The organism is Dorea sp. 210702-DFI.3.125 (assembly GCF_020560945.1).
Taxonomy (GTDB): domain Bacteria; phylum Bacillota; class Clostridia; order Lachnospirales; family Lachnospiraceae; genus Dorea; species Dorea formicigenerans.
In genome coordinates, this window is the sequence record NZ_JAJCNF010000018.1 from 1 (window position 1) to 57,671 (window position 57,671).

Here is a 57,671-nt window from a genome sequence, read left to right on the forward strand (position 1 = left end):
GAAGATAGACCTAGATATGTGAGGTTTACCACAAAAGCAAAATGCCCGTAGAGCCGATAAAATAAGGCTTTGCGGACATTTAAGAAGATATAAAAAGATAGTCAAAAACACATATATAATTTTTCGTAAATTATGGGAAAACAATCAACGCGTGAAAATAAGACAATCTATCAGTTATGCCGGGAAGAAAAAGAACTCACCCGCGAGAAAGCAAGTGAGCTGATGGCAGGAGTTTCTTCCTCCCGGATTGAAAAAATTGAATACGAAACACAGGAGCCGACTCCTTACGACGTCGTGCAGATGGCGGACTGCTACAAACGCCCGGATCTTTGCAATTACTACTGCTCCCATAAATGTGCCATCGGGCAGCGCTACGTTCCGGAAGTGGAAGTCGGCGAACTCTCCAATATTATCTTGGAGACAATTGCCTGTCTCAATGAAATCAATCCACTCACCAGCAGACTGATCCAGATTGCCCGAGACGGGAAAATCTCCGATGATGAGATTAAAGATTTCGCATTTATCAGCCAAAAGCTGGATGAAATTTCCCTCGCCGTAGATTCCCTGAATCTCTGGGTGGATAAAACCGCCAGTGAAAATGATCTGAATGTCACACTGCTGCGGGAAGAAAAAGAACGGTTGAAAAAACAGAAATAAACATATTTTAATTCTTTTTTCTCATAGTCCGCACTGATATATCAGTCTATTCTATTGATATAATCAAATTGACAATCTATCTTTTTTCATAGTATTCTGAAGATAATGATAATTCAATAAATGACACAGGGAAATATTTTCACTTCATTTGCACAAAGTATACAAGGAGGACATGCAATGAAAGGTAGATTTCGATTTTGGGGACTGTATTGTGGATTGATATTAAGCTTTGTACTTCACTATTTTGCGACATCACAATTGAAAATCTATGAGAATCACTTATGGAAACTTTTTGATTCCCCGAAGGCAACAATTATTATGTATTTAGGAAATGGACTGCATGCAATCTACTATGTGGTTGCATTTCTGCTCATGCTTTTCCTATGCAATACGAAAAATTTCAAAATTATTGAGGAATTAATTTTTCTTGCTTTGCCGGCACTTTTATTACTTGTAACAGGCAGTATTATGACAAATCTATTCCTTTGGGTGTATACGAATTCGTCATACTGTATTCCATTCGGCGCAATGCTGCTTTCAGTATTTTTGTACAGAATATATGCATATGAAATTAGAGGGAAGTAAGAAAATCTTACTTCCCTCTAATCTTGTATTACTCACTTATACCAATAGCATTTTCTACAAATTAATTCTGTTCTTCTTCCAACCATTCTTTTAGCTTTTTTTGTAACAGTTTTTTATCCGGCAAATATAATTTATACTCTTTTGCATAAATATTAGCATTTGAGGGAAGTGTTAAATCTACAAGCGCTTCATCACTTTGCTTACAAAGTAAAATACCAATTGTCGGATTCTCTCCCTCTATTTTTTCATAACGATCATAATAATTTACATACATCTGCATCTGCCCTAAATCCTGATGCGTGAGTTCATCAATTTTAAAATCAATCAAAACATAACACCTTAACAGTCTGTTATATAAAACCAAATCAACATAAAAATTTTTGTCATTAAATGTAAATCTCTTCTGCCGCTGTTCAAAAAGAAAACCTTTTCCTAATTCTAAAAGGAACTTCTGCATTTTTCCTATTACCGCTGACTCCAAATCACTTTCATGATATGCTGCTTTATCCTCCAATCCTGCAAATTCCAAGACATACGGGGTATGTAAAATATCTTCCGGTTTCTGTGGAATGGCACCTTCGTTCGCCAGTCTCATTACATCATTTTTATCTCTGCTCAATGCCAGTCTTTCATACAAGCTAGAATGAATTTGTCTTTTTAAGGTGCTTACATTCCAATTAGAACGTATCGCTTCCTTTTCATAAAAGTCTCTTTCTTCCCTATCCTCTATACGCATAAGTATCTGATAATGTGTCCAACTTAGTTTAAATGGATTTTTCTTATATGTAGCCTCCAATTGTCCAATTCCTGATTGGACAATTCCAAAAGCCTGATCAAATTGTCCAATTCCCGATTGGATTATTTCATTTTCTCTATTCTTGTAAGCCATATAAAATTGTCGCATTCCCGCAACATTACTTCTTGAAAAACCTCTTCCGTATTCTTCTGTCAGATAAGACGACAAAGAATCTAAAACTTTTGCTCCATATTTTGCTCGTTCGGCGCCTTGCTGTTCCTGCTCTACAATATATCTTCCGAGCAAAAAGTTAGTAAGAACCGTAATTACATTTGCCATTTGCCCCATATTACTTCTGGCACTGTCAATTAATTGCTTTGATTTATCAAATAAATTTTGAAATTCATTACTTTTTATTATTTCCACTTTTTTATTTTTCAAGCTAAATCCTCCCACTAATCTATAGTTATCAATTATTTTTTATTTTAACTTATATATATTATTTTTTCAATACTATATATATTATTTATATCTTCTCAACTATAACAAATAAAAATCTCCTTATTAACAATTGCCTTATAGCATTCTTATTAATAAAGAGATTATCATATCTTATTCTTCTTTTAAAATTTTATAACATCTTCACTACTTTATCTTCCGCCGAAATGAAATGTATTTTAATGTGAATTGTAAAAAGATAACAACATACAAAATCATTAATGCACCAATCACGCTTGTAAGTGCACTCATTCCGTGTCCTGCCATAGCATTGTATCCATTCACAACCAAACAGCAGAAAATCACAATCAGTGGAATTACTCTTCCCCGGAAGATCCGGTTCATCATATCCAGTCTCGATTCATCATCGCAGAATATCTCTTCTTCCCTGGACATCTGTGCTTCCGGTTTTCTGAAATAACTGTATCCTGCAAATTCCAGAAGATACTCCCAGCCGCAGTCTTCAAACATTTTCACATATTCCATCTGGTTTTTCATGCCTTCCTGATTATAATCCAACTGATAGATCACTTTCTCAGGCTCGCATTTTTCAAATGTATAGATTCCAGGCATTGTTACTCTTTTGAATTTCCAGCCTTTCTGATGCATTCTGCTCAGATAACGGGCTTCTTTTTCATAATCCATAATTGAAAACCAGCGAAGTTCCTTTTTTGTCTCACTCATTACAATACCTCCTGTGCGTTGCGATACAATCTTTGAATCCGTTTCAGCTCCAGTTCCAGTACTTCCATTCCAAGCTCCGTAATCTGATAAATCTTGCGCTTATCTTCCTCTCTTACGAATTCAATCAATCCGTCCTTTTCCATCTTTGACAAACTTCCATACATGGTTCCCGGACCGAGTACCACTTCATTGTCTGTCATTTCTCTTACCTTCTGTACAACTCCATACCCGTGATTCGGAGAGCGCAGGCATAACAAGATGTAAAACCCTGTCTCCGTCATCGGAACATAAACCTTTTTAATATGTGCGTCCATAATTCAATCCTTTCAGTGCGATACATCGTACTTCGATATAGTTAGTATATCGCACCGTGATATATGTGTCAATAAAAAAACGAGGAGCATTTCTACTCCCCATAACTTATCATCTTTTTACACTTCTCTTATCGGCTCCTTTTTGGCTCCTTTTTGGCTCTTTTTTAGCTCCTTTATCGGCTCCTTTTGGAGACTTGCTGTCCGCTATCTAAAAATTTTTTCACACCACTTTCAAAATCTTCAATATCCAATACCCCACTCCAAGTACCCAGCTTGAGAAGATTCCATATAATATCACCGGACCTGCTATGGTAAATATCTTGCAGCCGATTCCCATGACCTGTCCTTCTTTCTGATATTCGATTGCCGGTGCCGCCACGGAGTTCGCGAATCCGGTAATCGGAACCAACGCTCCTGCGCCGCCCCATTTTGCGATCTGCGGATAAATATTAAATCCAGTGAGCAAGACGCTTAAGAGAATCAGAATCATGGAAGTCCAGCCTGCGCTGATGTCTTTTTCTATTCCAAGGTGCCTGCAATAATTCAAAATGCCCTGTCCAATTGTGCAGATAATGCCTCCTGTAATAAATGCTTTGAGCATATTGAGTGGCAGATTGTGTACCGGCGTCTTCTGCTTGACGTAATTCTTATATTCTTCCTGTTGCTTTTGTTTATCCATGTTCCTCTCCTTTCTTTTTCCACATGACTTTCCTGTCAATGAACGCTTTTTTCGATTCGTCCCTGCCTTTGAACGGCAAAGTATTCTTTCAAGAATGCCTCGGCATTATTACTGTCCCCAGTGATTTGCAAAAAACAAAAGCGCACCCACAGTCTTTCCGACTGCGATTCCAAGTATAAGATATGGTACGCTTTTTATAATCTTCATACGCCGAATAAAGATTGGAAATACATTCAACATTTCTGCAAGTGCCATCGCCCAGCATCCCACAAATATTCCACCAAGAATCCCGAACACTGCTGCCAATATATTCCCACCGGGTATGGATATGTGGAACACCCAGAAAATATTCGCCAGTATTCCGCCCAGCGCCACACTGTCCTCGTAGAGCAAAATGTGTTCGCCTGTGTGGGTGCGGTCTGCAAAATCGGACACAACACCTAATTCAATGACAAATGAAAAAAGTCCGCTGGCTACGATCACACCTGCACTAAGACCGATGACTGCCAGTAGGATATTTTGTGTCCACATCTAATTCCTGCTCCTTTCTGGAAATGTTTTCAATCAAAGTCGTCTGAAGATCATTCTCATACAGACGCATTTCCACTTCTATCGGAGTTGGATCTACGGAAAATCTTCTCTTTCCAAAATGATTGAAAAATGTCAGAATTCCAATGGCAATTCCGATACTGTACGTAAATTCCAGCACTGTAAATCCATCACTTTTTGTTCCTGTTACCAGTTCATAAATCTGACTGAACATTTTTGTCACACCGACGTCATTATTGAATGCCATAATGGAAAACGCCGCTCCCATAAAACTAATCAGTACAACTTGACTTGTTTTTAAAATGTGCCAGACACCGCCCACGCTTTGCTGTTCCTCATAAGTGATGATAAAGTCCTGCTCACCCAGATTCTGGACTTCAATCTCCGGATATTCTGCATGTATACATTCGATAACTTTCAAAATGGAAACCGCGACACGATTTTGTGTCTTTTTATCAACTCCATGAAACCGTAGAAGTTTGATTGTCTTAAGCTTCGGCAGAACTGTCGGATTTGCACATTCCATGGACAGAATATCCCCTAGTTTTACACACGGATCCGTGACTTCCACATTACGGTCTGCCTTTATATAAACAGTCTCTTTACTGGCAGCCATATACAGAACCTCCCGACACCCCAGCTGTTAAATTCCGTCCCCAGTCCTCTGTCTTTGACATATTTTCACTATATGGCATAGATGTATCTATCTTAGTCGTATTGGAGCTATATAGAACCCTTACATCTCCCTGTGCATCTTGCGCGCCTCTCACCAGTGTTCCTTCCGTCACGTCTCGCTCTTTGCCAAAGTCGCCAAAATAATACGCACAGCCTGCCACTATTGCCAGAAGCACTACCGCAATGAGGCAGATTCTGAGTCTTTTTCTCGCTTTTTCTAATTGTTCCTGCACATTTTTCACACCTTTCTTACACTTTCTTTCGCCATAGTTCCACTCATTTCCTGGTTATAGAAATATATCAAACAGTTCCCTGCAACATTTCCACACTGGATTCATTGCAGTTATCGTCGACTCTTTCCCTATGCTAAATGAAATATTTGCGAAACTCTTTATTCAAATGTTAGTATGTCGGCTTTCCATGAAAATATGCATTTTTAAGCTGCCCAAGTATTTTCTTTTCCATTCTTGAGACCTGAACCTGTGAAATTCCAAGCTCGCGTCCGACCTGGGACTGGGTCTGCTCCGCAAAATAGCGCAGATAAATGAGTCTTTTTTCATCCTGATTCAGCACTCCAAGAAGTTCCGTCAGAACTATATGATTCAGAACCTGCTCATGTTCTTCGCTCTTTTCCTCAAGCTTGTCCATGAGACGGATTTCCTGTCCGTCTTTTTGATAAATAGGTTTATGCAAGGACTCGACGTCTCCGCCTGCATCCAGTGCCATGACCAGTTCTTCCTGCTCGACTCCCAGACGCTCTGAAAGTTCGCCCACAGTCGGTTCACGCCCCCACTGATTCTGTAAATCTTCTTTCAACAAATATGCTTTGTACGCCAGTTCTTTTAAAGAACGGCTGACTTTTATCATGCCGTCATCCCGTAAGAAACGTTTGATTTCACCGGAAATCATCGGCACAGCGTAAGTTGAAAATTTCACATCGTAGCTCAGGTCAAATTTGTCGATTGCTTTAATCAGACCGATATTTCCAATCTGAAATAAATCTTCCGTTTCCACACCCCGGTTATGGAAACGTTTCACTATACACCAGACAAGTCCTGCATTTTCCTTCACCAATCGTGCTCTTGCTTCTTCATCTCCTTCGTGAGATTTCTGAATCAGATCGATTGTGTGGTCCATATTTTCCTTCCTTTTCCGATGATTTTCGACATTTTTACAAGTGTCCCTTTGCCTGGTGTAGATTCCACTTCCAGACTATCCATAAATGCTTCCATAAAGGAAAATCCCATGCCGGATCGTTCCGCTTCCGCTTTTGTTGTAAAAAGTGGTTCCATTGCCTTTTCAACATCTTCGATACCTTTTCCAAAATCTTCAATTTCCACAAAAAGCGTCTGTTCTTTCGTTCTGCACCGGATACAGATATTATGTACTTCTCCTTCGTATCCATGTATGATTGCATTTGTCACAGCTTCCGACACTGCTGTTTTTACATCAGATACTTCCTCTACTGTCGGATTAAGCGATGTCATAAATGCTGCTACTGTCACCCTGGCAAATGATTCGTTGCTAGAACGACTGTCGAAGATAAGTTGCATTTCATTCGTGTGATCCATTTACTGATCCTCCTCTATGATTTCCATTATTTTTGTCACACCGGACATGGTTAATATTTTTTTGACACGCTCATTTGCGTGGGCTGCACAGATTTCTCCGCCCAGCATATAAATCTGTCTGTAACGTCCCATGATCATTCCAATCCCCGAACTGTCCATAAAATCTGTCTCCGCAAAATCAAATATGATGTAACGAATATGATTTCGTATGATCAGATGGTCGGATTCCCGGCGGATTTCCTCCGCATTGTGGTGATCCAGTTCGTGGGGGAGAAAAATTGTGAGACAGTTTTCCTGTACTTGATATTTCAATTTTCGGCCTCCTTTTTTTATAAAGCTTGTTTCTATACTTTTTCCATTCTACACACCTGGAAATCATATAGTTCACCAAAGGCACATTCGCACTACCTTCCGCTGGCAGCGGTACATAAGGCGCTAAAGGACACCGCCTAAGTACCGGCCGCTCCAGAGTACCTTTTTGTGAACTATATGATTTTCAGGTGCTGAATGTACTGGCTAATCGCGAATATACTTTAGCTTTATAAAAACATATTTTTTTTGCCTCTACGTGTGTGAAGCTTTAGCTGCCTTATAGGAATCCACACAGTCGCAATTTCTATATGCAGCCTATAATAATTATCAAAAATGTCAAAAAAGAGGGTACGTGGGTTAACGTATCCTCTTTTGTAAGTTTGGTTTTATTTAGTTATTTTTCTAATCGTTTAAAGCTATTTCTTAATTATTGTTGTCACCGTTATCATCGTTGTCACTGTTTTTTTTGGTGTCGCCGGATTTTTTGCTGTCACTGTTGTCAGTATTTCCGCTCTGGGCGTCGAGCGCCTGCTGTGCCTGGGTGGCTACATCGGTGTCCGGCCAGGTTTCGATGATTTTCTGATAAGTCGTGTTGGCCTTATCCTGATCACCTTTTTTCTCGTACCCTTGTGCCAGAAGGAGCATCGCTGCACCATCGTTGTAGCTTTCATCCATCTGCATAACTGTCTCAAGACTGGAAATCACTGTATCATACTCGCCTGAATCGTAAGCTTCTTTTGCGGCTCTATATTGCTTTTTGCAGGCATCCGGATAAATCTTTCCGGTCAGTTCATCGAATTTTGCTCTTCCGACAGCTCCAAGAGAATCTGCATTGACTTTCATAAGTTCTTCTGCCATGGCAGCATTACTCATATCTTCGGATTTATAATGCTCTGCAATATTCATGACGACTTCATAGCTGTCTTGTGTTGAAGCTGCAGTTGACTGTGCATTTTCTGTCTCTTCGCTGCTGGCCCGATAAGTTTCCAATTCTGTCTTCAGTGCGCTGATCTGGGATTTCTGTTCTGCAATCTGATCACTAAATGAAACGGTCTGCTTATTCAATGCTTTTTTCTCTGACGAATTAATCGCCGGCATAATCAAAAACCACATCACTGCAACACCGACCAATACACCGACTGCAATATTCGCAACCGTGTGAATGCTGGCCTTTTCTTTGATCCCGGTCGGCACCGGCTGAATAATGCTTTCATTTCCAAGCTGATATTTAACCGTTTTCTGCTGATTTTTCGCAGACTGCTTGACACTCATCGGACGTTCTTTTCTTATTTCGGTAAGTTCATGCATGTAACGGATTGTCTTTTCATCTGTTGCATCCAGTCTGTGTACTTTCCTGAGTATCTGTCTCGCACTGGCATACTGCTCGGTCTTAATATAAAGCAATGCCAGAAGCTGGTATGCCTTGACGTAAGTCGGGTGTGCTGCTACTGCTTTTTTTAACTGGATAATCGCAAGATCTTCTCCACCCTGTCTTGCATATTCCAGACTTTGATTGTATCGTTTGACTGCCTGGTTGATCTCTTCCAGTTCTCCCGGCGTCTCCTGTACTTTGCTGATAAAATAACTGGCTATATTGTCTTTTGGTTGAAAATTCTTGCTGAGGATCCACTCCACCAGCGCTTCAATCACATCTCCACGCCCGTAGTAGACAAGTCCCAAAAGATTTCTGGCGGCCAGGTTCGCCCGGTTATACTGAAGACTTTTCTTCAGTGATGTAATCGCACCGGACATATCCCTTACCTGGGCTTTTGCCAGTCCGTCATTGTACCAGTAGTTAGACTGGTACGCTAGTTTCACTGTGTAGTCCATATATTTATATTCCCTCTTATTTTCTATCTGTATCGTGACTCATTACTACTTCGTCTGCTCTACTGCTTCGCGGATAATGTCCTGCATATCCGTCAGGTCTTCTCTGTATACTGCTTCCTCAATATCTTCAACTTCCAGGCTTGGCTGGAATTTTTTCAGTTCTTCTTCGTAATTTAACATGACGTCTCCACCTCCTGTAGCGCCTTTTCTACCATTCCTGCCAGGTAAAGAGAACCAATACAGTAAATGTATGTCTCTTTGGTACGCATCTCATAGGCACATGCTATGGCATCTTTTACATCAGCCTTCACATACACCGGACACGTTGCATATCGCTTAAAAATCTCCCCCAGTTCGCCGGCCGGAACTCTTCTTTTATCTTCAATCTCTGTCACAACAAACGCTTTCGTCTGCAAATGTCTGCAAAGATATTCTATCATCTGCTCATATTTTTTATCAGATACCGCTGAAAATATGAGAATCGGCGGTTCTTCCTCTTTCAGTGCACGAACGCTTTCTACAAACGCTTCGATTGCTCCCGGGTTGTGGGCTCCGTCAATGATAAAATGGTCTGCGCATTCTTCCATACGTCCCTGCCATTGGATTTTAGCAACGGCATCGCGCCACATTTCTTCATGCTCTGGTTTATTCCCAAGCAGACACTGGGCTGCTTCGATTGCAATCTCTGCATTTTTCACCTGATAGATACCACAGATCGGCACTTGCCAGATAACATCTTTATGATAAGCATTTGTCCGTGAAAATGCAATATGTTTGCGGGTAACTTCCCGGATTTCGAACGCATTTTTCCCGATTTCCCGACATGGCGCATGATGCTCTTTCGCCGTATTTTGGATAATCTCGGCAGCCGCCTCATCATTTCCGTCAAAAATCACTGGCGTTCCTTCTTTGATGATCCCTGCTTTTTCTGCCGCGATCTGCTCTATTGTATTTCCGAGGATCATGGTGTGATCCAGGCTGATCGATGTAATGACTGTCAGCGCCGGACACGGAAATGCATTGGTTGCATCCAGTCTTCCCCCCAGTCCTGTCTCCAGAACAATATATTCTACATCAGATTTTTCAAATGCACTTAGTCCCATGCCAAATAAAAATTCAAAATAAGATGGATGTGGAATTCCCTCTTCTTCCATTTTTTTCACGACATCATAGACATGCTCAAAGACCTGATAAAATTCTTCGTTGTCAATCGGCTTTCTTCCTATCTGAATCCGCTCGTTGATAGATATAAGATGAGGGGAAGTAAAAAATCCCGTCTTCTTCCCCTCAGCTTCTAAGATTGCCTGAATATATGCACACACAGAACCTTTGCCATTGGTTCCTGCCACATGTACCACCTTCCGGTCAAATGCCGGTCTGCCAAGCCGCTCTAAGAACTCTCTTGTGTGCTCCTGCGTGTGCTTTTGTGTAAACTTCGGAATGCTTTCGATATACTCGACTGCCTCCTTGTAGTTAACAGGCTTACTATTCATTTATTTTTCCTCGTTTTCCTGTTCTGTCCAGGATTTTGTTGTATCAGTTCCTGTTCCTTCCTGCCTTACAAGCTGTCCGCCCTGGTAAATGTATTCGTCCGTCGTTCTGAAGATTGTATTGCTAGATCCTACCTGACTGACAGTGATAACATCTCCCTCGCTAAGCTCTGTGCTTGGAAGAACGATTCGTGTATTATTTAAAAATGTACTCTTTTGCTTCTCGCCATTGACGTAAACCTTACTTGACTTCGTAAAGTTCTCGCCATACAGGCTGTAGCCTTTTTCCAGATACGGAACGATGTTCGTCAGCGTAGCGTCCTTCACACCCATTTCCATATGACCTTCCGTAATCGGCGGATTGCCCTTGTAAACATACTGCTTGCCATACAGAATATCATACTGGAGAAGCTCTAAGTCTGACAGGTAATTCTTGGAATTCTGTCTCTGCTGATGATAATTGAACAATGTTCCGGAATGAATATCCAGGCGGTTCATCACATCCGCCATTAGCTGATAAGCCGGAATATTTCTATCCTGCTGTTCCAGTCCGATGTTATCCCAGATCACATAATTTGTGTTATAGAGATAACGGCTCTTTAAATCTTCTGCGGTAAGTCCCATAGTCGGTAAATGGTCTCCGTAGAATACGACAACTGCCGGTTCTCCACGATCTTCCACTGCTTTCACAAGATCTCCTGCAAACTGGTCCATCTCATAGACCATGTTTACATAATATTCCCATTTATTCTTCTTTGCTTCGTCATCGATACCTTCTACTTTGATCTTCGGATTCTCAATCAGCTGCTCCTCCGGGTAATCTCCATGTCCCTGCACACTGACGGTAAATACGAAATCCTGCTGCTCGGTCGTATCCATAGCTTCCATAATATTGTCTACCAGAACCTCGTCCTTTGCCCATCCATTTGGCGTAAGCTGAAGAATATTCATAAACTCTTTACTTGTAAAACTGTCAAATCCCATATGATCATAGACTTTTGCACGACTGTAGAAGTTACCTCCGTTATTGTGCAGTCCATGAGTACCGTATCCCAGTGCTGAAAGAGCTGTTGCAGCACTCTCACATGGCTGGTTCTTGACAACTGTTTTATACGGATACTCTCCAGGTCCGAAGAAACGCATATTCATTCCTGTCAGCACTTCGAACTCTGTATTCGCGGTTCCGGCTCCTACAGACGGAACTTTGAAATATCCGGAAGAATAATTCTTGTACATCTCATGCAGATTCGGGCATGCATCTTCGCTTGTTGTGAAAAATTCCGCCTCATCTACATCAAAATAAGACTCTAACTGAACCACAATGATATTCGGAAGATCATCAGAGGCACGCCCTGTTTTATTCTCGGCCATTTCTCCGTTATTCGTAATCTGATCAATAGTCTCCTTATTATAATCATTCGGCTCATCGATTCCTGTATTAAATACACTGGACATAAAGCAGTACGGAAGTCCGTAATCCTCATAGGCAAACGCAATATTTCCAAAGTATGTGGAAAGCACTCGCTTATCAATTGCCTGATTTGTTGTGAAGCTGAATAACATGGCACATACAGCCACTCCGGCAATTGCCAGAAGCCGGTGTATTTTCCCTTCATACTGACCACCGCGGCGCCACATGGAAATCAGCCATATAATGACCGCTGCAATTCCCACCAATACGATCACGATCTCAAATCCATTGAAATAATTGTTGATCAGGCTGACCGCATCGGTTGCTACCTTCAGGTCCTGGGCATTGAACGGTGTCACTCGCTTCATCAGCATGTAACCGTTACAGATTCCAAGAATCATCCAAAGTACACCGATAATGATTCTTGTGAACACCCTTCGCCGGAACAGGTAGACCACCGTAAATGTCATAAATATCATAAATGCATTGTAAAAGAAGACGAGTGGTGTCTGTGTCATATAGCTCCATGCCTGAACAAGTGAATGTCTTGAAATTGCCTCAATTGCAAAGTTGACCAGACATGCTAAAAGCGCGTGAAATATCAGAGAAAACCGGTTCATAAACTGATAGACAGGTTTCATCTTCTGCGCAAATGCACCATTTCTTCTCTCTTCCAGTATTCTTGCCCTTCGCTCTCTACGTTCCTTCCAGTATGCTATAACCTCTTCCTTTCGCAGCTTTTTCATAATATCCCCTTACATTTATTTTTTCTGTAATCCAGCAAGACGCTCCTTGACCTGAGCAAGCATCTGCTCATATTTTTCTAGTTTCTCACGCTCTTCCTGTACCTTTGCAGCCGGTGCTTTGCTTACAAACTTCTCGTTATTCAGCATGCCGTTGGAACGTGCAATCTCTTTATTCAAGCGAGTCTCTTCTTTTGTAAGACGCTCTTTTTCCTGCTCAAAATCGATCAGCTCCTCAAGCGGCACATAAACTGTTGCATCCGGAACTACTACAGACACTGCATCGTCTGCGATACCGCTCTTGTCTGCCTGTACAATGAAGTCTCCGGCAGATGCCATCATCATTGCAGACTCTTTTAATACTGCAAGACCTTTCGCCAGCTTCTCATCCTCGCATACAACGTAGATCGTTGCCTTTCTGGAATTTGGAACATTCATCTCGGAACGGACGTTTCTGACACCTCTTACGATTTCTTTGTAATGGTTCAGAATGTTTTCATTCTCTGCATCATTCCATTTTTCCTCATATACCGGCCAGCTTGACATCATCAGTGACTCTTCTTCTGGAACCAGTTTGCTGTAGATTTCCTCTGTAACAAATGGCATGTATGGGTGAAGAAGCTTCAGTGCATCACCAAGAACTTTCTTCAATGTCCAAAGTGCAGCGTTCGCACTCTTCGGATTCTCGTCTGCGTGGTAGATTGCATATTTTGAAAGTTCAATGTACCAGTCACAGAACTCGTCCCAGATAAAGTCATAAATCTTGGAAAGTGCAATTCCAAGCTCGAACTTATCTAAGTTCTCTGTTACATCTTTTACCACATTATTGCATGCAGATAAAATCCAGCGGTCTGCAGGTCCCAGATCCTCTGCCTGTGGCTCTGTGATCTCTTTTCCTTCCATATTCATAAGAATATATCTGGATGCATTCCATACTTTATTTGCAAAATTACGGCTTGCCTCTACACGTTCGTTGTAGAAACGCATATCATTTCCAGGAGCATTTCCTGTAATCAGTGTCATACGAAGTGCGTCTGCGCCGTACTGATCGATAATATCCAGAGGATCGATACCATTTCCAAGTGATTTACTCATCTTGCGTCCCTGAGAATCGCGAACAAGTCCGTGAATCAGTACTGTGTTAAATGGTGCCTTTCCTGTATGTGCATATCCTGAGAATACCATACGGATAACCCAGAAGAAAATGATGTCGTATCCAGTTACAAGTACATTCGTTGGATAGAAGTAGTCAAGATCCTCCGTCTCATGTGGCCAGCCAAGTGTTGAGAATGGCCAAAGCGCAGAACTGAACCATGTATCCAGCGTATCCTCATCCTGTTTAAAATGTGTACAACCACAATGTGGGCATTTTTCCGGTGCTTCGGAATCTACTACGACTTCTCCACAATCCTGGCAGTAGTAGGCTGGGATTCTATGTCCCCACCAGATCTGTCTGGATATGCACCAGTCACGGATATTCTCAAGCCAGTGCAGGTAAATCTTATCAAAACGCTCTGGTACAAACTTAAGCTCACCATTCTTGATTGCCTCAATGGCTGGTTTTGCAAGCTCTTCCATCTTTACGAACCACTGCTGTTTGATCATTGGCTCTACCGTTGTATGACATCTGTCGTGAGTTCCTACATTATGAGAATGTGGAACAACTTTTACAAGATATCCCTGCTCTTTCAGATCCTCTACCATAGCTTTTCTTGCTTCGTAGCGATCCATGCCTGCATATTTTCCACCATACTTCTCGTTGATCGTAGCATCATCATTCATGATGTTAAGTTCTGGCAGATTGTGACGTTTTCCAACTTCAAAGTCGTTAGGGTCATGTGCCGGTGTGATCTTAACAGCACCTGTTCCGAACTCTTTGTCTACATAATAATCTGCAACGATCGGAATCTCGCGGTCTGTCAGTGGCAGCTTACACATCTTTCCAACGATATCTTTATATCTCTCATCATCCGGGTGAACTGCAATTGCAGTATCTCCCAGAAGAGTCTCCGGACGTGTTGTTGCAATCTCAAGGAAACGGTCTGTTCCTACGATTGGGTACTTAATGTGCCAGAAGAATCCGTCCTGCTCTTCATGCTCTACCTCGGCATCAGACAGGGAAGTCTTACATACCGGACACCAGTTGATGATTCTGGATCCTCTGTAAATGAATCCTTTTTTATGAAGGTTCAAGAATACTTTCTCAACTGCTTCAGAACATCCCTCGTCCATTGTGAAACGCTCTCTGTCCCAGTCACAGGAAACACCCATCTTTTTAAGCTGTGATGTGATAGTTCCGCCATATTCTTCTTTCCACTGCCATGTTCTCTCTAAGAATTTCTCACGGCCAAGTTCTTTTTTATCAATACCTTCGTCTTTTAACTGATTGGTAACCTTTACTTCTGTAGAAATAGCCGCATGGTCTGTTCCCGGAATCCACAGTGCATTGTATCCCTGCATTCTCTTGTAGCGGATCAGGATATCCTGCATCGTGTTGTCAAGAGCATGTCCCATGTGAAGCTTACCGGTAATATTCGGTGGCGGCATTACGATTGTAAATGGTTTCTTACTTCTGTCCACTTCTGCGTGGAAATACTTATTTTCGCACCACTTCCGGTACAGTTTGTCTTCAATCTCTTTCGGATTGTAAGTTTTCTCCAAATTCTGACTCATAGTCTCCTCCTCAAATACATGTTTCCTGGTTTATGTTTTCACACATTTTCACATTTCAGGGCAAAATATAGAATGTGCCCCAGCACATTCTGGCGCCTGCGGTGGTCGCTTGCGGTACCATCATTGTACGCCGCAGTGCGCATCCTGCCGGAGGCTTTTTTATAATTAGAAAATGCATTTCTTAATTATAAAAAAAACGCCCTTTATTCTCACAAAGGGCGATTGATTCGCGGTACCACCTTTATTATATAGAAGAAACTCCTCTATACATCTCATCCTATTCTTTAACGGGAACGACTCCGGGACCGCCTACTGTGACTTCAGCGTTCCTGCTCCAAAGCTACCTTCTGCACCTCTGTTCTCAAGTGCCTCGCAGCCAATGGGCATCTCTCTCTGTCAGAACGACCTATACATACTCCTCTTTTTCAACGCATTTAACTGGTTTATCAACCATGAAACTACAAAATATCATAGCCACAGAAGTCCTGTTTGTCAAGGTTTTTAGGGAATTTTCAGAAAACCTTAAGAGACCGCATCAAAAGGGGTTCTCGAAAGCTGAGTGATTTTCTTGAGACTCTTTTAATGCTTTTGTATTGTGATATCCACTACTGTATAGGAAATCTGTTATTTTTCAGTAGATATATTATGCAATCGCTTCTATTATTATCTGTTATACAATTACTTTATAGTTCGGCATCTCTCTCTTCTCCGCCATAAGTTGTCAGTTTAATAGAAGTATCTTCTGTGACATCTGCGTGCATTCCTACGGTGTACTCTATATTTTCTTTGAGTTGTTTTAAGCAGGTAGAACCGCCTGCCGGGATTGTTTCTGTCCGTTCTTCTTCGCCGTTATAATGAGAGAAATTAAGCTTCTTTATTACACGATTCCTAAAGTTTTTAATATATACAGCCACCCGGTCAATGTGAATGCACTGAACATAGTGGTAAGCATTACTGTACTGGCAGTAAGGACACCTTCATGTCCCATATTTTTTGCCATAACATAACTACTTACAGTCGTCGCAGATCCGAGCATGACAAGGATTGCAACGATTTCTTCATTCTTAAATCCCAGCCCGACTGCGATTGGCAGAAAGACTGCCGCAAATCCGACAAGCTTCATAACAGCCGCCACAATAGACGGTTTGGCTTTCGCGGAAGCTTTGTGGATATCAAAGGTCGCTCCCATTGCCATAAGTCCCATCGGAGTTGCCATGTTTCCAATACTTGTCACCGTCTTCGCCGGGATTCCGGAAAATGGAAGACGGCATGCCGACCAGAGAAGTCCAACCACAATTCCAATAATAATCGGGTTGGTAATAATTCCTTTTAAAGTTTTCTTTAATACTTCTTTATCAATCTTGCTCTGTCCTGGTTTGAAAAAGGACAGCACAACGACCGCCATAATATTATAAAGCGGGACACTGCCGATGATCATGACTGGTGCCATACCCGCATTTCCATAAATATTTTGGATAAATGCAATACCAAGAAGCGCCGCGCTGCTTCGATAAGAAGCCTGAATAAATTCCCCACGGATAGACTTATCCTTCCAAAGGCAGGAAATCCCCGCTGAAATTATAATGCAGATCAACGTTACAATAAAACAGAATATAACAAATTTTACATTCCAGACTTCCGAAAAATCTACTGTCGCAAGATCCCCGAATAATAATAACGGCAACGGCACTTTAAATACGAATTTATTCATTTTCGAGGCAAACTCCTCATCCATCCAGCCTATATGACGAAAAAAAAGTCCCAGGATCATCATTAAGAATATGGGACCTGTCGCATTTAAACAAAAAAATAAATTATCCATCTACAACCTCCAGATAAAATCCAATTGGGGACGGGGTTTTTTCAAAAAAACCCCGGTACCGCTAACAAAAAAGTTTCTTGTATATATTAAAATCTTGCTCTTTGAACACGTTAAAGATCACACGTTCGATGCTGGTTTTTGTTAAAAACCGGTCAACCGTGTCTACTGCGATTTCTGCTGCCAGTTTATTGGGAAAATGGAATTCTCCGGTTGAGATGCAACAAAATGCTATGGATTTTAAACTTGATTTTTCTGCCACTTTCAGGCAGTTGAGATAGCAGTCTTTTAGCTGCTCTTTTTGTTTTTCTGTTACTGCCAGTCCGACAATTGGTCCTACTGTATGTATGACATGTTTAGCCGGAAGGTTGTAGCCTTTTGTAATCTTTGCTTTTCCTATCGGTTCTTCGTGTCCTTGTTCTGCCATGATTTCTGCACATTCATTACGAAGCTGAATTCCTGCCGCCGAGTGAATGGCGTTGTCGATGCAGCCATGACATGGTACAAAACAGCCGAGAAGCTGACTGTTCGCTGCATTTACTATTGCATCTACGCCTAATCTTGTAATGTCACCGCGCCACAGGGAAATGCGGTCACTGTTCTTGATCTCTGAGCATGGATATTCCTGCTCGATCACCGGAATATCGTTGCATGTCACGATTCCTTTTTCCTCTGCTTCTTCCTGTAAAAGTTCATCTTGCAATTTTTCATATTCTGCTGATGCATGTCCTGGATAACGGACATTCATGAGGCTTCGAAGAAGACGTCTTTGTTCTCCCTCATCGATTGGGTCCGGAATACTGGCATAGCCTTGATTTTCATGTTTCAGATATTGTATTAACATGCTGACTTTTTGCTCACGTGTCATAAGCTTCCTCCTGTTAAAATAAATATTCAAACTCCTAATTCTAAATCTACCTTAGCCTGTTTATTAGTAAGTTTTCCTATCTAATGTATTCTTGTATCACTGAATAAGCCTCATATAGTTCTTCGTAGCTCACCCGGCAGTTCGCAGGGCTTGTGGAAGGCAGGCAGATGATTTCAATGCCCGTATCTTTGTAGCAATAGCGTCTGTACAGTTGTGCTGCTTTTTGACCGGTTGCAAAGATTGCCTGTATTGGTGCTTCTTTTAGGATAAGATTCATGTCATTTGGTTTTGGATTACGGATGCTGCTGTCATCTGCTCCCCGAATCTCACAGCCTGCCAGTACATCCCATACTGCGATATGATTGCGCAAGGCAAATGTGATTTTATCTTTCTTAGTCTCCGGCACTTCCTCTCCACATACATCTGACAATACTTTCCAGAACCGGTTTCTTGGATGCCCGTAATAAAATCCTACTTCCCGGGATTTGGGGGATGGCATCGTTCCAAGCATCAAAACTTTAGATTCTTTATTATAAATTGGTTTAAATTCATGTGTTACATGTTCTACTTCCATAATCCAACTCCATTTACGCACATACTCTGACATTTTTACTGCGAGGTGCGCGTCATGCAATTGCATGACACACTTCTACTGCGCACCTCTGCAAGTCTACACTCCGTTTCGGTCGGCGCAAAACCATTGTCCACCGGACAATGTGCGCCCTGCCGGAGGCTATATCATGCAAATGTATAACATAATTCTACTGCGCACCTCTGTAAATCTACGTTTTTTCGTCCCTAATCATAGCATAATTTCTTGTACCAGTCACTCTGTTTTCCTTTTTATCCATATGTTACTTGTATGTTGTTTGTTTTTTCGTCTGCATGATTTGTATTAACAATTTATTCACATTTCGTTTCATCGGCTTGTCATAAATACACTTACTTTGAGTTCTTCATCTATATTTTTTATTAATTTTTCTTTATTTTAGAATGTATTAATAGAAAATATCCAACATTTTTTCGCATATTTTCTATTAATTCTACATTTCAATCGATTTTATCTATAAGTATATATTTATTATTAACTTTATTTATTTGTAAAGTTTTTGTAAACAAGCTATAATATCCACGTAAACTTTAAAAAGTGATCGGGAGGTATTTCTAATGAAAAAGAAAGTATTATCAATTCTCCTTACAGCCGCTATGGTAATGTCCATGGCTGTAGGATGCGGCTCTAACAAATCAGCGTCCACAGACGCAAAAGACGACACAAAGACAGAGTCATCTGCTGATGGGGAAAGCAACCAGATTCTGTTCAATGGTTCTTCTACACTGGCACCGGTTATTACTTCTATCGCAACGAATTTCTTCGATACATATGGAACATGGAAAGCTTATGATTCCTCTCTTCCAGATGAAGATATTGCAATTTATGTTTCCGCAGGTGGTTCCGGACAAGGAACAAAAGCTGTCATCGATGGTACATCTACTTTCGGTATGGTAGCAAGAAGTGTAAAAGATGAAGAGAAAAAGGCGATCAAAGACGAGAAAGAATATCAGGTTGGTATCGATGCTCTTACAATCGCTGTAAACCCTGAGAACCCTGTAACTAAAATTATTGATGACCTTTCTACAGAGCAGATTGTAAGCCTGTTCTCCGGTGAATATAAAACATGGAAAGATCTTGATGCTTCTCTTCCAGATGAGGAAGTCGTAGTTATCACTCGTGACATTAACGGTGGTGCCCACGAAGTATTCCAGAAGAACATCATGGGTGATACAGAAGTGAAATCTGATGCCATCCAGGCTTCTTCCATGGGTGAACTTGTTCAGGATATCATCGACAATCCATATGCAATCGGTTATGCATCATTCGGTGTTGCTAACCAGAATGCCGGAAAAGTTGTTACTATGAAAGTAAATGGTGTTGAGCCTACAAAAGAGAATATCATCAATGGTTCTTACATCATTCAAAGACCTCTGCTGTTAGTTGGTTCCGGTGAACCTACAGCTATTCAGCAGGCATTCTTAGACGTAGTTCTTGGAGACGAAGGTCAGAAAACTGTAGAAGATATGGGATTCATTCCTATGAACTAAAACTTTTATTTCAATCCAAAGAGGGTGTGTCACATGCACACCCTCTTCTTTATATATGAATGTCTCTTGCATAACACGCATTGTAGCTTATAATGAAAATGTTACAGGTATCAGTCACAGGCGTTTTAATATGCCAAGGTCTATTCTCTATACAAATTAGAAAGGATATCTTATGTTAAGAAAACTACCAGATAAAATCAGCAGATTCCTTATTTACCTCACTGCGTTTGGAGTTAGCGCACTGATGGCTATTATGCTGATCCATATCATAAAAGAAAGCATTCCCGCTTTTTCAGAACTGGGAATAAAAATGTTTTTCCCTTCTACGGAATGGCGGCCTGTCAGTGCAAACCCACAATTTGGACTACTGCCTGCAATTACAGGAACTTTATACGTATCGTTCATTGCAGTAGTCCTGGCTCTGATTTTCGGTGTTGCCTGCGCATGCTTTCTGAATTTTTATCTTCCAGAAAAAATAGCCGCTGTCTTTCTGGCTTTTATCGACTTGGTTGCCGGAATTCCTTCCGTGATCTTTGGATTTATCGGACTTACTGTCCTGGTAAAAAGTTTTGCCACACAATTTCATATGGCAGCCGGACAATGTATTCTCGCTGCCGGGATTGTACTGGCAATCATGCTGCTGCCATTCGTTATCTCGACCTGTCACGAATCTATTCGCGTTGCACGTACACAATATGAAATGACAGCACTTGCACTCGGCTTTTCCCGGGAAATAACTCTGGTCAAAATCATTTTTCCGGCAATCCGCCCAGGCATCGTTGCCGGAGCTATGATGGCTTTCGGGCGTGCACTTGGCGAAACTATGGCAGTTATGATGGTCATTGGAAATTCTCCGATCTTCCCGAAACTTCTCGGTCGTGGTCAGACCTTGCCTTCCCTGACTGCACTGGAAATGGGAAGTATCGAGTACGGCAGTCTCCATCTGTCCGCACTTTATGTTGCAAATGTTGTGTTACTGGTCATTTTGCTGGTCGTACTGGGAATCGGCTATCTTTTGAAGAGGAGGTTCGCAAAACATGAATTCTAAGGTATCCAAATATTTGATCCGCATTGTTCTGATCTTGCTTGGGCTAAGTGTCATTGGTGTTACACTGTTCCTCTTCCTGTACGTATTCTGGAAGGGAAAAACTGTCATGAGCCTTTCTTTCATTTTGGACAAACCTGCCGGTGTACCAATCGGAACTGCCGGTGGAATTTTCCCGGCTCTTATGGGATCTCTTTATCTCGGTGCACTTGCCGCACTGATTGGAGGAATCCTTGGAATCGGTGCTTCCGCATACCTTGTTTTTTACCATAGAAACAAATATGTGTCCGGCATTGTAAATTTTGCAATCACAGGACTGTCCGGTATCCCGTCTATTTTATTTGGCCTGGTGGGTTACACACTCCTGATCTATGGTTTTGGCATCAGCCGGAGTCTTTTGTGTGCATCACTTTGCGTCTCTGCCATGATTGTGCCATTTGTTGCAATCCGCGCCCGCAAAGTCTTTGAAGAAAAGGGAATTTCCTATATGACTAATTCCATCGGTCTTGGACTTTCCAGAGAATATGCTCTTAGAAAAATGATTCTTCCAGTCTGCTTCCCTGAACTTCTCGGAACAGTTGCACTTGGAATGGCATACGGAATGGGCGCAGTTGCCCCGATTCTGTACACAGGTGCAGTGATGCAGGCTGGCGTTCCTTCAAAACTGACAGATCCGTTCATGTCCCTGCCATATCACTTATATACTTTGGTAAACAACGGATTCTCTCTGGACTATGCCTACGGCACAGCATTTGTACTGATGCTTTTACTATTGATCATTCAACTGATCTGCAAATTTGTTACTTACATGAGAAAGGGAAACTAATATGTTAACAATCGAACATTTAAATTGCGGATATGGAAAGCATGAAATTCTTCATGATATTTCTGTGACGATTCCAGATAAAAAGATTACTGCCATCGTCGGACAATCCGGCTGCGGAAAGACAACATTTTTAAAAACTTTAAATCGTATGGTGGAAGAGGAACAAGGATATACAACCGGAAAGATTTCTCTTGGTGATGCCGATATCAAATCTATTTCGAAAGAAACTTTAAGAAGCCGTATCGGCATGGTCTTCCAGCAGCCGATTGCTTTTCCACACAGTATTGAGAAGAATCTGACTTATGTGTTAAAATATTATGGTATCAGGGATAAAAAAGTTCTGTCTGAAAAAGTAGAAGAAAGTCTGAAGAAAGCAAAATTATATGAGGAAGTAAAGGATCAGTTAAAAAAATCTGCCCTTAAGTTATCCGGCGGACAGAAGCAGCGCCTTGCGATTGCCAGAAGTCTCTGTGTAAATCCTGAAATCCTGCTCCTCGACGAGCCTTGCTCCGCGCTGGATATGAAAAATACAATCGCAATTGAAGAAACCCTTATGGAGCTCAAAGGTCAGTACACATTTGTCATTGTTACACATAATCTTGGACAGGCAAAGCGCATCGCTGACCAGATTATTTTCATGGATCAGGGAAAGATACTGGAAGTTACTGACAAAGAAACTTTCTTTGACTCACCGGCTACAGAACTTGCCCGCGAACAAATTCAATATATGTAAGGGGAAACTTATATGATCATCGAAATTCCAGGCTATAAAACACTGGACCTTGACTATCTGGTCCTTGACTACAACGGAACCATTGCCGTTGACGGGCTGATTCCACCTGCAATCAAAGAGCGGCTGCTCCTGCTCGGAGATTCATTTAAAATCTATGTACTGACCGCAGACACTCACGGCACTGCGGCTGCCATGTGCGACGGACTTCCTTTGGAAATTATGACATTTCCTTTCGGTTCCGCCATGGATGAGAAGCTTCGTATTCTAAGCTCACTGGGTGCCGAACACTGTATCGCCATCGGCAACGGACGAAATGACGTACCAATGTGTCAGGCCGCTGCCTTAAGTATCGCAGTGATGGGTACCGAAGGGGCCTACGGAAAGTTGCTTTCAGAATGCGATGTCTGCACAACTTCCATAGCCGATGCACTGGACCTTCTGATGCTGCCGAAGAGACTGGTCGCAACCTTAAGAGGATAAATACTACTTCATAGAATACTGCATCATCGCATAATGCAGTTCACAACCTTCATATATATCAGCCGGCAGTAGTGCTCTCGCCACAAGCTTGAGTTCTGCCTCCGGCTGGTCTACTCTCTGCAAATGTGCATAATCTCCATCAATCTGTTTTACAATATAATCACATTCCAACATCTTCGTTCTCCTTTACAACTTCAAGTTTAAATACATAAATCATTCCTTGTCCCACTATCATTTTACCATGAAATTGACATCTGTTAATGAATAAAATAAAAGAATATCTATAAAATATCAATCTCCTCTTTTTATTGCTCCCATGTCTTTATTTTGTTACAATAGAAGATATAGTTGAACAGAATTAAGATGCTGAATCTTATATAATAATTTTGCAAAACTGAAAGGAGACTATCATCATGGCATTTGACATCACACCTTATGTAGACAAAACACCAGCGGAGGTTCGGGCACTCTGCCGAGATGGAGTTATTGACTTCCCGACCGCAGGAATGTGCCGTGGTTACGCACAGGCAAACCTTGTAATCCTGCCTCCGGAATATGCAGCAGATTTCGAAGAATTTGCAAAAAAGAATCCATTTCCTTGTCCGATTCTTGAAATCATCAAAGGAACGCCCGACACACACGCCATGGGCGAAGGCGGTAATATCTGCACTGATATTCCAAGATACCGTATCTACGAAAACGGCGTATTTACAAAAGAACTGACTGACGTATCTTCTTATTGGAAAGAAGGCTATGTCGGCTTCCTGATTGGCTGCTCTTTCTCTTTTGAAGAGACATTGATCAAAGAAGGAATCGAAATCCGTCACATTTCCCAGGGACGTAACGTACCAATGTTTAAGACGAATATCCAAACCGTTCCTGTTGGACCATTTTCCGGTCCTATGGTATGCTCCATGCGCCCGATGACTCCGGAAAATGCACAGAAAGCTTATGATATTACAGTGAAGATGCCAAATGTACACGGTGCTCCGGTACAGATGGGCAATCCGGAAGAAGTCGGTGTTATGGATGTCATGAAACCGGATTACGGCGAAGCTGTTGATATCTACGAAGGTGAAATCCCTGTATTCTGGCCATGCGGAGTTACACCTCAGGCTGCCATCGAAAATGCAAAACTTCCAATCGTAATCACACATGCACCGGGACATATGTTTATTACAGATATCCTGAATTCTGAGTTGAATGATTATCTGGAAGCGCAGAAAAATAAATAGACTTTGAAATAAACTTTTATGCTGCTACAAGATGGTGGAAAATAACGTTGCAGAAGCATTCTTTATCAACCCACACCAGCTATGTGGCAGTTTTTACAAATATGGTAATTACATGCAGGAGGTACTATGACCGGACCGAAGGAACTTATTGACAAATTACATAAAAATCAGGAGCTTTCACTTGAAGAGTGGACCGAACTGATTAAGAATCGCACGCCGGAACTTTCCGAGTACCTTTTCGAACTTGCCAGAGAAGAACGCCACAAATACTATGGGCATGACGTTTATGTCCGTGGTCTGATAGAGTTTACAAACTATTGTCGAAACGATTGCCTCTATTGTGGTATTCGAAAAAGTAATGCAGCAGCACACCGGTATCGTCTGGACGAGGATACCATTCTTCGCTGCTGCCAGGAAGGCTATGATCTGGGATTTCGCACATTTGTCCTGCAAGGTGGAGAAGATGGATATTTTACAGAAGAGCGGATTATCCACATTGTCAGACGAATCCGAGAGCATTTTCCACAATGTGCGATCACTCTTTCCATTGGAGAGTGGAAAAAAGACAGTTATCAGGCATTCTTTGATGCTGGCGCAGACCGTTATCTCTTGCGCCATGAGACTTACAATCCTGAACATTACGCTAAGCTCCACCCGCCAATCTTAAGTGCTGCTCACAGACAGCAGTGTCTCTGGGATTTGAAAGATATCGGATATCAGGTCGGAACCGGATTTATGGTGGGTGCTCCCTTTCAAACACCGGAATATCTGGCGGAAGATATGCAGTTTTTAAAAGAACTCAATCCACATATGGTAGGGATAGGACCATTTATCCCACATCACGACACCCCATTTGCTGACCAGCCGGCCGGCACACTAGAGCTTACGCTCTTTATGCTTGGGCTGATCCGGCTGATGCTGCCAAAAGTTCTGCTTCCGGCTACGACCGCGCTTGGAACCATTCACCCGAAAGGTCGTGAGCTTGGAATCCTTGCAGGTGCAAATGTTGTCATGCCGAACCTGTCACCGACAGAAGTGCGAAAGGATTATCTGCTCTACGATAATAAAATCTGTACCGGTGACGAATCGGCACAATGCCGGCACTGTCTGGAACGCCGCATGGCATCTGTCGGATACCAGGTGGTGACTTCCAGAGGAGACTCACTTAATATTTAAAGTTGAACACACGTACAAAATCATTTACAACGTCACTATTTTATATCTATTCAAGAATGTGCTTTGGCGCATTCTTTGTTATAAGGAGTTCCATTATGAGCTTAAATAATACACCGTCTGCCGAACGGCTTCATATCGGTATCTTTGGAAAACGAAATGCTGGAAAATCCAGTGTCATCAATGCTTTGACTGGGCAGAATCTTGCCATTGTGTCTGATATCAAAGGCACAACGACAGATCCAGTCTTAAAATCTATGGAGCTTTTACCTTTGGGTCCAGTCGTCATCATCGATACTCCGGGACTTGATGATGATGCCGATGTTCTCGGCGCACTGCGTATTCAAAAAGCTTATCAGATGCTAAATAAAACAGATATTGCGATTCTTGTTATAGACGGGACTGTCGGTATGACTGAAGAAGATAAAAAAATTCTTACCCGCATTCAGGATAAGAAGATTCCTTATATTGTTGTATTGAATAAAGCAGATCTGGCTGTCTCCAAAGTCTGTCTAGGCAACCAGTCTGATTCTGACGTCTGCAAACCTTTGGATTCCATGACAACTCAAATTGCCAGATCCTGCCAGATTGCAAAAGAACACATCTTGTGGGTCAGTGCACAGGATCACAGCAATATCCAGGAACTGAAGGAATTAATCGGAAAGCTCATTCCTTCTTCTGATAATGACCGGTATATCGTACGCGACCTGATCCGGCCAATGGACCTGATTGTTCTTGTTGTGCCAATCGATTCTGCTGCACCAAAAGGCAGACTGATTCTTCCACAGCAGCAGACCATCCGTGATATTCTGGAGTCCGGTGCCGTTTCCATTGTTGTAAGAGAAACAGAACTGGCTGATACATTAAAAAAACTCGGTCGCGATCCAGATCTGGTCATCACAGACAGTCAGGCTTTCAAACAAGTATCTGCCATTGTTCCTGAACATGTACCATTGACTTCATTTTCCATATTATTTGCAAGATATAAAGGAAACCTGAAAACAGTAGTGCATGGCGCATATACACTGGACAAATTAAAAAAAGGTGACAAAATTCTGATCAGCGAAGGATGCACACATCACCGCCAATGTGGTGATATCGGAACTGTTAAGCTTCCAAATCTGATTCGCCGATACACCGGAAAGGATTTTGAATTTGAATTTACAAGCGGAACTGAATTTCCACTAAATCTTTCCGAATACCAGCTCATTATCCACTGCGGAGGCTGTATGTTAAATGAACGAGAAATGAAATATCGTCTAAAATGTGCCGAAGATGCACACATTCCTATGACAAACTATGGAACTGCGATTGCTTATATGAACGGAATCTTGAACCGGAGCATCTCTATCTTTCGGGACACGTTGGACTTAAAGGAAATCTAAATCTTGTAACGGACTACATTGTATGTTCATCCTTCACCAGAAAAGCACCTTTGGGTGCTTTTCTGCAAGGAATAGTCACTGTAAATGCTATTTATATCAGCTGGGGGATATCTATGATTCAGGAAATTGAGAACAGAAGAAGTATAAGAAAATATAAAGCGGATAAGATTAACAAGGAATTAATTGAAGATATAATATATAGTGCGACTCTTGCTCCGTCTGCCAAAAACAGGCAGCCTTGGAAGTTTATTGTATATCAAGGCAAAGAAAAAGAGAAATTGGTTGATGTTATGCGCCAGGGCATAAATTCAGAAAAAATCACGCATGCACTTATGAAAGAATGGGCGTTTGCCATACCAGATGCTGAAAATACTGTCAGAATTATGGAAGAGGCGCCATGTCTTATAGCAGTGCTTAACACAAATCAGAAAACTCCATTTGAAGGTATTGAAAATGAAAAACGCATCGTGGAAATTTGCGATTCACTATCCATAGGCGCTGCTATTGAAAACATGATATTGACAGCAACAGAACATGGATTAGGTACATTATGGATTGCAAATACGTGTTTTGCGTATAAGGAACTTGTAGATTTTATCAAAACAGACAACCAGTTAACCGGAATTGTTACTGTTGGATTTGCAAATGAAGCTCCAGCTAAAAGACCACGGGCGCTCTTGACATACCAATTTAAATTTGCTATTAAATAAACAACGGCTTAACCACAGAAATCTGCTGTTAAGCCGCATCAATTATCATAGAAGATTTAAATTTACAGAAAAAATTTCACACCGTCACCACGGAAGCCATTCACAGATATTGTTGAATACCGATAAGTACATATGCACTTCCCCCTTCCTTTCTATGATTTAGATCGGAAGGGACTTAAAGAATCCGTTGCTGTTGCTTTTATTTCTATCTCAATATTTGAATCTGGTTTCTGCTAATCCTCTTTCAAAGAGCATAAAATGTCTGTTATTTGCTCCAGTCTTTCTGCAAAATATATTCCTTTTTGTCTTTCCTCTGATGACAATCCCATGTCAATCATATGTTTAAGCATTGCTTTTAAGCCATCATAGTAACCATTAAGATTATATACAATACACGGTGCATTTAACTGCTTCAGTGATACTTTTGACATAATCTCAGTTATTTCTTCCAAAGTACCTGTTCCTCCAGGAAATGCAATAAATGCATTGCCAAGTTCAATCATTTTGTTTTTTCGTTCCGACATATCCTTAGTTACGATCAGTTTTGTAATTCCTTCGTGCTGAAATTCATTTTCAATAAAAAATTGTGGCTCAACACCCGTAACATTGCCGCCTGCATTCAATACACTATCGGCTAATGCTCCCATCAAACCACTTTTAGAACCTCCGTAAATAAGTGCGTTGCCACTTTGTCCGATCCAGGTTCCCAGTTCTTTGACTGCCCTTTTTAACGACGGATTGTTACCTTCATTTGCGCCAAGATATACTGTAATATTCATTTAATTTTTCTCCTTTGTAAAAAAGTATTTTTCCAACCTCAACTCCGCACTTTTTCTTTATCTGTAAATTCAAAAATACCCTCTGCATTCATCCTGCTTTTATTTTAATTAGGACGAACAACCGTCTCATCTGTGCTTTCATTATCCCAATCCACGCCCAATACATTTCTGCCATTCATATATATCGGAAATTTAAACCGGAGACCTTTTAATATTCTGCCATCCTTTTGCTCTTCCTCATAGATAAACACATCCGACAGGAAGCTCTTCAAAAATGTCTTCTTTTCCAGATCTGTAAATTTATCATACAGCTTGTCCAGACGTTCCTGCATGTCATTATATTTTTTATCATAATTCTTATCCGATACGGATAAATGATCCATCTGGTCAGCAAGCCTGTTTTTCGCCCCGGTTGTCTGGCTCAGTCTGTCTTTTAATCCATCATATTCCCTGTCAAGCTCCGAGGTATCAATGTTGCTTCCTATCTGCTTACGTATTTTCTAAGCTTGTCCTTTTGTGCATCAAGACTGTAGCCTTCTACCTGCATGGAAGTGGAAACTCTTGTATATATGTAACATTTCTGCTGTTTTCTCATCAGATGTTATCTCCTTTTTACTTCCTTGGAAACCTCTTTAATGCTTTCAAGATATGCTTTTTCGACTGGTGTCAAAGTAATCTCCTGATATTTTCTGTATTCTGACTTTGCTTTCTCCAATGCCTGTTTATGACTTACAGAACCGGAACCAGTTAAAAGCTTTCTGTTTCCTGATGACAAAACACTATCCAATTGCTTTACATAATCATCCATGTACATAGGTTTATGTTCAATTGCATTAATTTCTGCCAAATCAAAATAACCAGATACAAGATTATTTAATACTTTTAGTTCACTCTCATCCAGATAATTTTTTGCAATTCCTATATCTTTTAATGCTGGTAATTCACCTGAAAATGAAGTAAGTCCCATAAATGGTTTTTGTGCATCAGCACGTTGATATATAACCTCTGCCGCAGTATGACCATGTGCTGCATAGTGAAGTTTATTCTGAACAATTTTAAAGAATCTAACAGACTCTTCGCTATGAGGATTGTAATCTACACTCGTAGCATACAAATCAAGAACCTGACGATACAAGACCTTTTCTGAAGATCTTATATCCCTGATTCTATCCAGTAATTCTTTCCAGTAATTTCCTCCACCATTACCTTTCAGTCGCTCGTCATCTATCGTAAATCCCTTAATCATATATTCTTTTAACCGCTTTGTTGCCCACTGCCTGAATCTTGTTGCAATCACTGATTTAATACGGTATCCAAGAGAGATAATCATATCTAAATTGTAATAAGTAACATTATATGTTTTTCCATCATCTGCAGTTGTTCGGAATTTCCGAACAACTGCATCCTTATCCAATTCTCCTTCTTCAAATATATGCTTTATATGTTCACTTATATTTGATTTACTGCATTGATATAATTCAGTAAGCTGCTGTTGTGTCAGCCACACTGTATCATCTTCTATTTTAACTTCTATATTTGTCTGCCCATCATCAGTCTGATATATAAGTATTTCCCCATATTCATCGGTTCCAATTTTATCTGCCATAAGCACCTCTCCAATCCATTACTTCTTAGTTATGAAATGTGAACACATGTGTTCACTATTGTCCCAACTAAATCTTATCATCATTCCAACCTCTGTTCAACCAACACTTGTTCCATTATACAATGCAAAATAAAAGAGACTTCACTCACCATGAATGAAGCCTCCTCAAAATACAATCCTGTGAATGATTCACAGAACATATTTTATCGCAAGGCTTTTAAAAATGGAATAGATTTTACCAAACGACAGTTTTCAAAAAACTTATCTGTCAAAAATTAATTTCTCCTCTTCGTTAAGACCTAGTTCATTACATATTACTTGCTATCCCTGATACCTTATTCTTTCAACCAGCGTTTCCTTTTTCAGATTACTGCTTAAAACGCAGGAAAGTACAATCTGCAACAGGACGACCAAAAAAATCATAATAAAAATTGGTACGATTGGAACATGATAGATATTCATTCCAAATATTCCATTATGTTTTGCATAGGAAAAAAGTGCATAGCCGAGCGGCAGACCAATGATCAAAGCTACGCATATGGTACCAACCGTAAAAATCAGTCCCTGTAACTGCAGGCATAAATTTAATTGTTTATTTGTCATACCCACAGCCTGTAATATACCATATTCCTGCTTTTTTGTCGTAATATTCATGATCATGGTATTCGCCATATTCATAAACCCGATGAGTCCTACAATAGCCATAAACAGATAACAGCCAAGCTTCATCATGCTGCTTGCAAATTCGGCAGATTGTAACTGCGCATGATAAGTATCCATTTTTATATGCGAAGTATTAGAAATCAAAGTATTCAGACTTTGTTCTACAGATGCCACATCTTTTTTATCACAGTCCACCCACAGATAGCCATAGGCTGTTCCTCTCGGATTCATGGAACGATATACACCTTCCGGAATGACAAGATAAGTGTCCGCACTTACAAAAGATCCTGCAATCTTTCCCTGATAGGTATAGGTTCCACTTCCATTCTCAAAGTCAAATGCAATGGATTCACCCGGAGCATATCCATCTTGTTCCATCCACGTTGACCAGCCAAAGAAAATATCACCATTCTTTACCGCCTGATCATAGTCCATAGAGCCAATATCCCCTTCTTGGCGCATAAAATCAAAATCCTTTTTACTCACAATATCAGCCGGAAATCTTGTTCCGTTCAGATTTACAGAGACAATCTCTCTCGTCATGACATCTGTTACTCCCGGAATGCTTTTGATTTCTTCAATCAGCGAATCATTCAATGGATCATCCGTCAGAATCGTATCCAGATTATTCTCCGGATATCTTTCATCATACTCAGCAGAATAGTCAAGCTGCAGTTCAAATTGTCCATGATTAACGGAAAGACGTGCTTCATGCTCCGTGTCAATATTTCCCACATAATTAGAGATAATCACAAACAATACGCAAGAAAAACCCATTGTGAGGATAGTACCAATAGTTCTTTTGGGATTACCCGTTACATTTGCCATTGCCATAGAAAACACGGTGACATTTTTTCTGCCATTTCGTTTTCCTTTTTTTTGTGTTTCTGCATTTTCTAAATACCGTGTTGCTTCGATAGGTGAAATCCGTGAAACAATTTTCATTGGTTTACGCAGTGCCAAAGCAACGGTAAGAAATGATACGAAAATACAGAGAAGCATAACAGGCAGGGAAAACAGAGGCACCTGCTGATTTTGAACTCCCATAGAGCCAGTTCCGGTTGATACAAGGTTCCCCTGTTCTACCAGCCAGTTAAAACCGCATTTTGCAATCAGAAAGCCAAAAAGCAATCCAACTGGTATTGAAAAAAATGTCAAAAAAATGCCCTCTCTGAAGATCAGTTGTTTCATCTGCTTTTTTGTCGCTCCCAGAGCCTTGATTTTTCCATACTCCTGTATCTTGTTGGCAATACCGACCTGAAAAATATTATAAATGACCACAACAGAGAAAAGTACAATTGCAAGAATCAAAACCCCGCATACCGCAATCGTTTCATAACTCGGCTGCAAGACCCATTGCAAATAGAGATCATTGACTATAACGTTTTTTTCTTCAATCCCACAAGCTGCTGCAATCTGCTTTATAACCGAATCAATATTATTCATAGATACATTTGCAGAATCATTTAAAGTAAAATAAATATTATACTGTCTGTCATTCTCTGCGACGTGCTCATCATAAAACTCCTGTGACCCGAAAGCAACATAAGATGCCTCGATGGTATACTCATCCCGATCATATAGGATTCCGCTGACAACAAATTCTTCCGGCTTATATTCTGACTGCATCCCTGCGCGGTAATCCAGTGTAACCGTATCTCCGACCTTTACATCATCATATCCCATTTCACTAAAAAATGCTCTTCCTGCGGCAATTTCCTGCATTTTTTCCGGATACTTTCCTTCCTTCAACTCATATTCTTTATTATAAGGAAGCATTTTTCTTGCAGTCTCATCCATGCAGACAAACCCGCCTTTTTCATTGCCTTTTATGATACCTTCGGTGCACATAGTGCCTGTAGCATCTATTTCCGCACGGCGGTTTACTTCTTTTAACTGAGATCCGTCTGCGGAAACAAACAGACCATAATTGCTTCCATATGATCCTGCCGCCTGACTTTTCTGTAAATGAATTACCCCATTTCCCACAGTACTGATGATAACAAGCAGCATCGTGGTCAGACAGATGGACATCATAATCAGTATACTTCTTGTCTTGTTCTTTTTGTCATTGCTATATGCAATCCTGCTTATTGTCTTCATCTAAAATCCACCACCTGTCCATCCTCAATTACCAGAATACGATCAGCGACCTGTGCAATTTCGTCATCATGGGTAATCATTACAATTGTCTGTCCATATTTTTTTGCTGTCATCTTAAGCAGGGCGATTACCTCATCACTGGTCTTAGAATCAAGATTTCCTGTCGGCTCATCTGCAAATATAATTTCCGGACGATTCACCAGTGCTCTTGCAATTGCTACTCTCTGCTGCTGTCCTCCGGATAACTGATTTGGCAGATTATAAATCCGGTTTTCAATCCCCAGAGTTGCAATAATATCATTTACATACGCTTCATCCACTTTTCTTCCATCCAGCCCCAGTGGCAGTACAATATTTTCCCAGACATTAACAGATGAAACCAGATTAAATGCCTGAAAAACAAATCCGATTTTTCTTCTGCGGAAAACAGCAAGGGCATCTTCCTTCATCCTGTATAAATCTTTCCCTGCTAAAGTAACACTGCCTTTTGTCGGGGTGTCTAGCCCTCCAAGCATATGAAGTAATGTACTTTTACCGGAACCTGACTTTCCAACAATTGCGACAAATTCTCCCTGCTCAATCTGAATGTCCACCTGATTGACCGCTTTGACCTGATTCTCACCTGCACCATAAAACTTACAAAGCTGCTTGGTTTCTAATATCACACTCATGTGTTGCCTCCTTTTTAATTCTGTAAAGCGTACCTTTTCAGCACTCTTTCTTTGCCTGTTTATATATTTGGTCATTTTTCAACCTACATCCAAATTGTATCAGGACAATCTTTCATTTCACTTTCAAAAAACGAGCAGAAATCTTACAGAATTGTAAGATTTCTGCTCACTTAAAATTTAACCAACATATGGTAATTGAATCACAAACGTGCTTCCTTTTTTCTTTTTGCCGGAGGTTACCGTAATCGTACCTGCGTGTTTTTCGATAATTTCTCTCGATAGAAAAAGCCCGATTCCTGTACCACTCTTTTCCATGACCTCCTTGGAACTTCCTCTGTAAAATCGTTGAAAAATTTTGTGATACTCATTCTGCGGAATACCAATTCCCTGATCCTCAATTTCCATTCTTACAAGATCGTTTCTTTTTTGTAAACGGATAAATATTTTTGAACCATCCGGGCTGTACTTGATTGCATTATCCAGAACGTTAATCACAGCTTCACCAAGCCATCTTTTATCCTGCATAACCATGCATGTTTCCAGCTCTTTTGCATAGTCAAAAACGAATTCAATTTCTTTCTCATCCGCTTTAGGATAAGTACAGTTCACAGCAGATATGACAGTATCCATAAGCGGAAGTTTTTTCTTATTAATCTGAATCAGTCCAGTTTCCATCTTGGATATTTCAAGAAGCGACTGCAATAATGTCTCCAGTCCATCCAGAGCACTCCGACAACGGATACGAAACTCCTCCTGTTCTGTGGCACTTAAGTCATTCTGCATCAGCACACTAAAACATGTATCCAAAGCTGCAACCGGTGTCTTTAACTGGTGAGAAATATCAGAAACCATTTCTTTCGTGTTCTCCTTTTCTGCCCTTGCTTCTTCCTTTATCAACTGAATATGATGTCCGATTGCTTCAAGCTGGTCATTCAATTTTTCCAGTTCTGCATGATTTTCCGTTTTCAGTAAATCATCAAATTTATTTTCACGGAATCTGATCAGAATTTCTTCCAACTGGTCTAAAATTTTCTGATGACACGCATCTTCTTTTTTCTTCCAATAAAGTAAAAAAGTCAAAAGAAGCACGCATATCACAGTACTTACAGCACCGGTCACCATAACCTGATGCCGGAATTGCGAATAAAATGCATTCCCTTTATTCCCCCAGTATCCATATTGCTCCAATAATCGCCTTCCCTGTTCGTTGGTTTCAATATCCTTATCCTTAAGCAATTCCGAAACAGCATCCAGCCCGGAAAATTCTTCCTTTGCAGCAATCTCTGTCATAAGATTCATTTTATATTTATAATCTTCATAAAACACATACGTGGTAAAGCAATTTAATATTGCAAACAATAATATGACAGGTAATACCAAGGAGAGCACTGCTGTGATCTTCTTGCGATATCTCTTTGTCACTGCCTTACCTCCTGATTCCATATATACCCAAGACCTCTGATATTCTTTATATAGACCGGTGCAGCCGGATTGTCTTCAATTTTCTCACGGAGCCTTCTGATATTGACAGCGATTGTATTTTCATCCACAAAATCCCCTTCCAGATCAAACACATTTTCCAATATTTGTGTTTTTGAAAGAATCTGTTTCGGATTCTGAAGAAAAAAAGTCAGCATTTTCAACTCCGTTTTTGTCAGACTGATTTCACGACTCTTTATCAGGACTTTCATTTCTCCTGCGATAAATACGATATCTCCCGAAATCATCTTTCCGGCTTCCGTTTTCTCCTGTCTGCGGCGGAAATGTGCTTCTATTTTCAAAAGAAGTACCGAAAGACTAAACGGCTTTGTAATATAATCATCTGCCCCTGCTTCATATCCCATAACCTGATCCATCTCCTGATCTAGTGCTGTAAGACAAATAATGTATGTATTATAATTGCATCTCATCCACCTTACAAATTCCAGTCCATTCCCATCCGGAAGATTCACATCACAAATGGTAACATCCACATTATTATCACTTGCAATTCTTTTCGCTTTTTTCACTGATTCTGCTGAAAAAACCTCATATCCGGATTTTTTCAGTGAAAATGTAATTCCACGATTTAAATTTTCATCATCTTCAACCACGAGTATACCTGGCATAGCATGTGCACCTCTCTTTGTTAACTATTTCTCCTCTTCGTCAAGACCTAGTTCATTACATAATTCCTAATTCTTCAAACATTTCATTACCTCTGTCAATCACGATTGAGATTTCACCTGTTTTAAGAAATTTAATAACTGTTATATTTTGTTATTAAATTCTCTGAAAACACTGGAAAACAGTATAACACAAAATAAAAGTGACATGGTGAACGGATTGAAATGCTTCTAATTTTTGTCGCAAATAATTGATTGAACAATAAGGAGATAGGATTGACTGCTGGGACGCCGAAAAGGATTTAAAAACCACACCCGGATCAGACTGTGCATTGACTGGCTGTGTCCGTTCCGTAAAGGACTGCCCTAAGTGTATCGGCTTCACCTTGTTCCTTTACCTCACTATTCACAAATCACTTTTGCTATTTTCGCAATAATATTGCAAATAAAACAATTAGAACTAATATAATTATCAAAAAAATAAACCTTATTTGACCATGAAATCCTAATCCAATCCACTGCAATACTATTATTAACACAAAAACTAATAACGCCCAATACTCTTTTTTCATGATTTTCCTCCTTTCTTGAGGAATTTAAGATTTATAGACGACTTTAAAAGAATGCGCATGTTTTTGTATACACTTAATATATACACCAGATACTTTTCCAAAACTGTTCTGTATCTTTTTCAACAGTGCGTTTGCAAATCTTTTATCCGAAGTTATGTATGAGGATTCTGAAACGGTATAGTATGGTGTTGTGAAGTTCAATCAACTTTCAGCATCCGATACCCCACGCCAATGTGTGTTTGGATATATTGTGGAGAGTTTGGTTCTTTCTCGATTTTTTTACGAAGTGTTGCCATAAACACACGAAGGGAAGCAATATCATTATCCCAACTACTTCCCCAAATGCTTTGCGTAAGGAAAGTATGGGTCAGAACTTTCCCTATATTTCTTGTCAACAGGCAAAGCAACTTATATTCAATAGGTGTTAAATGCAACTCTTCTTCATTCAAATAAGCACAACCTGCAGCATAATCTACACGAAGTTTTCCGTTTACAAAAACAACCGCTTCGGCAGGGGATACTTTTTGCATCATCGATAACCTTCTTTGCGTGACTCGTAGTCTGGCAAGCAGTTCCTCAACAGAAAATGGCTTTGTTAAATAATCATCTGCGCCAGCATCCAACGCATCAATTTTATCGGTATCTTCACTGCGAGCACTGATTACGATAATTGGCATATTTGACCAAGTACGGATTTTTTTAATAATCTCAACACCGTCTATATCAGGAAGTCCTAAATCAAGTAGAACAATGTCAGGATTGTGTGAAGATGTTTCTAAAATTGCCGATTGACCATCGGGTGCCGTCAGATATCGGTATTCGTGCGTTTTTAAGGTTGTTGTAATTAAATTTCTGACAGATGTGTCATCTTCTACAACTAATATTAGTGACTTATTCATATACTTTGACCTCCCCTGCCGGTAATGTAAATGTAAATACTGTTCCGTGCGGCAGATTATCTGAAACAGTAAGTTCTCCGCCGTGGGCGTTAATAATGGACTTGCACAAAGATAATCCGAGTCCTAAACTTCGGCGGCTGTCTGCAATTTGATTTGCACCGCTATAGAACATGTCGAATATCCGTGGCTTTATTTCGTCAGCAATTCCGTTCCCATCATCCGATATAGATACGATTGCTTGTTTTCCCCGCTTTTCTGTCCGAATAACAATATGAGAGTTTTTAGGTGTATATTTGATAGCATTATCAACAATATTGATGATTACCTGAACAATAAGCTTTGCATCCATTTTTGCAAGAAGAAATTCTTCTTTGCTTTCAACGGAAATATGATGTTCTTCACTCTTTCGGTTAATATGATGTAACGCTTCTGTGATCACGTCATCCATCAAATCTTCCATTATACGGAGATTCAACCGTCCTTCTTCAATCCGGGTTACAGCCAGCAAGTTTTCTACAAGGTTAATCAGCCACATGGAATCATCATAAATATCCATGTACAGCTGCTTTTTTGTATCATTATCAAAGGAATCGCCGTTGGACAAAAGATTGCTGGCATTACCGGAAATGGATGTCAGCGGTGTCCTCAAATCATGTGAAATAGCACGCAGCAGGTTCGCTCGCAACTGTTCATTTTTTGCAAGAATGGCCGCCTCCTGTTTCTCACGGGCATTTTTCTCATTTTCCAAAGCCAGGGCACATTCTCCGAGAATGGATAGTAGAATACTGTTTTCAAATGGATCAAGAGGTATTTCCCCCATCACGATTCCAATAACTCCATATACCATACTGCTGCTACGAACAGCAAGGTACAGGCATTTTGCATTGGAAAGCGTTCCTGTTGTAGCTCCGGCACGTTTATTGTTTTTCAATACCCAGCCGGCAACGGCCTTTTCATTTTCGGAAATACACGATTCCAAATTTTCTTCAGTTACAGAAAAAATATGCGGCGTATCCAACACTTCTCCATCAGCTAAATAAAAAACGATATCTTTTCTCAAGAGTTTAATGAGCTGATTTGAAGTTGCAGATACAATTTCATTTTTATCTTTTGCCTGTTGCAATAGCTGGTTTGTATCAAATAACACTTTGGTACGGTAAGCAGATTGTGCCGCCTGTTTTGCTTGGTTTTTAATCCGTATAGCAAGAGAACCGGTTAAAAATGCCGCCAACAACATGATAATAAAGGTAACAGGATAACCATGATCATACGCCTGCAAGGTAAATTGAGGTTCCGTAAACAGGAAATTAAAGACCAAAACACTTACAATCGAGGAAATTAAGCTGTATATCTGATGTTTCGTGATGACAGCGGTGACAAGAACACCTAAAACAAAAACAGTAATGATATTTGCTTCGTCAAATCCAAATTTCTGGAAAATCATTCCGACTAAACTGGATAAAATCAGAATCGCAGTAGATTTTAATGTATCAGTGACAGAGAATACGATATGATTCTTTTTCCTGCCCCCTCTTAACTGATACACTGCCGCATTAGAAACCGTATCCGGAATAATATGCACATCCAGGTTAGGGGCATAATCAATCAATTTTTCTGTCAGGGTCGGTTTGCTGAGCAAATGCCGTTTTGTAGCCGAATTACGTCCGATCACAATCTTTGACACACCGGACAAACGAGTAAATTCCGCAATCTGAAACGGAACATCTTCTCCGTAAACTGTTTCTATTTTTGCCCCAAGCTGCTCAGCAAGACAAATATTTGAACGCAGGCGTTTTACATTTTCCTCGCTCATCACCGAAAAATCTGGAGTTTCTACAAATAGAGCCGTAAACTCCCCTTTAAAAGCAGAAGCCATTTTTGCGGCGGTACGGATAATTTTCGCATTGGATGGAGAAGAAGATAGACATACAAGAATATGTTCGCCTGTGTGATAATCTCCATGATTTTTTATGCGGGTATTTTCTGTGAGGATATTCACCCGGTCCGCACATCGCCGCAGTGAAATCTCCCGGAGAGCTGTCAAATTTTCTATTGTATAAAAATTTTCTACTGCCTGTTTTTCCTGTGTCTGTCTGTATACATTTCCTGTATTCAAACGGTTGATCAAATCCTGTGGTTCAATATCTATTAATTCAACCTGATCTGCATTATCAAAAATAGAATCCGGGATGCGTTCCCGTACAACAATTTCCGTAATGGATGCAACTGTATCACAAAGGCTTTCAATATGCTGAACATTGACAGTCGTATAGACATCAATCCCTGCATTCAAAAGTTCCTTAATGTCCTGATACCGTTTTGCATGACGGCATCCTTCGGCATTCGTATGCGCAAGTTCATCTACAAGGATAAGCTGTGGTTTTCTTTTCAACGCCATGCCAATGTCGAATTCATCCAGTATCATACCATTATAAAAAACTTCTCTTGTAGGAAGAACTTCTAAGCCATTCAAAAGAGCTGCTGTTTTGGGACGTGCGTGGGGTTCTACATAACCGGCTACCACGTCAATTCCCTGCTGTTTTTCCATATGAGCTGCTTCTAACATGGCGTAGGTTTTACCCACACCAGCTGCATATCCGAAAAAGATTTTCAAATGTCCTTTATTACGTTTTTCTTCATCAGCTTGGATTTCCTTTAATAACTGATCCGGATTGTGTCTGCTTTCACTCATACGGTTATCTCCTTGTACAAAAACATTATATAGAATAATACGTAAATTTCAGAAAAGCATTTTAGCACTGACATTAAAATCGCATAAAGATTATACCACCTTTTCTTCTTTTTTTCCATTCGGGCGTATAGCCGAAAGCAGAAAACGCTCCGAAAAATCACGCAATTTTCCGACAAATAGACCCTTCATACAATTAATGTCATTTTGCCATATCACTCTCGCTGGTTTCTCAATCGTGTTGATGGGATGTACCGCAATGTCTATAGAGCCTGGAGTAATGACACTTTGCTTTATTTGAAAGGATAAGGAACAATACTCATCTTTCAAAATATCGTTGGAATTTTCTATGATAAAGCCAAAATCAAGTTTATTATTTTCCAGCCCATTTATTATTTCACTTACAGAACCGTAGAACATGTTCAGCTCATAGTTTGGGTATTCGCTTGAAAATTGTTCTAATAGATCTGCAATAGAATCTATGATTGCAGGTGTTTCAAATCCAATCCTGAGCTTAGAATCTGAAATAAGTTTTTGAGATTGATTTTCCTTGAGAAATTTATCCAGCTTTTCCATAAGAAAATAACCATAAATAAATGCTACCAATACCACTATAAGTAAAACAAAATCTTTCATATCACCAACTTCTTTCAAAAATTAAATATGAAAACATTTTTGAATATGTTTCGTCTCCCCAAGAACAAGCATGGTACTGTCCTTTAACAACTGCGTATCGGAACTTATTTTCAAATTCATAATATCATTTGTTTTCAGCGCCATAATATTGATGTTATATTTTTTTCGTATATCCAACTGACCGATTGTTTTTCCTATCCATTCTCTCGGTATAGATATTTCAAAGATTGCATGTTCTTCATCTAGTTCTATGTAATCGAAAATATGATCAGCACTATAACGGATCGCAACCCAATCGGCAAGCTGCCTTTCGGGATAAACAATTTCATCTGCGCCGTTTCGTAAAAGAAATTTTGCATGAACATCACGAGCGGCACGAGACACCACCATTCTTGCACCGAGTTCCTTCAAAAGGCACGTTACTTCCAATGAACTCTGAAAGTTATCTCCGATAGCCACAATACAAACATCAAAATTTCCAACACCAAGCGAACTTAAAAAATCCTCATTCGTCGCATCCCCAATCTGAGCGTTAGTTACAAAGGGAAGTACAGCATCAACTCGAGTATCTTCTTTATCTACCGCCATCACATGATGATGCAATTCATCTAATTTTATAGCAATGTGCCGTCCGAATCTTCCCAGACCAATAAGTAATATTGATTTCATTTTTTTATTCTCCTTAACCTACTGTAATTTTTTCCTGAGGATATTTTGAACCGTTAGGCTTTTTTTCAGAAATGGTAGCAAAAATCAAGGTCAATCCTCCCACTCTGCCAAAAAACATCAGGCAAATCAAGATTATATGGGAAACAAGCCCCAGGTCAGGAGTTATTCCCAACGATAACCCTACCGTCCCGATTGCCGACGCCGTCTCAAACAAAGCGGTCATAAGTGGAATATCTTCTGTTCTGCAAATTACCATTCCTCCGACAAGGAATAAAACGATATACATCAAAAAAATCGTAGCTGCATTTCTGATAGTGCCATCCGGAATTTGTCTGCCGAAAAAATGGGTGTGTTCCTTTTTTCTAAATACAGATAATGCCGATGAAACGAGAACTGCAAGAGTTGTCGTTTTCATACCACCTGCAGTGGAACCAGGCGAGCCACCGATGAGCATCAGCATAATAATAAGCATTTGCCCAACTTCACTGAGTAAAGTCAAATCTGCCGTATTGAATCCTGCTGTTCTCGGCGTAACGGATTGAAACAAAGAAACCCCTACTCTTTCTGTAAGAGGTACATTTGAAAACTCAAAATAAAAAAAGTAAAGAGCCGGTAAGAATATCAATATTCCTGTTACCATAAAAATCACCTTGCTTTGCATCCGGTATTTTTTAAAATGCCATTTATGATTCTTTATATCCTCCCAGGTAAGGAATCCAATACCTCCTGCAATAATCAGCATCATAATTACAAGATTTACAAGCGGCTGTACAGAATAAGAGGTCAACGAGGAAAAAGGGGTTCTTATACCGATTAGATCAAATCCTGCATTGCAAAAAGCAGAAATAGAATGGAACAGCGAATACCATATTCCTTTCCAAAACCCAAAGTCCCTGCAAAAAACAGGGGCTAAAAGAACCGCACCAATGATTTCGATAAGAATAGTAGTCCGAATAATAAATTGCGTTCTCCGCACAATACCACCCACCGTTGGGGCCGAAATTGCCTCTTGCATGGTACTTCGCTGCATCAACCCAATTTTGCGTCCGGAAACAACAGCAATCGCAATAGCAATCGTAATAATTCCCATACCTCCGATTTGAATCAGCAATAAAATAACTCCTTGGCCAAATAAAGACCAGTAGGTTGCCGTATCATTAACAACCAGTCCCGTCACACAAACCGCAGAAGTTGCGGTAAACAAAGCATCCAAAAAGGAAGTACACTGACCGCTTTTTGTAGCAATCGGCAGCATCAAAAGCAGACTGCCTAAGAGAATCACGGATAAAAACCCTAAACTAATCACTTGAAATGATGTTATATGTCGATGTCTTGATCTGTTTGCCTGTTGCATAACTATATCCCCATAATCTTAATTTCTTTTTTATATTTCCTTTATTCTATCTTTATTTGTATTAAATGGGCGTAAGTAAGTTTGTTTTGAAATTAAGATTGTGTAAAGATGAGCAGAAGTCTGAAATCTTTTGCTCATCTTTTGAGAATGCTAGTTACAGGATACCGTCCAACATCAAATTGACTTTCAGAACATTTACTGTTTTCTCTCCAAAAACACCTAAAAATCTACTGTCGGTGCATTTTTCAATATTTGAATAAAAGAAAAGGACACTCATCTTCCAGAAGTTCTGAAAACAAGCGTCCTTTCGGTTTTTCTCTATGCTATTGAATAAAAAACGTTAATTCTATCCGAATGTGTTTCCTCATACCAGATGCAATACTACTGACACTTCGATGCCATTCCTAATCTGCTTTTTCTTGCCCTGTTTGCCTGTTGGTGTGAAACTCATATATCTCGCAAAGTGCCTGAATCTAAGGGTTTCTACGAATTCGCTCGATGTAGACAACACACGACTTCCACATGCACCGTGTTCGGGAATTGATCAACTGGCGTGATTTTTTTTAGTTCATATCCATTTTCTCTTAGGAACTTAACATCTCTTGCCAATGTTGCACTGTCGCAGCTAACATATACAACTTTTTCTGGCTGCATGTCTACAATGGTCTGTAGCAATGATTCCTCGCAGCCTTTGCGTGGCGGATCCACAACGATCACATCTGCGTGAGCCGTTTCGCCACCGTGGCTTTCCTGATATTCACGGTAATATTCCGGCAGAACTTCCTCTGCCTTGCCTACATAGAATTCCGCATTCGTAATATCATTGATCTTCGCATTATTCCTTGCATCGTCAATGGCCTGCGGTACGATTTCCACTCCATATACCTGCTTTGCATTCTGAGCAAGGAACAGGGAAATGGTTCCGATTCCACAGTAGAGATCCCACACCGTCTCATTTCCATTTAAATCTGCATAATCAAGCGCCAGTCCATACAATTTCTCAGTTTGTACCGGATTGACCTGGTAAAATGAAAGCGGGGAAATCTGATATTTTACATTTCCAATATAATCCGTGATGTACGTCTGCCCCCAGAGCAGTTTTATTTCATTTCCCATGATGACATTGGTTTTTGCCTTGTTCACACTGATTGTGATGCTTGTCATTCCTGAGATTTTACATAATTTATCCACAAGTTTTTCTGCGTGTGGCAGTTTTTCCCCATTAATCACAAGACAAACCATGATTTCATCAGTTTTGAATCCATAACGGATGAGAACATGACGCACCAGCCCCTTATGCTTCTCCTCGTCGTATGCAGAAATGTGATTATTCTCCATAAAATGCAGAATAATCTCGAGAATTTTCTGATTGACCGCTACGCCCAGTGCACAGTCTGTATTCGGAATGATGCTGTGGGTTCTTCCTGCGTAAAATCCAGTGATGATGTGTCCTTCTTTGTCTGTTCCAATTGGGAACTGCGCTTTATTTCGATAATGAAATGGCTCTTCCATGCCAACAATAGGCTGCATAACTTTGTCAAGAAGTTCTGTCGGAACTTCTCCGATCCGTTCCAGATTACCACGGACTTTTCCTTCTTTAAATGCAAGCTGGGCTCCATACTTCATCTCCTGAATCTGGCAGCCACCACATCTTCTTGCCATCGGACACGCTGGCTTTTCTACACGATTTTCAGATGGCGTAACAATATTCATAAGTCTTGCATAACCGTAGTTCTTCTTTGCCTTCACAATCTTGGCTTCAACCACATCACCGATAATCGCATCTTTTATAAATAAAGTATACCCATCTACTTTACCAATGCCTTCTCCCCCGACACCAATATCTTCAATTGCCACTGTAACCAAATCATTTTTCTGCATATTCATACCTCATAATAAGAATTGGGGCACCCCTTTTTACAAAAAGGGACACCCTTAATCACTGGTGGGGACGTAGTATTTTTACGTTTTGCTACGTCCCCATTACATTACTATATTGTTGTTTTTCTTAAGTTTGACTCGAACAATCTGTTATATCCAAGCCACTCTCCGGCTTTTTTGTCTTTGAATATTTCTTTTAATGTCTGCATCTTGGCGTCTGCGTTGTCGGCAAGATTTAGTGCCATGGCTTCTGCCAGTGCCGGTTTTTTCGGGGACCCGTATTCTAACTCTCCGTGGTGTGCCACGATGCAGTGTTTCAGCTCGCTTGCAAGCTGTTTTGGGAATTCCGGAATCTCGCGGATTGCATCATCGATCATCTCGATTCCGATAATGATATGACCAAGAAGCTGTCCATCGTCTGTGTAATCATTTTCCGGGAATGGTGACAACTCAATTGTCTTTCCGATATCGTGGCACATAGCTGCTGTGTAAAGCAGGTCTTTATTGAGAATATCATACTGTCCAACCATATACTCGCAGAATTTCACAACACTCAATGTGTGCTCCAAGAGTCCTCCGGCAAATCCGTGGTGTACACTCTTTGCTGCGGAATGTCCTTTGAATGTGCGAATGAATTTCTCGTCTTTTTCAAAATAATACTCGATCACTCCACGCAGATACGGATTGCTGATCTGTCTTCCGTAGGAAAGCAGTTCTTCGTACATCCCATCTACGCTTTTTTCTGTCGAAGGCATATAATCTGCAGGTATGTATTCGCCTTCCTGTGCTTTTCTGATCTGGCGGATGTTCAATTGAAGATTGTTATTATAACTGATGACATCTCCGAATACTTCAATGAAATCTTTCTCATCATAATCAGCAATTCCATTGGAATTCGGATCCCAGACTTTTCCGTCCAGAGTTCCTGTCTTATCCTGAAGTATCAGATTGTCATACGGCTTTCCATTCCGCGTCTCTGCGGATCTCTTTCCTTTACATAAATATATATTTCGAATTGTTTCTCCTTCTACAAGAGTATCAATATATCTCATAATTCGTGCCTTTCTTTTCTTAATTTTATATCAGTCAGCTTCCGCTGACATTTGTTCACTTTTTTCTGTTATTGTTGCAACACACCATCATGGTTTCGCATAATATTCCTTACTGTTTATACCCAACTGTGACTCCAAAGTCAATATCCACATATTCTCCTCCGGTTCCCTGACGTTTTCCACGAACAAGAATTTTATCTCCCACATTTTGCTTCATAAGCGTATTATGATAACCAAGAAGATTGATGATATCTGTATCTGCAATATTGGTAATGATATCACCACTCTGAATGCCTGCTGCCATAGCCGGAGATCCTGCATCGACTTCTTTCACATAAACACCTTGTGGAATTCCCTGTCCCTGCATCTCGCTGCTTACCTCTACACCGGACACTCCAAGATATGGTACATTTTTCCCATTAGAAAGTAATTCTATCACATCTTTGATATCAGAAATTCCATATCCGGAAATCTTATTTGTCTGATTATCTGTTCTGACAGAAGTGTTGATAATTCCAATCACCTCTCCACGGATATTCACAAGAACTCCGCTTCCGGAAATATCTCCTGCCACATCCGTATAAATGGTCTGATACTGTCCATCTGCCTTATCCAGATAATTTTCGCCAGACTCGATTACACCATATCCGGCAATCGTATCACAGCCATACAATTTCCCGACAGCAATAACTGTATCGCCTTCGGATACAACTTTTGAGCCGCCAAGTGTCGCTGTCTCAATCTGTGCCCATACATCATCCGCAATATTCTTTCTCTGAACTGCATAAACACACAGTCCCAGCCCTGCATCCCGGCTCTTCAAGATGGCATCGCACTGACTGTCTCCAGAAAATGTAACACGGATGATCTTCGCGTCTTTTACCGGAAGCTCTCCTGCGAGAATCAGAAGTTCCTGACCATTATCTGCCACGATCATTCCGGAAATACTCTTTTCCTGATCTTCCTGATCTTTCGAAAATTCCTCTTCTGTAACAGCGCCCTGAATCTCTACAACACTTTTTCTCACTTCTCCTGACACCTGCTTCAGATTATTCAGCATTTCCTGATAGGTTTCTGTTGTCAGAACGGTTTTTTGTTCCTGGACTTGTTCCTCTTCCTGCTGCGTCTGCTCTTCTTCCTGCTGTTCGTCCTGTGGAATTGTTACTTCCGTCGGATTTTCTTCAAATCTCTTCTCCACCCACGGTTTGCACGCAAAAAAAGTAAAGCAGGCCACCAGTCCGAATATTAATCCTAACTGAATCCTTCTAAGGACGTCGTGTTTCCACTTCGCCTGATCTCCTGCCTCATCTTTAATGATTTCCTGTAAAAAAGAATACTCCTCTTCTTCCGAGTTCTGCTTTTGCTCTAATGGCTCTTTCTCATCTTTCATGCGTACACGCAGGCTCCTTTACAAACCTTATATTCAACAAAGAAGATATTTACAGTATACCTTATCCCTCTGCCTTCGGCAACGAGAAAATGAACTCGGTACCGACACCTTCTGTACTGACTACATTAATATTTTCACCGTGAGCCTGTATCGCCTCTTTGACAATTGCAAGCCCAAGGCCAGTTCCTTTTTTATCTTTTCCACGGGACAGATCGGATTTATAAAATCTCTCCCAGATCTTATTCAGTGCATTTCTCGGAATTCCAATTCCATAATCTTTGACCGACGTGTAGATCTTATCCCCACGTTCGGTCGTTTCAATCGTAATGATTGAATCCTGGTCACTGAATTTGATCGCATTATCAAGCAAATTGTAGAGCACTTGCTGAATCTTTCGCTTATCTGCTACTACTTTCAAATGCTTTCTGGCAAAGACCAGCTCAATAGAAATCTTTTTCTGCGTACAACGTCCCTCAAAGGAGGCTGCCACATTTTTAATCATTTCATGAATGTCAAATGGAACTTTATCCAGTAATAAATTCTTCGTATCGAATTCATTCAACGTAAGGAGATCCTTGGTCAGATCGGTCAGTCTCTCTGTCTCAAATAAAATGATATTCAGATATTTCCCCTGCATTTCCGGCGGGATTGTCCCATCTGCAATTGCCTCTACATACCCTTTGATCGATGTTAAAGGAGAGCGGAAATCATGTGACACATTTGCCACAAATTTCTTCTGATAATCCTCCATATCCCGAAGCTGGGAAGACATGAAGTTCAGCGATGCTGACAGATAACCAATCTCATCTTCTGTGTTCACAGGAATCTCATAGTCCAGATTACCGGACGCATATTGTTTCGCTGCCTCGGTTATCTTGCAGAGCGGTCTGTACACGATAAACTGAATTCCAAGCAAAATGGAAAATGACAACAGATAGATGACTGCAAGTGTGATATACGCTGCATTCATTAATGTAATCTGTAATTGTCCAATCTGAGTCATGCTTTTGTGTATCAGCAGATACCCTTGTGTGGAATATCCATGTACAACCGGTGCAATGACTGTGATCATATCTTCTTTAAAATAATCGTGATATGTTCCGACTTCATACTTTGCGCTGCCAATTTCTGCCGGGTTAAAATCTTCAATCGCAGTCGGTGCTGTCGGATATCCGTCGGAATGTGCGGAAGTGATCATATTACCTTCCCGGTCTACGAACCAGACTGCCCCGTCCAGATGCGCTTCCATTCCAACAAGTTGTGTATGGACAGCACTTTCATCCATCTGTCCAAGGAAATAATGTGGCAGATACTCATTTGCCACCAGGTTCGCTTCCTGATAAACATCCGCAGCCAGATCCCGTTCAAGAGGTTCTTCTGTCAATGTTCTTGTAAGCGTTGCTACTGTGAACAAACTCATGAACCCGAAAATCATATATATGATGATAAATTTTAAATACAATGTACTTTTCATACAATGCCTCTTCTATGTGGTTTCCTGATCTGTTACTTTACTTCAAACTTGTATCCAATGCCCCATACGGTGGCAAGTTTCCAGCCATTATGATCTTTGATTTTCTCGCGCAAACGCTTAATATGCACATCAACAGTACGGGTATCTCCAATATACTCATATCCCCAGATTTGATCCAAAAGCTGCTCTCTTGTAAACACCTGATTTGGCGAAGATGCCAGGAAGTAAAGAAGCTCCAGCTCTTTCGGCGGCATCTCCACATTCTGCCCATCGACCAGAACAGAATAATTCGTCAGATTGATCTCGATTCCCGGGTATTCCACACATTTTCCCTTATCTACTGCAGGAACCTCTGGTTTCGGCACTGCTTGATAACGGCGGAGCACTGCTTTTACGCGCGCCACAAGCTCTTTTGAATCAAATGGCTTCATAATATAATCATCGGCTCCAAGCTCCAGACCAAGTACTTTATCAAAAACCTCCCCTTTTGCGGAAAGCATGATAATCGGTGTATTTGCCCGCGCACGGATCTCGCGACAGACCTGATACCCGTCAATACCCGGAAGCATCAAATCTAAAAGTACCAGATTCGGGTGATAGGTGTCGAATGCTACAAGCGCCTTCTCCCCGTCATGAACCATCATCGTGTCAAAACATTCTTTTGCAAGATACAAAGATACAAGCTCTGCAATTGCCTCATCGTCATCCACGATCAAAATTTTCTGTTTATTAACCATTATTTATTCTCCCTGATTTTTGAATTATTTCAGTTCTACAATCGTCACTCCGGCATCTCCTTCGCCAAATGCTCCTAATCTGTAAGATTTCACATGTTTCTGACGTTTCAGATATTGGTGGATGCCCGCTCTTAAAGCTCCGGTTCCTTTTCCGTGTACCACGCGCACACTTGTCAAATGTGCCAGAGACGCATCGTCCAAATATTTATCCAGCTCTGCGACCGCCTCGTCAACGGTCTTTCCAAGCAGATTGATTTCCGGGCTTACGGACAAAGATTTGCCCATCTTCACCTTACCCTTGCTTGTTCTTGCAGCAGTCTTTTTCAGATATGCCGGCTTCTCATCAACAATCTCCAGATCAGAAATGTGTACTTTTGAGCTAAGAATTCCCATCTGAACCATAAGGTTGCCTTTTGTATCTGGCAGTGAATGCACTGTTCCGGTCAGATTCATGCTCAGAACTTTAACCGTCTCGCCTAATTTAAAATCAGATGGCTTATACTGCTTCTTCGGCTTCTTCACTTCCTCTGTCATGCCCTCGCGTGTCTTCTCCATCTTCTTTCTCAGGCGCTCACGCTCTTTTTCCATCTCCGTTGCCGAAACATTAGCCTTTCCAAACTTATGAAAGTTACGCATTGTCTCATCTGCTGTCTCTTTGGCATCTGCCAGAATCGCATGTGCTTTTTCATTCGCTTCTCGTAAAATGCGGTCACGCTGTTCTTCCAGCTTTTCTTTCTTCTGCGCCGTCTCCTGCTTCAGAGCTTCCAGCTCACGGCGGTAAGCCGCAATCTCTTCCTGTTCTTTCGCGATGGTTCGTCTGCTGCTCTCCAGATCTGTCAGCAAGTCCTCAAAAGATTCGTCCTGCTCCGTCAAATGTGTCTTTGCTTCCTCGATAATATAATCCGGAAGTCCCAGTTTTCCTGCAATTGCAAATGCATTACTCTTTCCTGGGATTCCAAGAAGCAGTCGATACGTCGGGCGAAGTGTCTCCACGTCGAACTCACAGCTCGCATTTTCTACCCCTGGTGTGGACAAGGCATAAACCTTTAATTCACTGTAATGCGTAGTCGCCATAGTACGGATTCCCTGACAATGCAAATGATTCAATATTGCTGTTGCCAGTGCCGCACCCTCAGTCGGGTCAGTTCCAGCTCCAAGCTCGTCAAAAAGTACAAGTGAATCTTCATCCACCTGCTTGATAAATGACACCACATTTGTCATATGTGATGAGAATGTACTTAAGTTCTGTTCAATACTCTGCTCATCACCGATATCTGCATAAACTTCACGGAATACACCCAGTTCAGAACGGTCCAGTGCCGGAATGTGAAGACCTGCCTGCCCCATGAGCTGGAATAATCCAACTGTCTTAAGTGACACAGTCTTACCACCGGTGTTCGGTCCTGTCACAATCAGAAGATCAAAGTCCTCGCCCAGTGTCAGACTGATCGGAACGACTTTCTTCTTATCTAATAACGGATGTCTTCCCTCTCGGATACGGATTCTTCTCTCCTGGTTGAACATCGGTTTGCTGGCATTCATATCCAATGCAAGAGCTCCTCTTGCAAATATAAAGTCAAGCTCTGTCAATGTTGCATAGTCCGTACGGATTTCAGAAACATATTCTGCTGCGTCTGCACTCAACCTGGCAAGAATGACCTGAATTTCTTCCTGTTCCTTTCCATATAATTCTTTCAGATCATTATTCAGCTTTACAACTGCCATCGGCTCGATAAATAAAGTAGAACCTGTTGATGACTGGTCATGGATCATTCCCGGGATCTGACCACGGTATTCGGCCTTGACCGGGATACAGTAACGATCCCCACGCATCGTAATAATCGGATCCTGCAAATATGTGCGGAGTGAACCATTCACCATGGAAGACAATGTTGCATGAACCTTATCATTAATCTGCCCCATAGCACGACGGATTCTCTTAAGCTCCGGACTTGCATCATCACTAATCTCATCTTCTGCCGGAATACATCTGCGGATTTCCGTGGACAAAATAGATACAGGAACAAGCTGTTCAAAGTATCCGTCCAATATATCCTGCATATCATCTGCATTGTCATGGCGCCCGTAATTCTTCACATGTCCTGCTGTCTCCAGAACCTTACATATGCGAAGTAACTCCCCACTTCCAAGTGTTCCTCCGATTTCCAGACGCATCATAGATTCACTTACCGGACTACAGCCTCCAAAAGATGGACGTCCTTTCTTTACGATCCGTGTAAATGCTGCGGCCGTTTCTTCCTGCATTCTCTCAATTTCAGAGATTTCCGTCTTTGGTTTTAATTTTCTGCAACGCTCCTGGCCTCCAAAAGAACCTGCGTGCTCTGTCAGTTTTTCAATTATTTTATTGTATTCTAATTTGTATAAAGATTTCTTATTCATCATATTCACCTAGCATTTATTTTACCCTATTTGCGTCCCATTGAAAAGAGCAAAGCGCAAAAGAAAATCCCTGCAAATGAAACTCATCTGCAAGGATTTCCCTGTCTATTCACACATTTATTCACACATAAGATTATTATACATCATATGACTTAAATCTAAGTCATACATTTTCCAGACTAGCACCCGCCACAGCCGCCGCAGCCACTCTGACTATTACTATTCTTTGGATTATGACAGGAGTGTGGACAATTGGCACACCCACAATCACATCCGATAAATGTACCACTTCTCTTCTTCTTTTGTATCATGCCTCTTATAATCCATGCTACAATCGCAATTATTACAAGCGCTACAATCATTGTAGATAAAATACTTGTCTGTGCTGCCAATGCCATCATAAAATCTCCTTCTTTCTGCTTATTTAGAAGCTGCTTTTACACTTGAAACTGTATTAGCCTTAAGTGATGTACTCTCTTTGTAAGGACGGAACAGCATGTAAAGGAAACCGATCAGAATTACGATTGCAGCTACTGTTCCGATACCGAATCCGCCACCTGTGAAGAGTGTACCAAACTGGAAGATGCAAAGAGATACGAGGTAAGCAAGTAAGCATTGATATCCGATTGCGAACCAGAACCATTTTGTGTTGTTCATCTCTCTCTTAATAGCTCCCATTGCTGCGAAGCAAGGTGCACACAGAAGATTGAATACGAGGAATGAGTAAGCTGCGATCTGTGACATGCTGTTTGCAAGTGTTCCCCAGATTTCCTGTCCGTCTTCTGCAACTTCTGCAAATCCGAAGAGCTGTCCGAATGTACCTACAACATTTTCTTTTGCTACCAGTCCTGTGATTGCAGCAACTGCCATCTTCCAGTTCCCCCATCCAAGAGGTGCGAAGATCCATGCAATCAAGTTACCGATCTTAGCAAGGACACACTCTGCCTGAGCTGCCTCCATGGCTGCTCCCTCAAGTCCATCGAAGTTCAGCATTCCGAATCCAGCATCTGTCCAGCCGAAGTTCAATAAGAACCAAACAACGATTGTTGATAATGTAATAATTGTACCAGCTTTTTTGATAAATGACCAGCCGCGTTCCCACATACTTCTAAGAACGTTGCCAACTGTCGGCATATGGTATGCAGGAAGCTCCATTACAAATGGCGCCGGATCTCCTGCGAACATCTTTGTTTTTTTCAGGATGATACCAGAGCAGATGATTGCTGCGATACCAACAAAGTAAGCACTTGGTGCTACCCATGAAGCGCCATCGAAAAGTGCTCCGGCGATCAGGGCGATAACTGGAAGTTTCGCTCCGCAAGGGATAAATGTTGTTGTCATAACAGTCATCTTACGGTCACGGTCATTCTCGATCGTACGGGAAGCCATAACTCCAGGAACTCCACAACCTGTTCCGATCAGCATCGGGATAAATGATTTTCCGGAAAGTCCGAACTTACGGAAAATACGGTCCATGATGAATGCGATACGTGCCATGTATCCGCAAGACTCAAGGAATGCAAGGAAAAGAAATAATACAAGCATCTGAGGTACGAATCCAAGTACAGCACCAACTCCGGAGATAACTCCGTCTACGATCAGACCTGTTAACCAGTCCGCACATCCGATTCCTTCAAAGAAGCTCTGAGCTGCCGGAATAATCCACTCACCAAACAATGTATCATTTGTCCAGTCTGTCAATATAGAACCTACTGTTGTTACAGACACATAATATACAAGCCACATAACTGCTGCAAAGATTGGAAGTGCAAGCCATCTATTTGTTACGATACGGTCAATCTTATCAGATGTTGTCAGTTCCTGTGTTTTATTCTTCTTTAAGCAGTCTCCGATAATAGAACCAATGAAACTGTATCTCTCATTTGTGATGATACTCTCTGCATCGTCATCCATCTCTTTCTCTGCACGAGCAATGATATCTTCAACGTCCGGTGCATTTTTCATAGCATCTTTAATCTTATCGTCACGCTCAAATAATTTGATCGCGTAAAATCTTTTCTGCTCTTCCGGAATTTCATATCCAAGTCTGCCTTCAATCTCATTCAGGTAGTTCTCAACTTCCGGTGCGAACTCATGCACAGATTCCTGTCCGGCTTTCTGTCCGGCGTGCTTTACTGCTCTTGAAGCTGCATCTTTGATTCCATCACCTTTCAGAGCAGAAATTGTTACAACTTCACAGCCAAGCTTCTCAGCAAGTTTCTTTGTGTTGATCTCATCACCATTCTTGCGCACAATATCCATCATGTTAATTGCCATAACAACCGGGATACCAAGCTCAAGTAACTGAGTTGTAAGGTATAAGTTACGCTCCAGGTTTGTTCCGTCTACGATATTCAGGATTGCATCCGGACGCTCTGTGATCAGATAATTTCTGGCTACAACTTCCTCCAATGTATATGGTGATAAAGAATAGATACCTGGAAGGTCCATAATTACAACTTCTTTGTCTTCCTTCCATTTTCCTTCTTTTTTCTCAACAGTAACTCCAGGCCAGTTACCAACGAACTGATTGGAACCTGTCAAAGCATTGAAAAGTGTTGTCTTACCACTATTCGGGTTTCCGGCAAGTGCTATCTTCACTCCCATTTTTTACATCCTCCTGTTTTACTCTCTAATTGGTTATTTAACTTCGATCATCTCTGCGTCTGCTTTTCTCAGAGACAATTCATATCCACGTACAGTAACTTCCACCGGATCACCAAGTGGTGCTACTTTACGGACATAAATGCTGGTTCCTTTTGTGATTCCCATATCCATAATTCTTCTTTTTGTAGCTCCCTCTCCATGAAGCTTTACTACGGATACTGTCTGATCAACTTTCACATCTCTTAAAGTCATTCTCCCGTTCCTCCTAGACCATTATTTTATTAGCAATTCCTTTGCTGACTGCAACTCGTGATTCTTTAATCTGGGCAATTATGTTACCCTCGTTACTGGAAATAACTTTCACCTCACTTCCAGCTACGAATCCGAGATTCTCCAGGAATCTTTTTGTTTCTTCATTTCCACCTACCCGGACGATAGATGCACTTTCGCCTGGATTTAACATCGTTAACGGCATCATAATCCACTCCTTCTCCTCACTAAATTCTCACAACCATCTCTTTATGGATCAGTTCCATATCTTCCAACAGTTGCACAGTACGATACACAGTTGCAATTCCGACTTTGTCGTCCTGCTTCTTTGCTGCATAATAAATCTCCTTACAAGAGGAGTATTCATTATTCAATATAATGTGTAAAAGAAGCTTTCTCTGTTCGGTAATCCGATAGCCAGCTTTCTTTAATTGATTTAATACTTCTTGAAATCTCTCTTCTTGGCTCATATATATTACCTCGCACGATTTGAAACTGATTATCATTTCCATCACTTATTATATTGTTAATGATAATCATTGTCAATAATATTTTATCAAAAAAGTTTGTCTTGACTATCTTTTTATGTTTTTTATTAATTGTTCATACATCATTTCTATTTTTTTGTGCATAATGCACTTTAGGCTGCTCCAGAACGGGCAGCCTAAAGGTATTATACAAAAAAAGTACCACCGCACGAATTCGTGCGGCGGTACTTTCATTCAAAACTCTTACGCAAGTCTTATTCTTCTGTTGTAAGTTCATTTTCTTCTAACAGATCATCATCTGAAAAATCTGTATCCAGAATATCTAAATCGTCATCATCATCTAATCCTTCTTCAAAGAACAGATCGTCATCCATAGATAACTCACTATTCAGTCTGATATCACGATACTTTCTCATACCTGTACCAGCCGGGATATGTTTTCCGATGATTACGTTCTCTTTCAGACCTACCAGCGGATCGATCTTTCCTTTGATTGCTGCCTCTGTCAGAACCTTTGTTGTCTCCTGGAAAGAAGCGGCTGACAGGAAGGAATTGGTTGCAAGAGAAGCCTTCGTAATACCCATGATGATCGGCTCTCCGATTGCAGGCTCTTTTCCTTCTGCCTCCAGTACTTCATTCACATCCTCGAACTCAAGTCTGTCTACATTTGTTCCCGGAAGGAACTCTGTATCTCCAGACTCCTCGATACGGATTTTCTTAAGCATCTGGCGAACGATAACCTCGATATGCTTATCGTTGATCTCAACACCCTGCAGACGGTAAACTCTCTGTACCTCCTGGATCATGTAATCCTGAACTGCACGGATGCCTTTAATTCTTAAGATATCATGCGGATTGATACTACCTTCAGTCAGCTCATCACCGGCCTCAAGTTCTGCTCCGTCTGCTACCTTAATACGTGATCCATAAGGAATCAGATATGCTTTTGATTCACCTGTCTCATGATTTGTTACGATAATCTCACGTTTCTTCTTCGTGTCGTTCAAATTCGCAGTTCCTGCAATCTCTGTGATGATTGCAAGTCCCTTAGGCTTTCTTGCCTCAAAAAGCTCCTCGACACGAGGAAGTCCCTGTGTGATATCTCCACCGGCAACTCCACCATTATGGAATGTTCTCATTGTAAGCTGTGTACCAGGCTCTCCGATTGACTGAGCAGCAATAATTCCGACAGCCTCTCCGACCTGTACCGGCTCACCTGTTGCCATGTTGGCTCCATAACATTTTGCACATACGCCACTGTGTGAGCGACATGTAAGGATTGTACGGATCTTAATCTGTGTTAATGGCTCTCCGTTCTCATTTACACCCTTCTTGCAGATCAGTTCTGCACGTTTTGGTGTTACCATATGGTTCTTCTTAACAAGAACATTGCCATCTTTATCTACAATGTCATAGCACAGGTAACGTCCTGTAATACGCTCCTGAAGACTTTCGATTTCTTCTTTTCCATCCATGAATGCTTTTACAAAAATTCCAGGAATCGGTGCATCTTTCTTTGCACAATCTACTTCATGAATGATCAGCTCCTGAGATACGTCAACAAGACGTCTTGTCAGATATCCTGAATCGGCTGTACGAAGAGCTGTATCAGACATACCTTTACGTGCTCCATGGGCAGACATGAAATACTCCAGTACGTCAAGTCCTTCACGGAAGTTTGAAGTGATAGGCAACTCGATTGTATGACCAGTTGTATCAGCCATCAATCCACGCATACCTGCAAGCTGTTTGATCTGTTTGTCAGATCCACGGGCTCCGGAATCAGCCATCATGAAGATGTTATTGTATTTATCAAGACCAGAAAGCAGTGCCTCTGTCAGTTTGTCGTCAGTTGCCTTCCATGTCTCTACAACTTCTTTGTAACGCTCCTCCTCTGTGATGAGACCACGTTTGAAGTTCTTAGTGATGCGGTCTACAGTATCCTGTGCCTGCTGGATCATCTGTGGTTTCTGCGGAGGTACCGTCATATCGGAAATAGATACGGTCATGGCAGCTCTTGTAGAATATTTATATCCAATTGCTTTTACAGCATCCAGAACTTCTGCTGTTGCAGTTGCTCCGTGTGTATTGATAACCTTCTCAAGGATCTGCTTTAACTGTTTCTTTCCTACGTGGAAATCAATCTCCAGAAGAAGTTTGTTCTCCTCTTTTTCACGATCAACAAATCCAAGATCCTGTGGGATGATCTCGTTGAAAATGAAACGTCCAAGTGTGGACTCTACAATTCCTGTTATTTCTTCTCCACCTGGCATTGTCTTTGTCACACGTACTTTAATCTTAGAGTGAAGTGTGATTGCCTGGTTCTCATAAGCAAGGATTGCTTCATTTACACTCTTGAAAATCTTACCTTCTCCTGTAGCACCTGGTCTTTCCTGAGTCAGATAGTAAATACCAAGTACCATATCCTGTGAAGGAACGGCTACCGGACCACCATCAGATGGTTTCAGGAGGTTGTTTGGTGAGAGCAGTAAGAATCTGCACTCAGCCTGTGCTTCTACAGAAAGTGGAAGATGGACAGCCATCTGGTCTCCATCGAAGTCGGCGTTGAACGCTGTACAAACAAGTGGATGAAGCTTGATAGCCTTACCTTCTACAAGAATCGGCTCAAATGCCTGAATACCAAGTCTGTGCAGTGTAGGCGCACGGTTCAGCATAACCGGATGCTCTTTGATGACATCCTCAAGGACGTCCCAAACCTCTGGCTGAAGTCTCTCAACCATCTTTTTAGCATTTTTAATGTTGTGTGCAGTTCCGTTCTGAACAAGCTCTTTCATAACAAATGGCTTGAACAGCTCAATTGCCATCTCTTTCGGCAGACCACACT

54 protein-coding genes, 2 pseudogenes and 1 other annotated feature (1 of these 57 running past the window's edge) are annotated in these 57,671 nt (G+C 41.0%); of the genes and pseudogenes, 12 read left to right on the forward strand and 44 right to left on the reverse strand.

Annotation, left to right across the window (positions count from 1 at the left end):
* Window positions 1-132: 132 nt before the first annotated feature.
* Together LI164_RS09595 and LI164_RS09600 are read left to right on the forward strand one after the other, a co-directional pair.
* The gene (locus tag LI164_RS09595) at window positions 133-657 is read left to right on the forward strand and encodes a helix-turn-helix transcriptional regulator (RefSeq protein ID WP_117495745.1); all 525 of its coding nucleotides are present in this window, start codon (window positions 133-135) and stop codon (window positions 655-657) included.
* 177 nt (window positions 658-834) lie between these two features.
* Window positions 835-1,242, forward strand: coding sequence for a hypothetical protein (locus LI164_RS09600; protein ID WP_227087036.1), 408 nt, complete (start codon window positions 835-837; stop codon window positions 1,240-1,242).
* A 61-nt stretch (window positions 1,243-1,303) separates the two neighbouring features.
* Here the strand turns inward: LI164_RS09600 and LI164_RS09605 are convergent, their stop codons facing one another.
* From LI164_RS09605 to LI164_RS09685, 18 genes are all read right to left on the reverse strand, one after another.
* On the reverse strand, window positions 1,304-2,419 hold the full coding sequence (locus LI164_RS09605) for a YhcG family protein (protein WP_227087037.1): 1,116 nt from the start codon (window positions 2,417-2,419) through the stop codon (window positions 1,304-1,306).
* Between the two features lie 204 nt (window positions 2,420-2,623).
* The gene (locus tag LI164_RS09610; protein ID WP_005339071.1) at window positions 2,624-3,160 is read right to left on the reverse strand and encodes a DUF2812 domain-containing protein; all 537 of its coding nucleotides are present in this window, start codon (window positions 3,158-3,160) and stop codon (window positions 2,624-2,626) included.
* Window positions 3,160-3,474: a PadR family transcriptional regulator gene (locus LI164_RS09615; protein ID WP_005339073.1), complete on the reverse strand. Its 315-nt coding sequence runs from the start codon at window positions 3,472-3,474 to the stop codon at window positions 3,160-3,162. The genes LI164_RS09610 and LI164_RS09615 overlap by 1 nt, the downstream gene beginning before the upstream one ends.
* Window positions 3,475-3,694: 220 nt before the next feature.
* Window positions 3,695-4,153: a SpoVA/SpoVAEb family sporulation membrane protein gene (locus LI164_RS09620; protein ID WP_227087038.1), complete on the reverse strand. Its 459-nt coding sequence runs from the start codon at window positions 4,151-4,153 to the stop codon at window positions 3,695-3,697.
* Window positions 4,154-4,261: 108 nt separating this feature from the next.
* Window positions 4,262-4,684, reverse strand: a complete 423-nt coding sequence (locus LI164_RS09625; RefSeq protein WP_227087039.1) for a stage V sporulation protein AB — start codon at window positions 4,682-4,684, stop codon at window positions 4,262-4,264.
* On the reverse strand, window positions 4,644-5,318 hold the full coding sequence (locus tag LI164_RS09630) for a stage V sporulation protein AA (RefSeq protein ID WP_227087040.1): 675 nt from the start codon (window positions 5,316-5,318) through the stop codon (window positions 4,644-4,646). The genes LI164_RS09625 and LI164_RS09630 overlap by 41 nt, the downstream gene beginning before the upstream one ends.
* A complete protein-coding gene (locus LI164_RS09635; protein ID WP_227087041.1) occupies window positions 5,305-5,610 on the reverse strand; it encodes a hypothetical protein in 306 nt (101 codons plus the stop codon). The genes LI164_RS09630 and LI164_RS09635 overlap by 14 nt, the downstream gene beginning before the upstream one ends.
* 169 nt (window positions 5,611-5,779) lie before the next feature.
* Window positions 5,780-6,514, reverse strand: a complete 735-nt coding sequence (sigF, locus tag LI164_RS09640) for an RNA polymerase sporulation sigma factor SigF (protein ID WP_147567189.1) — start codon at window positions 6,512-6,514, stop codon at window positions 5,780-5,782.
* Window positions 6,493-6,948, reverse strand: a complete 456-nt coding sequence (gene spoIIAB, locus LI164_RS09645) for an anti-sigma F factor (RefSeq protein ID WP_005339079.1) — start codon at window positions 6,946-6,948, stop codon at window positions 6,493-6,495. The genes sigF and spoIIAB overlap by 22 nt, the downstream gene beginning before the upstream one ends.
* Complete coding sequence (locus tag LI164_RS09650) at window positions 6,949-7,260, reverse strand: anti-sigma factor antagonist (RefSeq protein ID WP_005332457.1); 312 nt, start codon at window positions 7,258-7,260, stop codon at window positions 6,949-6,951.
* Window positions 7,261-7,683: 423 nt separating this feature from the next.
* Entirely contained in the window at window positions 7,684-9,090 is a 1,407-nt protein-coding gene (locus tag LI164_RS09655; RefSeq protein ID WP_147567190.1) for a tetratricopeptide repeat protein, read from the reverse strand.
* Between the two features lie 45 nt (window positions 9,091-9,135).
* On the reverse strand, window positions 9,136-9,270 hold the full coding sequence (locus tag LI164_RS15925; protein WP_005332466.1) for a hypothetical protein: 135 nt from the start codon (window positions 9,268-9,270) through the stop codon (window positions 9,136-9,138).
* Entirely contained in the window at window positions 9,264-10,583 is a 1,320-nt protein-coding gene (locus LI164_RS09660) for a folylpolyglutamate synthase/dihydrofolate synthase family protein (protein WP_117495755.1), read from the reverse strand. Before LI164_RS09660 ends, LI164_RS15925 begins: the two co-directional genes overlap by 7 nt.
* The gene (locus LI164_RS09665) at window positions 10,584-12,737 is read right to left on the reverse strand and encodes an LTA synthase family protein (protein ID WP_227087042.1); all 2,154 of its coding nucleotides are present in this window, start codon (window positions 12,735-12,737) and stop codon (window positions 10,584-10,586) included. It lies immediately after the preceding gene.
* A 15-nt stretch (window positions 12,738-12,752) separates the two neighbouring features.
* On the reverse strand, window positions 12,753-15,407 hold the full coding sequence (locus tag LI164_RS09670) for a valine--tRNA ligase (protein WP_227087043.1): 2,655 nt from the start codon (window positions 15,405-15,407) through the stop codon (window positions 12,753-12,755).
* A 211-nt stretch (window positions 15,408-15,618) separates the two neighbouring features.
* Window positions 15,619-15,845 (reverse strand) — a binding site (T-box leader).
* Window positions 15,846-16,284: 439 nt separating this feature from the next.
* Window positions 16,285-17,229, reverse strand: a complete 945-nt coding sequence (locus LI164_RS09675) for an AEC family transporter (protein ID WP_173785493.1) — start codon at window positions 17,227-17,229, stop codon at window positions 16,285-16,287.
* Window positions 17,230-17,290: 61 nt separating this feature from the next.
* Window positions 17,291-18,094: a protein-ADP-ribose hydrolase gene (locus tag LI164_RS09680; protein WP_227087044.1), complete on the reverse strand. Its 804-nt coding sequence runs from the start codon at window positions 18,092-18,094 to the stop codon at window positions 17,291-17,293.
* Between the two features lie 76 nt (window positions 18,095-18,170).
* Window positions 18,171-18,668: a DNA-deoxyinosine glycosylase gene (locus tag LI164_RS09685; RefSeq protein ID WP_005339087.1), complete on the reverse strand. Its 498-nt coding sequence runs from the start codon at window positions 18,666-18,668 to the stop codon at window positions 18,171-18,173.
* A 593-nt stretch (window positions 18,669-19,261) separates the two neighbouring features.
* Here LI164_RS09685 and LI164_RS09690 point away from each other — a divergent pair.
* From LI164_RS09690 to LI164_RS09710, 5 genes are all read left to right on the forward strand, one after another.
* On the forward strand, window positions 19,262-20,194 hold the full coding sequence (locus LI164_RS09690; protein ID WP_168932926.1) for a phosphate ABC transporter substrate-binding protein: 933 nt from the start codon (window positions 19,262-19,264) through the stop codon (window positions 20,192-20,194).
* A 172-nt stretch (window positions 20,195-20,366) separates the two neighbouring features.
* Window positions 20,367-21,242 (forward strand): phosphate ABC transporter permease subunit PstC, encoded by an 876-nt coding sequence (gene pstC, locus LI164_RS09695; protein WP_227087045.1) that lies wholly within the window; start codon window positions 20,367-20,369, stop codon window positions 21,240-21,242.
* Window positions 21,232-22,065, forward strand: a complete 834-nt coding sequence (locus LI164_RS09700; RefSeq protein WP_005332485.1) for an ABC transporter permease subunit — start codon at window positions 21,232-21,234, stop codon at window positions 22,063-22,065. Before pstC ends, LI164_RS09700 begins: the two co-directional genes overlap by 11 nt.
* Window position 22,066: 1 nt before the next feature.
* On the forward strand, window positions 22,067-22,798 hold the full coding sequence (locus LI164_RS09705; RefSeq protein WP_005332487.1) for a phosphate ABC transporter ATP-binding protein: 732 nt from the start codon (window positions 22,067-22,069) through the stop codon (window positions 22,796-22,798).
* Between the two features lie 12 nt (window positions 22,799-22,810).
* Window positions 22,811-23,278, forward strand: coding sequence for an HAD family hydrolase (locus LI164_RS09710; protein WP_227087046.1), 468 nt, complete (start codon window positions 22,811-22,813; stop codon window positions 23,276-23,278).
* A gap of 3 nt (window positions 23,279-23,281) precedes the next feature.
* Here the strand turns inward: LI164_RS09710 and LI164_RS09715 are convergent, their stop codons facing one another.
* Entirely contained in the window at window positions 23,282-23,452 is a 171-nt protein-coding gene (locus LI164_RS09715) for a hypothetical protein (RefSeq protein ID WP_005332490.1), read from the reverse strand.
* 239 nt (window positions 23,453-23,691) lie between these two features.
* On the opposite strand from LI164_RS09715, the gene LI164_RS09720 reads away from it, so the two are divergent.
* The 4 genes from LI164_RS09720 to LI164_RS09735 all read left to right on the forward strand — a co-directional run bounded on the left by LI164_RS09720 (window position 23,692) and on the right by LI164_RS09735 (window position 27,781).
* Window positions 23,692-24,513 carry a putative hydro-lyase gene (locus LI164_RS09720; RefSeq protein ID WP_005330406.1) on the forward strand — a complete coding sequence of 274 codons (822 nt, stop codon included), beginning with the start codon at window positions 23,692-23,694 and terminating at the stop codon, window positions 24,511-24,513.
* 126 nt (window positions 24,514-24,639) lie between these two features.
* A complete protein-coding gene (gene hydE / locus LI164_RS09725; protein ID WP_117494508.1) occupies window positions 24,640-25,689 on the forward strand; it encodes a [FeFe] hydrogenase H-cluster radical SAM maturase HydE in 1,050 nt (349 codons plus the stop codon).
* Window positions 25,690-25,784: 95 nt separating this feature from the next.
* Window positions 25,785-27,071 (forward strand): [FeFe] hydrogenase H-cluster maturation GTPase HydF, encoded by a 1,287-nt coding sequence (gene hydF, locus LI164_RS09730; RefSeq protein WP_227087047.1) that lies wholly within the window; start codon window positions 25,785-25,787, stop codon window positions 27,069-27,071.
* A 113-nt stretch (window positions 27,072-27,184) separates the two neighbouring features.
* Complete coding sequence (locus LI164_RS09735; RefSeq protein WP_227087048.1) at window positions 27,185-27,781, forward strand: nitroreductase family protein; 597 nt, start codon at window positions 27,185-27,187, stop codon at window positions 27,779-27,781.
* Window positions 27,782-28,014: 233 nt separating this feature from the next.
* Here LI164_RS09735 and LI164_RS09740 read toward each other — a convergent pair whose 3' ends face one another.
* From LI164_RS09740 to LI164_RS09780, 7 genes are all read right to left on the reverse strand, one after another.
* Window positions 28,015-28,560 carry a TIGR00730 family Rossman fold protein gene (locus tag LI164_RS09740; RefSeq protein WP_215650868.1) on the reverse strand — a complete coding sequence of 182 codons (546 nt, stop codon included), beginning with the start codon at window positions 28,558-28,560 and terminating at the stop codon, window positions 28,015-28,017.
* Window positions 28,561-28,664: 104 nt separating this feature from the next.
* Complete coding sequence (locus tag LI164_RS09745) at window positions 28,665-28,943, reverse strand: hypothetical protein (RefSeq protein ID WP_227087049.1); 279 nt, start codon at window positions 28,941-28,943, stop codon at window positions 28,665-28,667.
* A 218-nt stretch (window positions 28,944-29,161) separates the two neighbouring features.
* Window positions 29,162-30,166 (reverse strand): virulence RhuM family protein, encoded by a 1,005-nt coding sequence (locus LI164_RS09750; RefSeq protein WP_227087050.1) that lies wholly within the window; start codon window positions 30,164-30,166, stop codon window positions 29,162-29,164.
* 321 nt (window positions 30,167-30,487) lie between these two features.
* A complete protein-coding gene (locus LI164_RS09755) occupies window positions 30,488-32,932 on the reverse strand; it encodes an ABC transporter permease (RefSeq protein ID WP_227087051.1) in 2,445 nt (814 codons plus the stop codon).
* Window positions 32,929-33,603, reverse strand: a complete 675-nt coding sequence (locus LI164_RS09760) for an ABC transporter ATP-binding protein (protein ID WP_006426335.1) — start codon at window positions 33,601-33,603, stop codon at window positions 32,929-32,931. The genes LI164_RS09755 and LI164_RS09760 overlap by 4 nt, the downstream gene beginning before the upstream one ends.
* A 177-nt stretch (window positions 33,604-33,780) precedes the next feature.
* Window positions 33,781-35,046: a HAMP domain-containing sensor histidine kinase gene (locus tag LI164_RS15930; RefSeq protein WP_255642368.1), complete on the reverse strand. Its 1,266-nt coding sequence runs from the start codon at window positions 35,044-35,046 to the stop codon at window positions 33,781-33,783.
* Entirely contained in the window at window positions 35,022-35,711 is a 690-nt protein-coding gene (locus tag LI164_RS09780; RefSeq protein ID WP_008120506.1) for a response regulator transcription factor, read from the reverse strand. The genes LI164_RS15930 and LI164_RS09780 overlap by 25 nt, the downstream gene beginning before the upstream one ends.
* 269 nt (window positions 35,712-35,980) lie before the next feature.
* Between LI164_RS09780 and LI164_RS09785 the strand changes: the two are divergent.
* Window positions 35,981-36,043: pseudogene (locus tag LI164_RS09785) on the forward strand (toxin-antitoxin system protein); the annotation flags it as partial.
* A gap of 434 nt (window positions 36,044-36,477) precedes the next feature.
* Here the strand turns inward: LI164_RS09785 and LI164_RS09790 are convergent.
* The 18 genes and pseudogenes from LI164_RS09790 to rpoC form a co-directional block, all read right to left on the reverse strand.
* Window positions 36,478-37,179 carry a response regulator gene (locus LI164_RS09790; RefSeq protein ID WP_005330396.1) on the reverse strand — a complete coding sequence of 234 codons (702 nt, stop codon included), beginning with the start codon at window positions 37,177-37,179 and terminating at the stop codon, window positions 36,478-36,480.
* Window positions 37,172-39,871, reverse strand: a complete 2,700-nt coding sequence (locus tag LI164_RS09795; RefSeq protein WP_117980568.1) for a sensor histidine kinase KdpD — start codon at window positions 39,869-39,871, stop codon at window positions 37,172-37,174. Before LI164_RS09795 ends, LI164_RS09790 begins: the two co-directional genes overlap by 8 nt.
* A 90-nt stretch (window positions 39,872-39,961) precedes the next feature.
* Window positions 39,962-40,504, reverse strand: a complete 543-nt coding sequence (locus LI164_RS09800; protein WP_227087052.1) for a LysR family transcriptional regulator substrate-binding protein — start codon at window positions 40,502-40,504, stop codon at window positions 39,962-39,964.
* Between the two features lie 21 nt (window positions 40,505-40,525).
* Window positions 40,526-41,173, reverse strand: a complete 648-nt coding sequence (locus tag LI164_RS09805; protein WP_117657956.1) for a TrkA family potassium uptake protein — start codon at window positions 41,171-41,173, stop codon at window positions 40,526-40,528.
* A gap of 13 nt (window positions 41,174-41,186) precedes the next feature.
* Window positions 41,187-42,527, reverse strand: a complete 1,341-nt coding sequence (locus tag LI164_RS09810) for a TrkH family potassium uptake protein (protein ID WP_227087053.1) — start codon at window positions 42,525-42,527, stop codon at window positions 41,187-41,189.
* A 154-nt stretch (window positions 42,528-42,681) separates the two neighbouring features.
* A pseudogene (locus tag LI164_RS16330) lies at window positions 42,682-42,777 on the reverse strand (potassium-transporting ATPase subunit C); the annotation flags it as partial.
* A 233-nt stretch (window positions 42,778-43,010) separates the two neighbouring features.
* On the reverse strand, window positions 43,011-44,408 hold the full coding sequence (rlmD, locus tag LI164_RS09820) for a 23S rRNA (uracil(1939)-C(5))-methyltransferase RlmD (protein WP_227087054.1): 1,398 nt from the start codon (window positions 44,406-44,408) through the stop codon (window positions 43,011-43,013).
* A gap of 110 nt (window positions 44,409-44,518) precedes the next feature.
* Window positions 44,519-45,460 (reverse strand): 3'-5' exoribonuclease YhaM family protein, encoded by a 942-nt coding sequence (locus LI164_RS09825; RefSeq protein ID WP_005338523.1) that lies wholly within the window; start codon window positions 45,458-45,460, stop codon window positions 44,519-44,521.
* Between the two features lie 109 nt (window positions 45,461-45,569).
* The gene (locus LI164_RS09830) at window positions 45,570-46,850 is read right to left on the reverse strand and encodes a S1C family serine protease (protein ID WP_227087055.1); all 1,281 of its coding nucleotides are present in this window, start codon (window positions 46,848-46,850) and stop codon (window positions 45,570-45,572) included.
* 61 nt (window positions 46,851-46,911) lie between these two features.
* On the reverse strand, window positions 46,912-48,324 hold the full coding sequence (locus LI164_RS09835; protein ID WP_227087056.1) for a cell wall metabolism sensor histidine kinase WalK: 1,413 nt from the start codon (window positions 48,322-48,324) through the stop codon (window positions 46,912-46,914).
* Window positions 48,325-48,356: 32 nt separating this feature from the next.
* Entirely contained in the window at window positions 48,357-49,061 is a 705-nt protein-coding gene (locus LI164_RS09840; protein ID WP_005330374.1) for a response regulator transcription factor, read from the reverse strand.
* A 24-nt stretch (window positions 49,062-49,085) separates the two neighbouring features.
* A complete protein-coding gene (locus LI164_RS09845) occupies window positions 49,086-51,461 on the reverse strand; it encodes an endonuclease MutS2 (RefSeq protein WP_227087060.1) in 2,376 nt (791 codons plus the stop codon).
* Between the two features lie 179 nt (window positions 51,462-51,640).
* On the reverse strand, window positions 51,641-51,862 hold the full coding sequence (locus tag LI164_RS09850; RefSeq protein ID WP_005338531.1) for a FeoB-associated Cys-rich membrane protein: 222 nt from the start codon (window positions 51,860-51,862) through the stop codon (window positions 51,641-51,643).
* 19 nt (window positions 51,863-51,881) lie between these two features.
* Window positions 51,882-54,068, reverse strand: coding sequence for a ferrous iron transport protein B (gene feoB, locus LI164_RS09855; RefSeq protein WP_227087057.1), 2,187 nt, complete (start codon window positions 54,066-54,068; stop codon window positions 51,882-51,884).
* A 33-nt stretch (window positions 54,069-54,101) separates the two neighbouring features.
* Window positions 54,102-54,320 (reverse strand): ferrous iron transport protein A, encoded by a 219-nt coding sequence (locus LI164_RS09860; protein ID WP_005338535.1) that lies wholly within the window; start codon window positions 54,318-54,320, stop codon window positions 54,102-54,104.
* A gap of 13 nt (window positions 54,321-54,333) precedes the next feature.
* Window positions 54,334-54,546, reverse strand: a complete 213-nt coding sequence (locus LI164_RS09865; protein WP_005330360.1) for a FeoA family protein — start codon at window positions 54,544-54,546, stop codon at window positions 54,334-54,336.
* A gap of 19 nt (window positions 54,547-54,565) precedes the next feature.
* Window positions 54,566-54,808, reverse strand: coding sequence for a Fur family transcriptional regulator (locus LI164_RS09870; RefSeq protein WP_005338537.1), 243 nt, complete (start codon window positions 54,806-54,808; stop codon window positions 54,566-54,568).
* Between the two features lie 272 nt (window positions 54,809-55,080).
* Window positions 55,081-57,671 carry the 3' portion of a DNA-directed RNA polymerase subunit beta' gene (gene rpoC / locus LI164_RS09875; RefSeq protein WP_227087058.1) on the reverse strand. Its footprint extends 1,084 nt past the window's final position, so only the last 2,591 of its 3,675 coding nucleotides appear in the window; its start codon lies off the right edge, out of view; it ends in the stop codon at window positions 55,081-55,083.

Coding starts and splice junctions, on each gene's coding strand:
- LI164_RS09595 (WP_117495745.1), top strand. CDS start 133: ATGGGAAAACAATCAACGCGTGAAAATAAGACAATCTATCAGTTATGC.
- LI164_RS09600 (WP_227087036.1), top strand. CDS start 835: ATGAAAGGTAGATTTCGATTTTGGGGACTGTATTGTGGATTGATATTA.
- LI164_RS09610 (WP_005339071.1), bottom strand. CDS start 3,160: ATGAGTGAGACAAAAAAGGAACTTCGCTGGTTTTCAATTATGGATTAT.
- LI164_RS09615 (WP_005339073.1), bottom strand. CDS start 3,474: ATGGACGCACATATTAAAAAGGTTTATGTTCCGATGACGGAGACAGGG.
- LI164_RS09620 (WP_227087038.1), bottom strand. CDS start 4,153: ATGGATAAACAAAAGCAACAGGAAGAATATAAGAATTACGTCAAGCAG.
- LI164_RS09625 (WP_227087039.1), bottom strand. CDS start 4,684: ATGTGGACACAAAATATCCTACTGGCAGTCATCGGTCTTAGTGCAGGT.
- LI164_RS09630 (WP_227087040.1), bottom strand. CDS start 5,318: ATGGCTGCCAGTAAAGAGACTGTTTATATAAAGGCAGACCGTAATGTG.
- sigF (WP_147567189.1), bottom strand. CDS start 6,514: ATGGACCACACAATCGATCTGATTCAGAAATCTCACGAAGGAGATGAA.
- spoIIAB (WP_005339079.1), bottom strand. CDS start 6,948: ATGGATCACACGAATGAAATGCAACTTATCTTCGACAGTCGTTCTAGC.
- LI164_RS09655 (WP_147567190.1), bottom strand. CDS start 9,090: ATGGACTACACAGTGAAACTAGCGTACCAGTCTAACTACTGGTACAAT.
- LI164_RS15925 (WP_005332466.1), bottom strand. CDS start 9,270: ATGTTAAATTACGAAGAAGAACTGAAAAAATTCCAGCCAAGCCTGGAA.
- LI164_RS09660 (WP_117495755.1), bottom strand. CDS start 10,583: ATGAATAGTAAGCCTGTTAACTACAAGGAGGCAGTCGAGTATATCGAA.
- LI164_RS09665 (WP_227087042.1), bottom strand. CDS start 12,737: ATGAAAAAGCTGCGAAAGGAAGAGGTTATAGCATACTGGAAGGAACGT.
- LI164_RS09670 (WP_227087043.1), bottom strand. CDS start 15,407: ATGAGTCAGAATTTGGAGAAAACTTACAATCCGAAAGAGATTGAAGAC.
- LI164_RS09675 (WP_173785493.1), bottom strand. CDS start 17,229: ATGGATAATTTATTTTTTTGTTTAAATGCGACAGGTCCCATATTCTTA.
- LI164_RS09680 (WP_227087044.1), bottom strand. CDS start 18,094: ATGACACGTGAGCAAAAAGTCAGCATGTTAATACAATATCTGAAACAT.
- LI164_RS09685 (WP_005339087.1), bottom strand. CDS start 18,668: ATGGAAGTAGAACATGTAACACATGAATTTAAACCAATTTATAATAAA.
- LI164_RS09690 (WP_168932926.1), top strand. CDS start 19,262: ATGAAAAAGAAAGTATTATCAATTCTCCTTACAGCCGCTATGGTAATG.
- pstC (WP_227087045.1), top strand. CDS start 20,367: ATGTTAAGAAAACTACCAGATAAAATCAGCAGATTCCTTATTTACCTC.
- LI164_RS09700 (WP_005332485.1), top strand. CDS start 21,232: ATGAATTCTAAGGTATCCAAATATTTGATCCGCATTGTTCTGATCTTG.
- LI164_RS09705 (WP_005332487.1), top strand. CDS start 22,067: ATGTTAACAATCGAACATTTAAATTGCGGATATGGAAAGCATGAAATT.
- LI164_RS09710 (WP_227087046.1), top strand. CDS start 22,811: ATGATCATCGAAATTCCAGGCTATAAAACACTGGACCTTGACTATCTG.
- LI164_RS09715 (WP_005332490.1), bottom strand. CDS start 23,452: ATGTTGGAATGTGATTATATTGTAAAACAGATTGATGGAGATTATGCA.
- LI164_RS09720 (WP_005330406.1), top strand. CDS start 23,692: ATGGCATTTGACATCACACCTTATGTAGACAAAACACCAGCGGAGGTT.
- hydE (WP_117494508.1), top strand. CDS start 24,640: ATGACCGGACCGAAGGAACTTATTGACAAATTACATAAAAATCAGGAG.
- hydF (WP_227087047.1), top strand. CDS start 25,785: ATGAGCTTAAATAATACACCGTCTGCCGAACGGCTTCATATCGGTATC.
- LI164_RS09735 (WP_227087048.1), top strand. CDS start 27,185: ATGATTCAGGAAATTGAGAACAGAAGAAGTATAAGAAAATATAAAGCG.
- LI164_RS09740 (WP_215650868.1), bottom strand. CDS start 28,560: ATGAATATTACAGTATATCTTGGCGCAAATGAAGGTAACAATCCGTCG.
- LI164_RS09745 (WP_227087049.1), bottom strand. CDS start 28,943: ATGGATCATTTATCCGTATCGGATAAGAATTATGATAAAAAATATAAT.
- LI164_RS09750 (WP_227087050.1), bottom strand. CDS start 30,166: ATGGCAGATAAAATTGGAACCGATGAATATGGGGAAATACTTATATAT.
- LI164_RS09755 (WP_227087051.1), bottom strand. CDS start 32,932: ATGAAGACAATAAGCAGGATTGCATATAGCAATGACAAAAAGAACAAG.
- LI164_RS09760 (WP_006426335.1), bottom strand. CDS start 33,603: ATGAGTGTGATATTAGAAACCAAGCAGCTTTGTAAGTTTTATGGTGCA.
- LI164_RS15930 (WP_255642368.1), bottom strand. CDS start 35,046: ATGGAATCAGGAGGTAAGGCAGTGACAAAGAGATATCGCAAGAAGATC.
- LI164_RS09780 (WP_008120506.1), bottom strand. CDS start 35,711: ATGCCAGGTATACTCGTGGTTGAAGATGATGAAAATTTAAATCGTGGA.
- LI164_RS09790 (WP_005330396.1), bottom strand. CDS start 37,179: ATGAATAAGTCACTAATATTAGTTGTAGAAGATGACACATCTGTCAGA.
- LI164_RS09795 (WP_117980568.1), bottom strand. CDS start 39,871: ATGAGTGAAAGCAGACACAATCCGGATCAGTTATTAAAGGAAATCCAA.
- LI164_RS09800 (WP_227087052.1), bottom strand. CDS start 40,504: ATGAAAGATTTTGTTTTACTTATAGTGGTATTGGTAGCATTTATTTAT.
- LI164_RS09805 (WP_117657956.1), bottom strand. CDS start 41,173: ATGAAATCAATATTACTTATTGGTCTGGGAAGATTCGGACGGCACATT.
- LI164_RS09810 (WP_227087053.1), bottom strand. CDS start 42,527: ATGCAACAGGCAAACAGATCAAGACATCGACATATAACATCATTTCAA.
- rlmD (WP_227087054.1), bottom strand. CDS start 44,408: ATGCAGAAAAATGATTTGGTTACAGTGGCAATTGAAGATATTGGTGTC.
- LI164_RS09825 (WP_005338523.1), bottom strand. CDS start 45,460: ATGAGATATATTGATACTCTTGTAGAAGGAGAAACAATTCGAAATATA.
- LI164_RS09830 (WP_227087055.1), bottom strand. CDS start 46,850: ATGAAAGATGAGAAAGAGCCATTAGAGCAAAAGCAGAACTCGGAAGAA.
- LI164_RS09835 (WP_227087056.1), bottom strand. CDS start 48,324: ATGAAAAGTACATTGTATTTAAAATTTATCATCATATATATGATTTTC.
- LI164_RS09840 (WP_005330374.1), bottom strand. CDS start 49,061: ATGGTTAATAAACAGAAAATTTTGATCGTGGATGACGATGAGGCAATT.
- LI164_RS09845 (WP_227087060.1), bottom strand. CDS start 51,461: ATGAATAAGAAATCTTTATACAAATTAGAATACAATAAAATAATTGAA.
- LI164_RS09850 (WP_005338531.1), bottom strand. CDS start 51,862: ATGATGGCATTGGCAGCACAGACAAGTATTTTATCTACAATGATTGTA.
- feoB (WP_227087057.1), bottom strand. CDS start 54,068: ATGGGAGTGAAGATAGCACTTGCCGGAAACCCGAATAGTGGTAAGACA.
- LI164_RS09860 (WP_005338535.1), bottom strand. CDS start 54,320: ATGACTTTAAGAGATGTGAAAGTTGATCAGACAGTATCCGTAGTAAAG.
- LI164_RS09865 (WP_005330360.1), bottom strand. CDS start 54,546: ATGATGCCGTTAACGATGTTAAATCCAGGCGAAAGTGCATCTATCGTC.
- LI164_RS09870 (WP_005338537.1), bottom strand. CDS start 54,808: ATGAGCCAAGAAGAGAGATTTCAAGAAGTATTAAATCAATTAAAGAAA.